General features: G+C 61.2%; 42 protein-coding genes and 3 pseudogenes. 24 read left to right on the top strand and 21 right to left on the bottom strand.

The features are described 5' to 3' along the window. From QZ522_RS03600 to QZ522_RS03565, 8 genes are all read left to right on the top strand, one after another. The coding region (locus QZ522_RS03600) for an ABC transporter substrate-binding protein (protein ID WP_294607585.1) at window positions 1–681 on the top strand (681 nt) is incomplete at its 5' end. Window positions 682–956: 275 nt separating this feature from the next. Further along, window positions 957–2,324 carry a CmpA/NrtA family ABC transporter substrate-binding protein gene (locus QZ522_RS03595; RefSeq protein ID WP_294607582.1) on the top strand — a complete coding sequence of 456 codons (1,368 nt, stop codon included), beginning with the start codon at window positions 957–959 and terminating at the stop codon, window positions 2,322–2,324. Window positions 2,325–2,388: 64 nt separating this feature from the next. After that, entirely contained in the window at window positions 2,389–3,471 is a 1,083-nt protein-coding gene (locus QZ522_RS03590) for an ABC transporter permease (protein ID WP_294607579.1), read from the top strand. A 43-nt stretch (window positions 3,472–3,514) separates the two neighbouring features. Continuing rightward, window positions 3,515–5,218, top strand: coding sequence for an ABC transporter ATP-binding protein (locus tag QZ522_RS03585; RefSeq protein ID WP_294607576.1), 1,704 nt, complete (start codon window positions 3,515–3,517; stop codon window positions 5,216–5,218). Between the two features lie 5 nt (window positions 5,219–5,223). Then, on the top strand, window positions 5,224–7,659 hold the full coding sequence (gene nirB, locus QZ522_RS03580; protein WP_294607574.1) for a nitrite reductase large subunit NirB: 2,436 nt from the start codon (window positions 5,224–5,226) through the stop codon (window positions 7,657–7,659). Beyond that, entirely contained in the window at window positions 7,656–7,985 is a 330-nt protein-coding gene (nirD, locus tag QZ522_RS03575; protein ID WP_294607572.1) for a nitrite reductase small subunit NirD, read from the top strand. Before nirB ends, nirD begins: the two co-directional genes overlap by 4 nt. After that, window positions 7,982–10,606: a nitrate reductase gene (locus QZ522_RS03570; protein WP_294607569.1), complete on the top strand. Its 2,625-nt coding sequence runs from the start codon at window positions 7,982–7,984 to the stop codon at window positions 10,604–10,606. Before nirD ends, QZ522_RS03570 begins: the two co-directional genes overlap by 4 nt. Before the next feature lie 181 nt (window positions 10,607–10,787). Further along, complete coding sequence (locus QZ522_RS03565; RefSeq protein ID WP_294607567.1) at window positions 10,788–11,873, top strand: SAM-dependent methyltransferase; 1,086 nt, start codon at window positions 10,788–10,790, stop codon at window positions 11,871–11,873. Between the two features lie 41 nt (window positions 11,874–11,914). Here QZ522_RS03565 and QZ522_RS03560 read toward each other — a convergent pair whose 3' ends face one another. Next, window positions 11,915–12,568, bottom strand: a complete 654-nt coding sequence (locus QZ522_RS03560) for an XRE family transcriptional regulator (protein WP_294607564.1) — start codon at window positions 12,566–12,568, stop codon at window positions 11,915–11,917. Between the two features lie 167 nt (window positions 12,569–12,735). Here QZ522_RS03560 and QZ522_RS03555 point away from each other — a divergent pair, with 167 nt between their 5' ends. From QZ522_RS03555 to QZ522_RS03540, 4 genes are read left to right on the top strand one after another with little or no spacing between them, the layout of a single operon-like run. Beyond that, the gene (locus QZ522_RS03555; RefSeq protein ID WP_294607561.1) at window positions 12,736–15,201 is read left to right on the top strand and encodes an FAD-dependent oxidoreductase; all 2,466 of its coding nucleotides are present in this window, start codon (window positions 12,736–12,738) and stop codon (window positions 15,199–15,201) included. Continuing rightward, window positions 15,201–16,718, top strand: coding sequence for an aldehyde dehydrogenase family protein (locus QZ522_RS03550; RefSeq protein ID WP_294607558.1), 1,518 nt, complete (start codon window positions 15,201–15,203; stop codon window positions 16,716–16,718). The genes QZ522_RS03555 and QZ522_RS03550 overlap by 1 nt, the downstream gene beginning before the upstream one ends. A gap of 45 nt (window positions 16,719–16,763) precedes the next feature. After that, window positions 16,764–16,922 carry a hypothetical protein gene (locus QZ522_RS03545; RefSeq protein ID WP_294607556.1) on the top strand — a complete coding sequence of 53 codons (159 nt, stop codon included), beginning with the start codon at window positions 16,764–16,766 and terminating at the stop codon, window positions 16,920–16,922. Beyond that, window positions 16,922–18,334: a cytosine permease gene (locus QZ522_RS03540; RefSeq protein ID WP_294607553.1), complete on the top strand. Its 1,413-nt coding sequence runs from the start codon at window positions 16,922–16,924 to the stop codon at window positions 18,332–18,334. The genes QZ522_RS03545 and QZ522_RS03540 overlap by 1 nt, the downstream gene beginning before the upstream one ends. 161 nt (window positions 18,335–18,495) lie before the next feature. On the opposite strand, the gene QZ522_RS03535 is transcribed toward QZ522_RS03540, so the two are convergent. The 12 genes from QZ522_RS03535 to QZ522_RS03480 all read right to left on the bottom strand — a co-directional run bounded on the left by QZ522_RS03535 (window position 18,496) and on the right by QZ522_RS03480 (window position 30,868). Beyond that, entirely contained in the window at window positions 18,496–19,566 is a 1,071-nt protein-coding gene (locus tag QZ522_RS03535) for a DUF1513 domain-containing protein (RefSeq protein ID WP_294607550.1), read from the bottom strand. 4 nt (window positions 19,567–19,570) lie between these two features. Further along, window positions 19,571–20,557, bottom strand: coding sequence for an imelysin family protein (locus tag QZ522_RS03530; protein ID WP_294607547.1), 987 nt, complete (start codon window positions 20,555–20,557; stop codon window positions 19,571–19,573). Next, entirely contained in the window at window positions 20,554–22,008 is a 1,455-nt protein-coding gene (locus QZ522_RS03525; RefSeq protein WP_294607594.1) for a di-heme oxidoredictase family protein, read from the bottom strand. The genes QZ522_RS03530 and QZ522_RS03525 overlap by 4 nt, the downstream gene beginning before the upstream one ends. 91 nt (window positions 22,009–22,099) lie before the next feature. Beyond that, entirely contained in the window at window positions 22,100–23,125 is a 1,026-nt protein-coding gene (locus QZ522_RS03520; RefSeq protein WP_294607546.1) for a hypothetical protein, read from the bottom strand. A 121-nt stretch (window positions 23,126–23,246) separates the two neighbouring features. After that, the gene (locus tag QZ522_RS03515) at window positions 23,247–24,509 is read right to left on the bottom strand and encodes an imelysin family protein (RefSeq protein ID WP_294607544.1); all 1,263 of its coding nucleotides are present in this window, start codon (window positions 24,507–24,509) and stop codon (window positions 23,247–23,249) included. Between the two features lie 450 nt (window positions 24,510–24,959). Then, window positions 24,960–25,628: a fumarate hydratase C-terminal domain-containing protein gene (locus QZ522_RS03510; RefSeq protein ID WP_294607541.1), complete on the bottom strand. Its 669-nt coding sequence runs from the start codon at window positions 25,626–25,628 to the stop codon at window positions 24,960–24,962. Then, complete coding sequence (locus tag QZ522_RS03505) at window positions 25,615–26,772, bottom strand: CoA transferase (RefSeq protein ID WP_294607538.1); 1,158 nt, start codon at window positions 26,770–26,772, stop codon at window positions 25,615–25,617. Before QZ522_RS03505 ends, QZ522_RS03510 begins: the two co-directional genes overlap by 14 nt. Next, the gene (locus QZ522_RS03500) at window positions 26,769–27,725 is read right to left on the bottom strand and encodes a fumarate hydratase (protein ID WP_294607535.1); all 957 of its coding nucleotides are present in this window, start codon (window positions 27,723–27,725) and stop codon (window positions 26,769–26,771) included. Before QZ522_RS03500 ends, QZ522_RS03505 begins: the two co-directional genes overlap by 4 nt. Continuing rightward, window positions 27,722–29,485, bottom strand: a complete 1,764-nt coding sequence (locus QZ522_RS03495; protein WP_294607532.1) for an FAD-binding protein — start codon at window positions 29,483–29,485, stop codon at window positions 27,722–27,724. Before QZ522_RS03495 ends, QZ522_RS03500 begins: the two co-directional genes overlap by 4 nt. Window positions 29,486–29,488: 3 nt before the next feature. Beyond that, window positions 29,489–29,830 carry a succinate dehydrogenase, cytochrome b556 subunit gene (gene sdhC, locus QZ522_RS03490; RefSeq protein WP_294607531.1) on the bottom strand — a complete coding sequence of 114 codons (342 nt, stop codon included), beginning with the start codon at window positions 29,828–29,830 and terminating at the stop codon, window positions 29,489–29,491. Further along, a complete protein-coding gene (locus tag QZ522_RS03485; RefSeq protein ID WP_294607528.1) occupies window positions 29,827–30,159 on the bottom strand; it encodes a succinate dehydrogenase in 333 nt (110 codons plus the stop codon). The genes sdhC and QZ522_RS03485 overlap by 4 nt, the downstream gene beginning before the upstream one ends. Further along, complete coding sequence (locus tag QZ522_RS03480) at window positions 30,152–30,868, bottom strand: 2Fe-2S iron-sulfur cluster-binding protein (protein ID WP_294607591.1); 717 nt, start codon at window positions 30,866–30,868, stop codon at window positions 30,152–30,154. The genes QZ522_RS03485 and QZ522_RS03480 overlap by 8 nt, the downstream gene beginning before the upstream one ends. Window positions 30,869–31,143: 275 nt before the next feature. Between QZ522_RS03480 and QZ522_RS03475 the strand changes: the two genes are divergently transcribed. The 8 genes from QZ522_RS03475 to QZ522_RS03440 all read left to right on the top strand — a co-directional run bounded on the left by QZ522_RS03475 (window position 31,144) and on the right by QZ522_RS03440 (window position 37,768). Further along, window positions 31,144–32,568 (top strand): circularly permuted type 2 ATP-grasp protein, encoded by a 1,425-nt coding sequence (locus tag QZ522_RS03475; RefSeq protein WP_294607527.1) that lies wholly within the window; start codon window positions 31,144–31,146, stop codon window positions 32,566–32,568. A 3-nt stretch (window positions 32,569–32,571) separates the two neighbouring features. After that, window positions 32,572–33,513 (top strand): alpha-E domain-containing protein, encoded by a 942-nt coding sequence (locus QZ522_RS03470; protein ID WP_294607525.1) that lies wholly within the window; start codon window positions 32,572–32,574, stop codon window positions 33,511–33,513. Window positions 33,514–33,516: 3 nt separating this feature from the next. After that, window positions 33,517–34,314, top strand: a complete 798-nt coding sequence (locus tag QZ522_RS03465) for a transglutaminase family protein (protein ID WP_294607522.1) — start codon at window positions 33,517–33,519, stop codon at window positions 34,312–34,314. A 22-nt stretch (window positions 34,315–34,336) separates the two neighbouring features. Beyond that, the gene (locus QZ522_RS03460) at window positions 34,337–35,068 is read left to right on the top strand and encodes a proteasome-type protease (protein WP_294607520.1); all 732 of its coding nucleotides are present in this window, start codon (window positions 34,337–34,339) and stop codon (window positions 35,066–35,068) included. A gap of 178 nt (window positions 35,069–35,246) precedes the next feature. Continuing rightward, a complete protein-coding gene (locus tag QZ522_RS03455; protein ID WP_294607518.1) occupies window positions 35,247–35,951 on the top strand; it encodes an ABC transporter ATP-binding protein in 705 nt (234 codons plus the stop codon). After that, window positions 35,926–36,528 (top strand): energy-coupling factor transporter transmembrane component T, encoded by a 603-nt coding sequence (locus QZ522_RS03450; protein WP_294607515.1) that lies wholly within the window; start codon window positions 35,926–35,928, stop codon window positions 36,526–36,528. Before QZ522_RS03455 ends, QZ522_RS03450 begins: the two co-directional genes overlap by 26 nt. Before the next feature lie 14 nt (window positions 36,529–36,542). Next, on the top strand, window positions 36,543–37,088 hold the full coding sequence (locus QZ522_RS03445) for a biotin transporter BioY (protein WP_294607512.1): 546 nt from the start codon (window positions 36,543–36,545) through the stop codon (window positions 37,086–37,088). Then, on the top strand, window positions 37,085–37,768 hold the full coding sequence (locus QZ522_RS03440) for a nitroreductase (RefSeq protein ID WP_294607509.1): 684 nt from the start codon (window positions 37,085–37,087) through the stop codon (window positions 37,766–37,768). Before QZ522_RS03445 ends, QZ522_RS03440 begins: the two co-directional genes overlap by 4 nt. Here QZ522_RS03440 and QZ522_RS03435 read toward each other — a convergent pair. From QZ522_RS03435 to QZ522_RS03415, 5 genes and pseudogenes are all read right to left on the bottom strand, one after another. Continuing rightward, window positions 37,765–38,871 carry a thiolase family protein gene (locus QZ522_RS03435; protein ID WP_294607507.1) on the bottom strand — a complete coding sequence of 369 codons (1,107 nt, stop codon included), beginning with the start codon at window positions 38,869–38,871 and terminating at the stop codon, window positions 37,765–37,767. The two genes, QZ522_RS03440 and QZ522_RS03435, sit on opposite strands and share 4 nt — an antisense overlap. Continuing rightward, window positions 38,868–40,070, bottom strand: a complete 1,203-nt coding sequence (locus QZ522_RS03430; RefSeq protein ID WP_294607504.1) for an AMP-binding protein — start codon at window positions 40,068–40,070, stop codon at window positions 38,868–38,870. Before QZ522_RS03430 ends, QZ522_RS03435 begins: the two co-directional genes overlap by 4 nt. Before the next feature lie 75 nt (window positions 40,071–40,145). Continuing rightward, a pseudogene (locus QZ522_RS03425) lies at window positions 40,146–40,397 on the bottom strand (biotin/lipoyl-containing protein); the annotation flags it as partial. A 174-nt stretch (window positions 40,398–40,571) separates the two neighbouring features. After that, window positions 40,572–40,727, bottom strand: a pseudogene (locus QZ522_RS03420) (IS6 family transposase); the annotation flags it as partial. Between the two features lie 67 nt (window positions 40,728–40,794). Beyond that, window positions 40,795–41,655 (bottom strand): GlxA family transcriptional regulator, encoded by an 861-nt coding sequence (locus tag QZ522_RS03415; protein ID WP_365353401.1) that lies wholly within the window; start codon window positions 41,653–41,655, stop codon window positions 40,795–40,797. A gap of 10 nt (window positions 41,656–41,665) precedes the next feature. On the opposite strand from QZ522_RS03415, the gene QZ522_RS03410 reads away from it, so the two are divergent. After that, the gene (locus tag QZ522_RS03410; RefSeq protein ID WP_365353400.1) at window positions 41,666–41,980 is read left to right on the top strand and encodes an enolase C-terminal domain-like protein; all 315 of its coding nucleotides are present in this window, start codon (window positions 41,666–41,668) and stop codon (window positions 41,978–41,980) included. Between the two features lie 269 nt (window positions 41,981–42,249). On the opposite strand, the gene QZ522_RS03405 is transcribed toward QZ522_RS03410, so the two are convergent. The 3 genes from QZ522_RS03405 to QZ522_RS03395 form a co-directional block, all read right to left on the bottom strand. Beyond that, window positions 42,250–43,104: an arginase family protein gene (locus QZ522_RS03405; protein ID WP_294607500.1), complete on the bottom strand. Its 855-nt coding sequence runs from the start codon at window positions 43,102–43,104 to the stop codon at window positions 42,250–42,252. A 344-nt stretch (window positions 43,105–43,448) separates the two neighbouring features. Then, a complete protein-coding gene (locus QZ522_RS03400; protein WP_294607497.1) occupies window positions 43,449–44,324 on the bottom strand; it encodes an MBL fold metallo-hydrolase in 876 nt (291 codons plus the stop codon). Window positions 44,325–44,344: 20 nt separating this feature from the next. Next, window positions 44,345–44,887 carry a cysteine hydrolase family protein gene (locus QZ522_RS03395; RefSeq protein WP_294607494.1) on the bottom strand — a complete coding sequence of 181 codons (543 nt, stop codon included), beginning with the start codon at window positions 44,885–44,887 and terminating at the stop codon, window positions 44,345–44,347. Between the two features lie 102 nt (window positions 44,888–44,989). Between QZ522_RS03395 and QZ522_RS03390 the strand changes: the two genes are divergently transcribed. The 3 genes and pseudogenes from QZ522_RS03390 to QZ522_RS03380 all read left to right on the top strand — a co-directional run. Beyond that, window positions 44,990–45,181 carry a hypothetical protein gene (locus QZ522_RS03390; RefSeq protein WP_294607492.1) on the top strand — a complete coding sequence of 64 codons (192 nt, stop codon included), beginning with the start codon at window positions 44,990–44,992 and terminating at the stop codon, window positions 45,179–45,181. After that, window positions 45,142–45,825: pseudogene (locus tag QZ522_RS03385) on the top strand (ISKra4 family transposase); the annotation flags it as partial. The gene QZ522_RS03390 and the pseudogene QZ522_RS03385, both read left to right, overlap by 40 nt. Before the next feature lie 111 nt (window positions 45,826–45,936). Then, on the top strand, window positions 45,937–47,406 hold a 1,470-nt coding region (locus QZ522_RS03380; RefSeq protein WP_294607490.1), incomplete at its 3' end, for a sugar phosphate isomerase/epimerase and 4-hydroxyphenylpyruvate domain-containing protein.

Genomic DNA, 47,406 nt, shown 5'->3' with positions numbered 1-47,406 from the left:
CCGCCTCTGATGGCCTCTGCACTTGCGGCCGGTGATATCGACGCGTTCTGCGTGGGCGAGCCATGGGGGTCGGTCGCCGTCGATCAGGGGGCCGGGGCGCTGTTGTTGCCGGGAAAGGCAATCTGGGAGTTTGCGCCTGAGAAAGTGCTTGCCGTTCGGACGGACTGGGCTGAGACCGAACCGGATCTACTGGGGCGGCTGATGCGTGCAGTCTGGCGCGCAGGGCGATGGCTGTCGGGGCCGGAAAGCCGCGCCACGGCGGGTGAGATCCTGTCGCGCAGGCAATACCTCGACGTGCCCGCGGAACTGATTGATCGTGCGCTTTCAGGCCATATGATCGTGAGTTCGCGCGGGGATCAGCGCCGCGTGGACAATTTCATGGAGTTCCACGCAGGCGCTGCAACGTTTCCGTGGCGCAGCCAGGCAAAGTGGATTGCCCGACAGATCGGCGCCGAACATGGCACAGGTACGATATCCGATCTCGACGCCGTGGCGTCTGTTTATCGCACGGACCTGCACCGCCGGCATCTGGGGCCTGTTGGTGCCGATCTGCCCGGCGCCTCTGCCAAGCTGGAGGGTGCGATTCGGCACGAAACGCCGGTCGCGTCCGCCGGTGGGAGGCTTATCCTGCGGCCGGATGCTTTTTTCGATGGCCGGATTTTTGATCCCGACAGCCCATAGTGATTATTAATTAAGCAATCCCCTGCCTCAATGCCCCCGTATTTTCGGATATGGCACTTCTCCTGTTTCGCGTGACGCTGCGCTGCGGCATGCTGAGTTAAAGTGTTTCGCAATGGAGTGAGGCACACAAAAACACCTCCCAACGATCGGGATACCCTGAGCAAGGCCGCTCGCTTTCCACCGGTGCATTCGGTGGTCAGTGAACGGCCTTTTTTGCGTTTTAGCCCGCCCCCTTCGGCCACCTGCGATTGAGGGCACCCTGAGAGGAAATCGGGATGAAAAAACTGTTGATTGGCTTTGTCGCCACCACTGCCCTGACCGGCCCGGCGTTTGCCCAAATGCTTGACCTTGAAAAAGACGTTCTGACATTCGGCTTTATCAAGCTGACCGATATGGCGCCGCTCGCCGTGGCCTATGAGCAAGGTTACTTCGAGGATGAGGGGCTGTTCGTTACCCTTGAGGCGCAGGCGAACTGGAAGGTTCTGCTGGACGGTGTGATCGACGGGCAGCTTGACGGCGCGCACATGTTGGCCGGACAGCCGCTGGCCGCGACGATCGGCTATGGCACCGAGGCGCAGATCATCACACCGTTTTCCATGGACCTGAACGGCAACGCGATCACCGTCTCGAACGAGGTCTGGGACATGATGAAGCCAAACGTGCCCACGATGGCCGATGGCCGCCCGCAGCACCCGATTTCGGCCGAGGCATTGGCGCCGGTTGTCGAAACCTTTCAATCGCAGGGCAAGCCCTTCAACATGGGCATGGTCTTTCCCGTGTCGACCCACAATTATGAATTGCGCTACTGGTTGGCGGCGGGTGGGTTACATCCGGGTTTTTACAGCCCCGACAATATCAGCGGCCAGATCAATGCCGATGTGCTGTTGTCCGTAACGCCGCCGCCGCAGATGCCGTCGACCATGGAGGCAGGCACGATCTCGGGCTATTGCGTGGGTGAGCCATGGAACCAGCAGGCGGTGTTCAAGCGCATCGGTGTTCCGGTCATCACGGACTACGAACTGTGGAAGAACAACCCTGAAAAGGTGTTTGGTATCACGGCGGAATTCGCACAGGAAAATCCGAATACCACGCTCGCTGTTACCAAGGCTTTGATCCGCGCCGCGATCTGGCTGGACGAGAATGACAATGTTAACCGCGAGGCTGCGGTCGAAATTCTGGCCCGGCCCGATTATGTGGGCGCGGATTACGAGGTCATCGCCAATTCGATGACCGGGACGTTCGAGTATGAAGACGGCGATGTGCGTGACGTGCCCGATTTCAACGTCTTCTTCCGCCACAACGCCACCTATCCTTTCTACTCTGACGCCATCTGGTATCTGACGCAGATGCGTCGCTGGGGCCAGATTGCCGAGCCCAAGCCCGATAGCTGGTTCGATGAAGTGGCGCGCTCGGTGTACCGCCCGGACATTTATCTCAAGGCCGCGCGGCTTCTGGTGGATGAGGGATTGGCCAACGAGGCCGATTTCCCGTGGGATAGCGACGGCTACAAGGCGCCTACTCCTGCCGAGGACGTGATCGACGGCATCGCCTATGATGGCCGCGCGCCCAATGCTTATCTCGAAAGCCTGAAAATTGGCCTGAAGGGCACTCAGACCGTCGCCGTTAACGCGGTCGTGGACTGATTGCACACCGGCGCGGCATCTGTCCGCGCCGGTCCCCTCCGCCCAGCCATTGAGGACGACAGCTATGACAACGATTGACCAATCCATTCCCGACCCGCGTGACAAGGCGGCCCGCCGCGCGCGTCTGTTTTCGCGCATCAGCACTGCAGACAAGCTATTTCAGGTTCTGGGCCTTGCCTGGCTGACACCGCTCTTGCGTGCGGTCGCGGGTGACAATCCGCGGGCCCAATTGGGTGAAATCTGGCGACTGCTGGCGGTGCCACTTATTGCGATCCTTGGTTTTTTGCTGCTTTGGGGCACGCTGGCACCGCAGGTGCAGACCTCGCTTGGCGCGATTCCGGGCCCGGCGGCCGTCTGGGACGAGGCGGTGACCCTGCATCAGGACGCCAGGGCCAAGGCCGCCGACCGCGCCGCGCATGAGAAACGGGTCGCCGCGCGCAACCAGCGCATGATCGACAGCGGCCAGCCCGATAAGGTGCGCGATATCCCTTATACCGGGTCGCCAAGTTATTACAGTCAGATATGGACCTCTATCCAGACCGTATTCTTTGGCTTCTTGATCGCATCGCTCATTGCAATCCCGCTGGGTATTCTTGCCGGGTTATCGGCCACGGCGAATGCCGCGATCAACCCGCTGGTGCAGATATTCAAGCCGGTCTCGCCGCTGGCATGGCTGCCCATCGTCACCATGGTCGTCTCGGCGGTCTATGCCACCAATGACGGCATGTTTTCCAAGTCGTTCCTCGTGTCCGCCATCACGGTAACGCTGTGCTCGCTCTGGCCGACGCTGATCAACACGGCGCTTGGTGTGGCCAGCATCGACAAGGACCTTGTGAATGTCTCCAAGGTGCTCAAGATGAACATGTGGACCAAGATCACCAAGCTGGTGTTGCCCTCGGCGCTGCCGCTGATCTTTACCGGCCTGCGGCTTAGCCTGGGTGTGGGATGGATGGTTCTGATCGCTGCCGAAATGCTGGCACAAAACCCCGGCCTGGGCAAATTCGTCTGGGACGAATTCCAGAACGGCAGCTCGCAGAGCCTCGCCAAGATCATCGTCGCGGTGCTGACCATCGGCATCATCGGCTTCCTGCTGGACCGGGTAATGTATGCGCTGCAATCGCTCTTCACCTTCTCGAACAACCGGTGACCCGCGCTCAGGTAGCGAAGCGTTAGCGCGAAAGGAAAAATTCATGGGTATCCTGACATTCAAAAACGTCTCGAAAAGCTATGGCGAGGGCCCCGCGACCGAGCATGTCCTCAACGGTATCGACCTTGACGTCGCCGAAGGTGAATTCGTCGTGATCCTGGGCTTTTCCGGCACCGGCAAGACCACGCTGATCAACCTGATGGCCGGGCTGGAGCAGCCCAGCGAAGGCCGCGTCAGGTATCGCGGCAAGCCCGTTACCGGGCCGGGGCCGGAACGCGGCGTGATCTTTCAAAGCTACAGCCTGATGCCATGGCTGACGGTACGCGGGAATGTGGGGCTTGCCGTGGACACGGTCTTTCCCGGGCTGAGCCGCGCAGACAAGGCCGCCAAGGTCGCGCATTACGTGGCGATGGTGGGGCTCAGCCATGCCGCCACGCGCCGCCCGGCGGAATTGTCGGGGGGCATGCGCCAGCGGGTCAACGTGGCGCGCGCGCTGGCGATGAACCCCGAGATGCTGTTGCTGGACGAGCCGCTTTCGGCGCTCGATGCGCTGACCCGCGCCAATCTGGCAGATGAAATCGAAGCGATCTGGCAGGCCGACCGCAAGACCTGCGTCCTGATCACCAACGACGTGGACGAGGCGATCATCCTCGCCGACCGGATCATCGCGCTGAATCCCGACGGCACGCTGGGGGATGAATTTCCGGTCAATCTGCCACGCCCCCGCAACCGGATGGATATGAACAGCAACGACACGTTCAAACGTCTTCGCGCCCAGGTGACCAAATACCTGATGGATGTGGGCATCGAGGCCAAGGTCGAAGAAACACGCTTGCTGCCGGACGTCACGCCGATCCATGGCGTGCCCCGTGCGGTGGCCGCGGCGGCGCAAAGCCCGATCGAACAGCGGTATCTGGATTTCAGCCAGCTTCACAAGGTCTATCCGACGCCGCAGGGGCCGCTGACCGTGGTCGAGGATTTCGATCTCAAAATCAAGAAAGGCGAATTCATCTCGCTGATCGGGCATTCTGGCTGTGGCAAGTCCACGGTCCTGACCATGGCCGCCGGTCTTAACGACATCTCCAAGGGGGTGATCAAGCTGGATGGCCGCGCGGTCGAAGGGGCGGACCCGGAACGCGCCGTGGTCTTTCAGTCTCCCAACCTGTTTCCATGGCTCACGGCCAAGCAGAACGTCGCCATCGGGGTGGATAAGGTCTATCCCCGTGCCAGCCAGGCAGAGCGTCAGGACGTGGTTGAATACTACCTTGAACGGGTGGGCCTTGCCGATGCGATGGACCGCCCCGCCAGCGAGTTGTCCAACGGGATGAAACAGCGGGTCGGCATCGCGCGGGCCTTTGCGCTGTCGCCCAAGCTGTTGCTTCTGGATGAACCCTTCGGGATGCTGGACAGCCTGACCCGCTGGGAATTGCAGGAGGTGCTGATGGAAGTCTGGTCGCGTACCAAGGTGACTGCGATCTGCGTAACCCACGACGTGGACGAGGCAATTCTGCTGGCCGACCGTGTGGTCATGATGACCAACGGCCCCCGCGCGACCATCGGCAGGATCACAGAGGTCAACCTGCCGCGGCCGCGCACCCGCAAAGCGCTTCTGGCGCATCCTGATTACTACACCTACCGGCAAGAGGTGCTCGATTTCCTTGAGGAATATGAGCACGGCAACCAATCGAAAAAGACCACCGGAAAGGCACCCGCTTCGGCGGACGCCGAGCCTGTGGCAGCGGAGTGAGAGAAATGCGTAAGAAACTTGTCGTGATCGGGGCTGGCATGGCCTCGGGGCGGATGCTTGAACATCTGACCGAAGCCCAGCCCGACGCCTGGGAAATTACCCTGTTCAACGCCGAACCGCGCGGCAATTACAACCGCATCATGCTGTCGCCGGTGCTGGCGGGTGAACAGACCTATGAGGGCATCATCACCCATGATGACGACTGGTACGGCGCGCGCGGCATCACCTGCCGTTTCGGCGAGCATGTGGTGAAGATCGACTGTGAGAGGAAGGTGGTCGAGGGCCAGAACGGGCCGGTTCCCTATGACAAACTGGTCATCGCGACCGGTTCGGCCCCGTTCATCATCCCGGTGCCGGGCAAGGACCTGCCGGGCGTGATCACCTATCGCGATCTGGATGACACCAATGCGATGATCGAGGCCGCTGACAAGGGAGGCAAGGCGGTGGTGATCGGCGGCGGTCTGCTCGGCCTTGAAGGGGCGGCAGGGTTGGCAGGGCGCGGTATGGACGTCACCGTGCTGCACCTGATGGGCCACCTGATGGAGCGGCAGCTGGACGAGGCCGCCGGATACCTTCTGCGCCGCGATCTTGAGGCGCGCGGGATCACGATCAAGACGCAAGCGTCAACCAAGGCGATTCTGGGTGCGGGCCGCGCCGAGGCCGTGCTGCTGGAGTCTGGCGAGGTACTGGAGGCCGATCTGGTTGTGATGTCCGTGGGCATCCGCCCCGAGACGCGGCTGGCCACCGACGCCGGCCTGACCGTCGCGCGCGGGATCGAGGTGAACGCGCAGATGCAGACCTCGGACCCGGACATCTACGCCGTGGGCGAATGCATCGAGTTTGACGGCAATCTGTTCGGGCTTGTCGCGCCGCTCTACGATCAGGCCAAGGCACTGGCGCGCAGCCTGATGGACGAGGCCGATGCCTTTGTCGTGAAAGACACGGCTACCAAGCTCAAGGTCACGGGCTGCGATCTGTTCAGTGCAGGCGATTTCGCCGATGTGCCGGGGCGCGAGGATATCGTGTTTCGCGACCCGGCGCGCGGCATTTACAAGCGCCTCGTGATAGAGGGGGACAGGTTGGTCGGGGCGGTCATGTATGGCGATACCGCTGACGGCGCGTGGTTTCACGGATTGATCAAGGACGGCACAGAGATCGAAGAGTTGCGCGAGACGCTGATCTTTGGCCCCGCCTATCAGGGGGGGGCCACAGCGGACCCTCTCTCAGCCGTTGCAGCCTTGCCGCCTGAGGCGGAAATCTGTGGCTGCAACGGCATTTGCAAAGGCACTATCGTCTCCGCTATTGAAGGCGGCGCAACCGATCTGGGCGCGGTCCGCGCCAAGACCAAGGCCAGCGCGTCCTGCGGCACCTGCACCGGGCTGGTCGAACAACTCTTGCAGGTCACGCTTGGTGATGCGTTCGAGGCCCCCACGGCACAGCCCATCTGTGGCTGCACCGATTTGAGCCACGAGGATGTGCGCCGCCTGATCATGACGAAGGGGCTGAAATGCCAGGATGCCGTCTGGCAGGAACTGGGCTGGGCAACGCGCAACGGCTGCCATGTTTGCCGCCCGGCGGTCAATTTCTACCTGCTTGCGACCTGGCCGATGGAGTATCAGGACGACCCGCAAAGCCGCTTCGTCAATGAACGCAAACACGCCAATATCCAGAAGGATGGCACCTTCTCGGTTGTGCCGCGCATGTGGGGCGGGATTACCAACCCGGCCGAGCTTCGCGCGATTGCCGATGCCGCCGACAAATACAACGTGCCCACGGTCAAGGTCACCGGCGGGCAGCGCATCGACCTGCTGGGCGTCGAGGGTGAGGACCTGCCCGCCATCTGGGCCGATTTGAACAAGGCAGGTCTGGTCTCTGGCCATGCCTATTCCAAGGGACTGCGCACGGTGAAGACCTGTGTCGGCACCGATCATTGCCGCTTTGGCACGCAGGACAGCACCGGCCTTGGCATCAAGCTTGAGAAAATCCTCTGGGGTTCGTGGACGCCGCACAAGGTCAAGCTGGCGGTGTCAGGGTGCCCGCGCAATTGCGCCGAGGCAACCTGCAAGGATGTGGGTATCGTCTGTGTGGACTCAGGCTATCAGGTCGGCATTGGCGGGGCCGCCGGCATGGACCTGAAGGAAACCGAACGGCTGGTGGATGTAGCGACCGAACAAGAGGCAATCGACGTCACGGTCGCCTTTGTGCAGCTTTACCGCGAGAACGCGAAATACCTCGACCGGCCCTATAAATGGCTGGCCAAGGTCGGGCTCGACTGGATCCGCACGCGCGTGGTCGATGATCTGGCTGAACGCGCCCGCCTGATCGCCGCGTTCGAGGTGTCGCAAAGCATCTATCGCAAGGACCCATGGGCCGAGCACGCGCAAACCCGCGCGGACAGCTATGCCCCGCTTGCCGATCTGACACTGGAGGCTGCGGAATGACCTGGCTCGACATCGGACATATCGACGACATCCCCCTGCGCGGTGCGCGCAAGATCAAGACGGCGCTTGGCTGTGTCGCCCTGTTCCGCACCGCGCAGGACGAGGTTTTCGCAGTCACCGACCGTTGCCCGCACAAGGGCGGCCCTCTGAGCGAAGGGATTGTGCACGGCAGGTCCGTGACCTGCCCGCTGCACAATTGGGTGTTTGACCTGAACACCGGGCAGGCACAGGGCGAAGACGGGCGCGTCGCCACCTATCCGGTGCGCATCGAGGCGGACCGTATCCTGATCGACGGCACGGCACTTGGGAAGCGGAACGCAGCATGAGCGCGCCCGCAGGTATCCGCTCCACCTGCCCGTATTGCGGGGTCGGTTGTGGGGTCCTGCTTTCACCGGATGGCGCGGGCGGGCTGGCGGTGCAAGGCGATCCCGCGCATCCCGCCAATTTCGGGCGTCTGTGTTCCAAGGGCTCGGCGTTGGAGGAAACCGTGGGAGTGGGGCGCCGCCTGCTGACGCCGCGCGTGGATGGTCGCGAAAGCGACTGGGACACGGCCTTGCAGCATGTGGCGGACCGATTTCGCGAGACGATCGCGGCGCATGGCCCTGACAGCGTTGCTTTTTATGTCTCGGGCCAGATGCTGACTGAGGATTATTACGTCGCCAACAAGCTGATGAAGGGGTTTATCGGGTCGGCCAATATCGACACCAATTCGCGGCTCTGCATGGCCTCGTCGGTGGCGGGCCACAAGCGCGCTTTCGGCACTGACACCGTGCCCGGCACCTTTGAGGATATCGACGACGCCGATCTTGTGGTTCTGGTCGGCTCCAACCTCGCCTGGTGTCACCCGGTAGCCTATCAGCGCCTGCTGGCGGCGCGCAAGGCACGCGGCACCAGGGTGGTCGTGATCGACCCGCGGCGCACGGCGAGTTGTGACGTGGCCGATCTGCATCTTGCGCTTGAACCGGGCAGCGATGTGGCATTGTTCAACCGCCTGCTGGTCCGGATTGCCGAAAAGGGCGCCGTGGACCCCGCTTTTCTGGCGCGGACGGACGGGTTTGACGCCGCCCTGAGCGCCGCGCGCAAGGACAGTGTCGCCGCAACCGGGCTGAACGACGCTGAGATCAAGGCATTCTGCGATCTGTGGATCGGCACAAAGCGCGTCGTGACGATCTATTCCCAGGGCGTGAACCAGTCCACAAGCGGCACCGACAAGGTCAATGCCATCATCAATTGCCATCTGGCCACGGGGCGGATCGGCAGGCCGGGGTGCGGGCCGTTCAGTGTCACCGGCCAGCCCAACGCCATGGGCGGGCGCGAGGTCGGCGGTCTGGCCAACATGCTGGCCTGTCATCTTGATCTGGAAAATGCCGACCATCGCAGCGCCCTGCGCGGTTTCTGGGGTGCCCCCGCGATGCCGGACGCACCGGGGTTGAAAGCTGTCGACATGTTCCGCGCCGTGGGCGAGGGCCGGATCAGGGCGCTGTGGATCATCCACACCAATCCAGCGGTTTCCATGCCTGATGCCGATGCGGTGCGGGACGCCATCGCGCGGTGCGATTTCACAGTTGTTAGTGACATCACCGATGCCACCGATACCGCACGTCTGGCCAGTGTTTTGTTGCCCGCCGCCGCATGGGCGGAAAAGGATGGCACCGTCACCAATTCCGACCGCATGATCAGCCGTCAGCGTGCAGCGCTGCACCCGCCGGGCCAGGCGCGGCCCGACTGGGCGATCCTGGCCGAGGTCGGACGGCGCATGGGCTGGCCCGCGGCCTTTGATTACGCCACACCAGCAGAGATATTCCGCGAATACGCGGCTCTTTCGGAGATCGCAGGACAGTTCGGGCGCGATTTCGATATCTCGGCTTTCGCCGGACTGGAGGATTGCGGATATGCGGCGCTGTCGCCAACCCGCTGGCCAGTAACCGCCACGCGGCAAGGTGGGCGGTTTTTTGGGGATGGCCGGTTTTTTCACGAGGACGGCAAGGCGCGTCTCATACCCGTGACGGCAAAACCACCCGCTGCGCGCACCGGGCCGTGCTATCCCTTCCGGCTGAACACCGGGCGTGTGCGCGACCAATGGCACACAATGACCCGCACGGGGCTAAGTGCCAAGCTCTCCGCGCATCTGGCGGAACCTTTCCTTGATATCCATCCGGAAGATGCCCGCCATCTTGGCATCGCACCTGCCGACCTGGTGCGCGTGACCAGCCCGAAGGGTGCAGCGATCCTGCGCGCACGTCTGACTGATACTGTCCGGCTTGGCGATGTCTTTGCCCCGATGCACTGGACCGGGGAAACAGCACCCTCCGCCCGGATCGACGCATTGATCCCGGCGGAAACCGATCCCCTCTCGGGCCAGCCCGAAAGCAAGGCGGCAGTGGTCGCGGTCACGCGCCTGGACGCTGCGTGGTACGGGTTCGCGATCTCCGATGCGCCGATGCGGCCCGACTGTTCCTATTGGGCGCTCGCGACCACGCGCAACGGCTATCGCGCCGAACTGTCCGGATTACATGCCATCGACAACTGGGAGGTCGAAGCCCGCCGCCTGTTCGGGTTGGACGTGGCCGAAGTCACCATCCTGGAGGATCGCGCGCGTGGTACGGCACGTATAGCCTTGCATGAAAAAGGCCGCTTGCGCGCGGCGTTGTTTGTCGCGCCGACGCCTGTGGCGGTGATGCGCGATTATCTTGCCACGACACCCGGCAGCGACGCGGCGCACATCCTGACCGGGCGTACACCCGCCGACCTGCCTGATCCGGGGCCGACGCTTTGCGCCTGTTTCGGGGTCGGGATCAACACGATCGTAACCGCAATCGAAAGCCGTGGTTTGGTCGATGCGGATGCGGTGGGCGCGGCGCTTGGCGCGGGCACAAATTGCGGGGCTTGCAAGCCCGAGATCGCGGCCCTTTTCGACCGTGCCCTCCTGTGCGAGGTGGCGGAATGAAAATGGCTGACCATGGGCGAGACCTATGATGCTCCCCGGTGATGCCGCACCACTTTGCCGCGCCTGTTGCCATCGGCACGTCAGCATTGGCAGTGGATATGCCAGCGGCCTTGAACGCGCAAACCACAGCGCAGTCTCTTTGGGAGAGACGTGAACATTTTATGCCGCAGGAGACGACCGCATGAAGAGCTTTCCCATGTTCATCCGCACCACAGACCGCCGCGTGATCATTGTCGGCGGCGGCGAGACAGCGGCGCAAAAGGCGTGGCTCATTCTGAAAACGGACGCAAGAATTGTGCTGTTGGCGCATGATCTTGAGCCTGAATTGCAGGGTATCGTGTCCGGGGGGCGTGCCGAATGGCACAGGGGTCCGATCACGGCGGCGCTGTTCGATGATGCCGCCATGGCCTTTATCGGCACCGGTTGTCCTGGCATTGATGTCAGCCTACATGCCCTCGCCCGCGCCGCGCGCTGCCCCGTGAATGTGGTGGATCAGCCCGAAATGTGCGATCTGACCACCCCGGCCATCGTGGATCGCGACCCTATTGTTGTTGCCATCGGCAGCGAAGGTACCGCGCCGGTTCTGACGCGTGATATCAAGACCAGACTGGAAGCCCTGCTGCCGCGCAATATCGGCGGGTTGGCGGCGTTGGCTGGCCGGTTGCGTCCGGCGGTCTCTGCGCGTGTGCCACGGGAACAACGCCGCGCCCTGTGGGCGTGGGTGTTCAAGGGCATGCCGCGCGACGACTGGTCCCGAGGCGAGGAACGCGCAGCGGCCAGATCCATCAAGGCGGCGATCGAGAATGGCGCCCCGCCGACTGGCGCTGCGACGGGCCGTATTGCGCTGGTCGGTGCCGGGCCGGGTGCGCGTGATCTGCTGACGCTGCGCGCGGTTGAATATCTGCAAGAGGCCGACGTGATCTTTTATGATCGGCTGGTTGATGCTGACGTGTTTGAACTGGCCCGTCGGGATGCCAAGCGTGTCTGTGTCGGCAAAGTCGCCGGTGCACATGACTGGCCACAGGACAGAATAACAGCGGCCATCCTCGCCGAAGCCCGCACGGGACGCCGTGTCGTATGCCTGAAATTCGGTGACCCGATGATCTTTGGCCGCGCAGGAGAAGAAATCGCTGCAGCTACCGCAGCAGGTATTCCCTGCGATATTGTCCCTGGAGTTCCGGCGGATTGCGCCGATGCGGCACGGCTGGGGCGGTCCCTGACCGTGCGCGCGACCGAGCCTTTTGTCGCCACTTCAGGGTTTGCGTGACATCGCCCGCGCCGTCGGTCGGGGGTGCTCATCGCATCAGTTCAGTAGGTTGGCGGGCTAATGGACCAAATCACTATGGTGGTTTCGTCGGTAACGTTGGCATAGCGATGCGGTCTGTCGCTGCGAAAGGCAAAGCTGTCACCGGCGTTCAATTGTATATGACGTCCGTCCAGCCAAAGATCGAGCCGCCCTTCGATCACGAAACCGGCTTCCTCTCCACGATGCGTGTAGGCTTCGGCACCACTTGTGGAGCCGGGCGGGAAAATGCATCGCAAAAGCTCGATTTCACCGTCCAGATTCGGGGAAAGCAATTCATCAGTGATGCCGTTCTTGAACGTCAGGCTGCGTCGGCCATCTGCGCGCACCACGGTATCGCGTAATGCCTCATCCTCGTCGGTCTGTGGCGGGAAGAACCAGCTGATCGTTACACCGAGCGCACGGCTGATAGAGTGCAATGCTTTGATCGAAGGACTGGAAATGCCGCGTTCAATCTGGCTGAGATAGCCTTTGGACAGGCCGGTGGCTTTGCTGAGGTCGGCAATCGTCGCATCACGAGCCTTGCGCAATCCCCGGATTTCCTTTCCGACCCGTGGATCGAGATCGGTTACATCTTTCAGGTTCACCTTGTCGCGGTCCCCCTCGGCAAGGCCATCCTTGTTGGAAGGACGCAGGACTTTGGGAAGGTTGTTTACCATTTAAACTCTCTGAAGGTTGTGTCGTGCCGGTTTTAACACCTCTCGCGGGATGCGCAACTCAGTGTGAAATTAAATATACTATAGATCACATTAGTGAACTTTTATATTGATAAGTTCACTAATGGTGCTAATCCTACGGAAACGATTTCTTTGGGGTAGGTGATCGAATGTCAGAGATAGCGGATGTGGTGATCATCGGTGGCGGTGTCGCGGGGTGTTCCATCGCCTATCATCTGGCGGAACTCGGCATTACAAATGTCGTGTTGTGCGAGCGCAAGCAATTGACCTGCGGAACGACATGGCATGCCGCCGGATTGGTCACGCAGCTGCGCGCGACCCGCAACATGACCGAACTCGCCAAGTACACAGGCGAGTTGTTCACCCGGCTCGAAGCGGAAACCGGACAAGCGACCGGATACCGTCAGAACGGCTCTCTCAGGCTCGCAACCCACGAGGCAAGGCTCGAAGAACTGAAGCGCGGCGCCTCAATGGCGCGCAATTTCGGGTTGGAAGCATATGAGGTTTCCCCGGGAGAAATCCGGGAGAGATATCCATTGGTCGAGGTCGGGGATTTGGCCGGCGGCATCTGGATGCCCAAGGATGGTCAGGTCAATCCCGCTGACGTGACCATGGCCATGGCAAAAGGGGCCCGTCAAAAGGGTGTGAAAATCCGGGAACACTGTTCTGTCGCGCGAATCCTGGTCGAGGAGGGGTGCGCACGGGGTGTTGTGCTGACGGATGGTTCAGAGATTTACGCCGAAAAAGTGGTCATTGCCGGCGGCATGTGGTCGCGCGATCTGGCGGGTGACATCGGTGTGTCGTTGCCACTGCATGCGGCCGAGCATTTTTATGTTGTGACAGAACAGATACCTGCCCTGCCAAGAGACCTGCCGGTGATGTTCGTGGGTGACGAATGTTCCTATTACAAGGAAGACGCGGGTAAGATCCTGCTTGGATGTTTTGAGCCAGAGGCCAAGCCCTGGGGGCATCATGGCATCCCGGAAGATTTCTGTTTCGATAGCCTGCCCGAGGATTTCGATCATTTCGAACCGATCCTCGAGATGGCGGTCAGGCGGGTGCCGAAACTGGCCGAAACCGGCATTCAGCTGTTATTCAATGGCCCCGAGAGTTTCACGCCGGATGACCGCTATTTGCTGGGGGAAACGCCGGAAGTGAGCGGCCTTTTCTGCGCCTGTGGCTTTAATTCGGTTGGTATTTTGTCCTCTGGCGGAGTCGGCAAGGCATTGGCGGCCTGGATTCACGATGGGCACCCGCCGATGGAACTGGCGGATGTGGATGTGCGGCGCATGCAGCCCTTTCAGTCCAATAGCCGCTATCTGTTCGACCGCACCAAGGAAACACTGGGGCTGCTTTTCGCAATGCACTGGCCCTATCGTCAGTTCGAGACCGCGCGCGGGGTGCGACGCTCGCCTTTGCATGACAGGCTGCTATCGCGTGGCGCGGTGATGACTGAAGCCGCGGGCTTTGAACGCCCCGGCTTTTTCGCAGGCGACGAACGGTCGCGCGAAATTACCTATTCGTATGGACCACAAAGCTGGTTTGAGGATACGCGCGCCGAATGCCTGAATACGCGTGATAATGTGACCCTGTTCGATCAGAGCTGTTTCGCCAAGTTCGAACTTCGCGGTCGCGATGCTTGCCGCATACTCAATCACGTTTCGGCGGCGAACGTCGATGTAGCGTTGGGCAAAGTGGTCTATACCCAATGGCTGAATGATCGCGGTGGCATCGAAGCCGACGTCACGATCACCCGTACCGCCCCTGATTGCTATCTGATTGTAACGCTCGGTGCGTCGCAAACACGCGATTTTTCATGGTTGCGCCGGTCGATACCGGATGATGCGCATGCCATTGCCACGGATCTGACTGCCGGCTTGCCGATGCTGGGGCTTATGGGGCCAAAGTCGCGGGCTTTGCTTGAAAAAGTATCGGGCGCTGATCTGTCCGATAAGGGTTTTCCGTTTGGTACCAGCCGCGAGATTGAGCTGGGGTATGCCCGTGTTCGCGCCAGCCGTTTGACCTATGTGGGGGAACTGGGGTGGGAGCTCTATGTCGGTGCTGACTATGTGCAGCATGTGTTTGATGTGCTGACAGATGCGGGCGAGGCGTTCGGGTTAGGCCATGGCGGCTATTTCGCGATCAACTCATTGCGTATGGAAAAAGGGTATCGGCACTGGGGGCATGATATCGGTGAAGAAGACACGCCAATGCAGGCCGGGCTCTCGTTCGCGGTGGATTGGGACAAAGACGATTTCCGTGGGCGAATGGCCCTGTTGCAGGCCCGCGAGCGAAGACCCCAGACACGCCGCCTGATCCAGCTCAGGCTGGAGGTGCCGGAAAATCCACCGTTGCTTTACCACGAAGAACCAATCCTGCGCGACGGTGTGATCGTTGGTTCGGTCACGTCCGGCGGATACGGGCACCGCATCGGTGCGTCCCTGGGGATGGGCTATGTCGAACATGGCGACGGGGTAAGTTCAGAGTTTTTGAATACCGGGCAGTTTGAGGTCGAGGTGGCGCTTCGGCGCTATCCGGTCTCGGTTCAGTTCAAGGGGTTTTACGACCCGGCCAATGATCGCATTCGCGGACAAGAGAAGAAAGGGATCACGTGATGGGTGATGTGATGCAACGTATGAAAGACCTCAGCAACCATGTGTATATCGACGGCGCGTTCCGATTGAGCAGCGGGAGCAAATCCTGTGATGTGATCGAACCGGCGACCGAAATCGTGCTGGGCTCGGTCGCGCAGTCCCCGAAGGCGGAAATTGACGAGGCGCTGGAGAGTTGCAGCAAGGCGCAGAAACACTGGTGGCGTAACTTGTCGGCCCTCGACCGGGCGCATGCAATACATCAGGTCGCGGACAGGCTTGACGAAATGCGGCCCATTCTGGCCGAGGCGATGACCCGCGAGATGGGCAAGCCATACAAGGAATCCGTGGACGAAGTGAACTGGAGCATCCATTCACTGCGCTATTCGGCCGAGCTGGGCAGAAACGAACAGGGCCGGGTCATGGGGCCTGCTGTCGCAGGTCAATTCCATTATACGCTGAAACAGCCCTGCGGCACCGCTGCATTGATCATGCCGTTCAACTACCCGTTGGTGTTGCTTTGCTGGGAAGCCGGGGCGGCCCTGGCGACCGGCAATGCCGTGATCGTCAAGCCGTCTGAATACACGACATTGACCACGCTGTTGTTCGCCGAAGCACTCAAGAGCCTGCCTGAAGGATTGTTCCAGATTGTGACCGGCGGGGGCGATGTGGGGGATCACCTTGTACGCCACCGTGACACCCATGTTGTCGCATTTACCGGAAGTGTGCCGGTCGGGCGCGCGGTTGCCAAAGCGTGCGGTGAGCTGATCAAGCCAAGCCTGATCGAAACCTCTGGCAATGACCCGTTCCTGATCATGCCATCCGCACCCCTGGATGTTGCCGCCAGGGCGGCTGCGTTTTCGGCTTACATGAACTGCGGTCAAATATGTGTGTCGGCCGAGCGGTTCTATGTCCACGAAGATATCCATGATGCGTTTGTCGAGAAGCTTATCGAAGAAACTCGAAAGATTCGTATCGGAAACGGATTGGACCGCGTCGATATGGGGCCGATGGTATCGTCCAGGGAGCGCGAGCGATACGAAGCGGTTCTTCAGGGGGCACTGGACGAAGGCGCACGCGCTGCGATAGGCGGCAGCCGACCTTCGGAGTTCAACCAGGGCTGGTTTGTCGAACCGACCGTTTTGGTGGACTGCGCTCCGGACATGAGTGTTTTCAAGCACGAAAGTTTCGGCCCCGTTGCGCCTATCTGCAAGGTCAGTGATTTTGAAGAAGCGCTGACGCTTGCCAATGCGTCGGACTATGGGCTTGGGGCCAATATCTATACCCGTGATCTCGAAGAGACGATCCGCGCCACCGAAGAATTGGAGGCGGGGATGGTCTGGGTCAATGCCCCGTTGCTCGACAATGATGCCGGTCCGTTCGGTGGATCGAAGCTTAGCGGTATGGGGCGGCAGCTAGGGCCGGAGGGCCTCGAGACATTCCGGGAAACCAAGATGGTCATGGTCGATCCGCACTGTCAGCCGCAAGATTTCTGGTGGTTCCCTTATGCGGACGACGAAATGCACCCTGGTACCAAGTGATTGGTTGGAAACCTAAAAAACAATACCAACAGGAAGGAAATCAAAATGAGTTCATCTAGCTTGAGTCCAGAGCTTGAAAGCCGCCTCGAACAGGCCGAGCGCGAGGCAGCAGAGCGACCCGCAATGCGCGGTGGCGATTGGCTGTTTCTTTTGGCCAGCGGGGTCGTGTTCCCGGTACTTTTGCTGATCTGGGGGTGGATGTGATGTCTATGGAGCAAACCACCGCCACACAATCGGGCGATACCGCCGAAGAGACGAATTGGCCGTTGCTGAAATCCGAACGAACCTGGGGGCAGTTGGAGCTTGGCGTTGTGCTGCTTGTCGCGGCTGCTGCTACCTGGTGTTACATTATCGGAGAGTATGTCGGCTATTATCTGAACCTGAAGATGGGGTTCGCATCAATGACGGCCGGATCGATGATCGGCATCCTTCTGGTGACATTGGCCGTGGTCCCGTCTGCGGGCCGTTACGGTATTGATTCCATCGTCAGCGCACGGCCACAATTTGGCAGTCGTGGATGGATCATCCCGGTGTTTCTTCAGTATACGTCGATCATCGGATGGAACTGTTTGTTGCTTATCTTTTTCGGAAAAACAGCAGTTCAATTGCTGTTGACCATCGGGGTGATCGACGAATCCTTAAGCGGTACGGCGCAGGCAATTGCAACACTTCTCGCCTGTGCGGTCGTCTTTTATGTTCTCTTGAGCGGAAAGACCGGGATCGAGCGGATATCGAACGTTCTGTTTTTCTTTATCCTCGGTGTCGGCGCGTGGATGACATGGCTGTTGTTGTCCACAAAATCCGATGCCATTGCTGCGGCTGAACCGGCCTATGCATCGGGAAGCCTGCGTTGGGATTACGTTACCGGCGTTGAAATCGGCATTGTCAGCTTGTTATCCTGGTGGCCCTACATCGGTGCGATGGTGCGGGTTGCACCTAATGCCTCCAGTGCGGTCAAGCCCGCGATGTTAGGTATGGGCCTGCCAGTCCCGCTCCTGAGTGTGATCGGGCTGGCCGCGATCCTGGCGCTTGGAATTTCGGACCCATCACAATGGATGGTCGAACTCGGTGGTGTCTTCTACGGCTCGATTGCGCTGCTGTTTGTACTCGCAGCCAATCTCGGCACGGCGATCATCGGTGTCTATGCCACCGCCGTCGGATTGCGCTCGGTGCCGTCATTCGAGCGGCTGCCATGGACTGCAACGTTGTTGCTGGGTCTGGTTCCGGTTGCGATTATCACGGTCATCCTGCCGGATTTGTTCTTCAGCAATTTCGGGACGTTCCTGGCTTTCATCGGTGTTTTCTTTGCGCCCCTCTGTGGAATTCAGATCGTGGACTTTCTCATTCTGAGAAACCAGAGGCTTAATCTGCGTGCGCTCTATGACAATTCCGATAGCGCGGCCTACTATTATTGGGCCGGTTTCAACCCCGCGGGCCTTCTTGGCATGGCAGCCGGGTTTGTCACCTATGTCTATCTGCTGGATCCGATCACCTATGCGTCGCGCGCTCCCTATGATTTCATGACCGCGTCGTTACCTGCGGCCGTGATCGGGGGCTTGGTCTTCTGGATCGTGACCATTGCCGTGCGTGGTGCAGGGCGCGGCGGCTACGATTAACGACAGGGCCGGAACAGACGTACCATCAGGGTCGAGAGCGGCGAATTTTTCGTCGCTCTCGCTTTTTGAAATCGGTTAAAGCACTGGATCCTTGCAAACCGCAAAGGCCGCCTTGAATGGAAGCGAAACGATCCGCCCAATCAATCGCGGCAACATCCCTATCAAAGCGCGACGATGTGGTTGTCCCAGGCGCAATCGACCCGGGCGAGCGGTGTCGGCCCTGTCGCGTCGATCGCGATCAACCCGCCCAGCCCGTCGCTTGCGAGATATCCACCCCGCATCGGTGCAAGCCCACAGATATCCGCCCGTGACACGGCGCCCAGAAAAGCGCCTTCGGTCGAAAAACGGTGCAACCGCCCGCCGCGCGGCGAGGTGATGGCAATCTGGGTGCCGTCGCCGCTGAAGGCGATGCTGCCGGCATAGCCCTGCATCGCGAGTTCATCGCCGAGAGGAGCCTCGGCGAGACGGGGCGGGTTTCCCCGGCGGTGAAGCCCAAGCAGCGGTGTTGCGGCACCGTCTTGCCCCTCCCACTGCATCGCAAATCCGACAAAGCCATCGTGCCGGATCGCGAGATGGCGGATCGAGTTTTGCCACAGATCGCGCTCAAGTTCGACCTGATCCAATATCGAGCCCGAGATCGTCTGATAGGTCAGGTTTGGCCGCATGGTGGCCACGTTAAGCTTGGTCCGGTCGGTGGCATCGGTCGCGATCCCTCCGTTGGCGACGACCAGTGTCTCGCCGCCCGGCATCAGGCGCAGGTCATGGACGCCGAGCCCGCCGCTCGGAAATTCATCGTGGCGGGTGTAGCCTGCCGCGGTGTCCCAGACACCGATGATACCCTCGCTGGTGTCGCTGCGCTGTTCGCTGGTGAAGAGCACGGTGCCATCTGCGGAAAAGACGCCGTGGCCGTTGAACTGACGACCTTCAGGAGGGGTCAGCCGGTGCAGCACGCCGCCCCGCGCACAATCGAGGACGAGGGCGAAGGTGCCGGGCCGACGGGCGAAGGTCACCGCTTCTGCACGGGACGGATGGCCCGCCCCGGCGTGACCCCGCGCGGGGAGAGGCACACGGAATGTCGATGCGCCGCGGGTATCGAGTCCGTAGAGCGCGAAGCTGCCATCCGGATCCCGCGCGGCGGCAAGATAGGACGGATTGCCCACAGCAGCCCAGCCGAGCCGCGGTGTGGCTCCGACAGCGAGCAGAGAGGCGAGAAAGCCGCGACGGTGGATCATGGTATCAGTCTCCGTCCTGCGCATTGAAGCCGCGCGCGATCCCCAGCCGTGCGCCGATTTCGGATTGGATCGCCCCGCTCAGGGCACGCACCGTTTGTTGCAGTACCTCGACCCGCAACCGGGCCTGCGGCTCTGTTACGTCCTGAAAGCCTGGATCCTCGATCCGTGTGGCAGCTTCGCGGGTATGACCCAGTGCAGCATCGGTCTCTGGCAGGTTCCAGTCTGCGAGTGCCGTGGCAAGACCATGGGCCGCCTTGGTGGCCAGAACGGCGTTGCGCAGGCTGCGTTCGGACCGCCGGGCCTCGGCGCGGGCAGGGCGTGGGCGATCAAACGTGCCCATCGGAATGCCAAGACGCTGGTCAGCGGTGAAGTCGAGCGACGATAGAATCTGGGTGTAGATCGCCCGGACCGCCTCTTGTTCCGTCAGGTAGGTGGTATTGCTCGGGTCGCCCGCTGTGCGGAGCGTATCCGCATAGGTATGTTCCCACGCGGCGGCGAGCGCATCGGCCTGTCGGTCGAGATCGGCGGCGATGGTCGCGACGAGTCGGCAGGTATAGCTGCCTTCGGCATAGTTTGAAAACTCCGGATCAAAGGCCAGCATCTCAAGCGCGAAGAGGCCGCGCGCCGCGATCGACACCTCGACATAGCGCTCCACGTCGCCCGCGACCGGGTCCTCTTCGGCGATCAGCCGTCCGAGCGTCCGGGGCGTGAAACCGCGCGCGTCCGGCCAGAAGGCGATCGAGAGAGCGCCGGTCCCGGACGGACCGAGCCGCAGGTCGGCCACGGGCATCCACGCATCGAAGGCCTCGTGGAACGCCGGGTTCAGCGCTTCGGCGCGGCAATCCTCCCTCGTGGCCCGCGCGAGGTTCTCCGTCGCCTCTGCAAAGCGCGCGAACCCCGGCAGGATGTGCTTGTCAAGCGCCTCGTCCAAGTCGGCAGAGGCGGGTGTCGCGAGGCCGACACTCAGGAGGGCGACGGAAATCGGTCTCATAGGCTCTCCAGAAAGCGAATTAGGGCCGCGCGGTCGGTGGGCGGCATCTCGACGACGTTATCGCGCGCCGCCTTCGCCTCGCCGCCATGCCAGAGCACCGCTTCGAGAAGCGAGCGCGCACGACCGTCATGCAGGAAGTAGGTGTGGCCCGCGACCGTCTCGGTCAGCCCGATTCCCCAAAGCGGCGCCGTGCGCCATTCCCCTCCCGAGGCGCGGCCCTCGGGGCGGTTGTCGGAGAGGCCCTCGCCCATGTCATGCAGCAGCATGTCGGAATAGGGCCAGATCAGCTGAAAGCTGGCCGGGTCGTTGCCCGCCAGCCGGTGGGTGACGTAGTTGGGCCGGTGACACGAGGCACAGCCGGACCCGAAGAACACCTCGCGCCCGCGCAACACCTCCGGATCGTCCACGCCACGCCGGGCGGGAACCGCGAGCGTCTGGCTGTAGAAGGTCACGAGGTCCAGGCCGACCTGTTCCGCATCGCTGCCATCAAGCGCAGCGGTGCAATCAGTCTGAACGTCGGTGCACTCCCCCGATCCGGCGGTGTGGATCGGGTTGGAGATGCCGATATCGCCCACGAAGGCGCTTGCGGTCTGTTCCAGCACGCTCGGATTGCCAGCCTTGTGGCCGAAGCGGCCCAGCATCGGTCGATCGTGTAGGGCGGACCAGACGATTTGCGGATTGCCCGAGATGCCGTCGCCGTTGATATCCTGCGGATCGGACCAGGCGAGGATGTCCTCGGTCGGGATCGCCTCCAGCAGGCCCATCCCGATCATCTGCGGCGCCACTCGGGGACTGAGCATCGTGTCCGGATGGAGAGGGCCATAGCCCAGATCGGCGGCGGTGTAGCTGGGGCGGCGCAGCGTCGCCGTTTCGCCACCCGAGAGCGGCACCTCAACGTCCTCGTATTCGATATGCAAGCGGTATTCGGGGGCGTGCCCGGGCAGGCTGAAGTCCTGTAGTTGTGTGCCATAGGTCGGCTCGGGCGCGGTGGCGTGGGTGCCGGCTATGTAGTGTTCGATTTCCTCGCTGTCCGGCGCCGGAATGGACAGCCGCAGGAACATCGAGACGGCCGTGTCCTGCGGCCCCTCTGGCGGATGACCGCGACCGTCTTTCAGGTGGCACCGCTGGCAGGAGCGCGCATTGTAGAGCGGCCCGAGTCCGTCCGATGCGATTGTGGACGCGGGCGCGGATACCCAGATTCGGCGGAACATCCCGTTGCCGACGCGGAAATCCAGCTCCTGCTCGAAGGTGAGGTTTGCGGCCGGTTGCGAAAACGCATCCGACGTGTCGCGCGGGCGCACGGTCTGCGCCCCGCCGGAGTTTTCCTCGAAGGGCCAGGCCCCCGAGATATCCTCGGGCGGGGCGGTCACGGTTTCGACGCGCGCGCGTTCGGCCTCGGTGCGCGGGATGACATCGAGATGGATGTCGCGAAGGGTTTGTGCGGCGGTCATGCCCGCGCAGATACTGGCTATGGCGACGATCGGAATGAGCGTGCGATATGGCTTGGGCTTGGGCACGGGCATGACCTTTTAATGGTGATCCTCAGAACTCGTAAGCAAACAATGCGCCGATGGTGTGGGTCTCGTCGTCGCCCTCGTCGCCATAGCGATAGGCCAACGCCGCGCTCAGACCATCGGCGATTTCGATCTCGCCCGAGAGCGTGGCCAGGTGGTCCTGGGGCAGGGTCTCGACGTCGCGCAGCGCATAGACCGCTGACAGGGTAACGGGCCCGACGGGTGCCTCAACACCGAATGTCGCATATGTTGCGCTGTCTGCGGTGCCATCGTAGTGGTCGAAATGCGCGAATTCGGCCAGCAGCGTGACAGGCAGCGCGCCGGTTGCGAAGGCATGGCTGATACCGCCGACGATCCCGGTTTGATCCTTCGCGTCACCGACCCCGCGCGCCTGCGATTGCAGGCCGAGGTTATAGGCGGTCGCGCCAAAGGCACCCGAGAGGGAGACGGCGACGGATTCGGGCCCGCTGGTATTTGACACGCCGCCATCGCCGCGATTTGTGCGCCCGCGATTTTTGCCAAGCGACTCGCTTAGGATGCTGCGGTCCGCGTTGAAGATCGACAGGCTTAGCTCATGCTCGCCCCGACCGGCGGCAAAGGGGATCACGAGACCCGCGCCGACCCTTTCGGTGATTTCGTAATCTTCCGCAAAATCAACGCCGTATATACCCGGTGCGACGTCCCAGGCTGTGCCAAAGGCGGGGTTGAACTTGCCAAGCACGACCTGTGCTGCGCCGAAATCATGCGCGAAATAAAGCTCCTCTGCATAGAGGCCATGATCTTCGAGAAAGCTGTCCGACATCGGTGCAGTGATCTGTTCGAGAACCAATGTGCTGTTGATTGACGTGCGTGAGGTAAAGGCAAAAGAAAGCGCGCCCTCGATGGTTGCGAAGGTGTTGTTGATCTCGCCGCCGGGGGCGGAGGAGTCGACCGTGAAATCGCTTTGCAACTCGGTTGAGAATTCGGCCGAGAAAGGCGCGGTTGCATCCTGGGATTGGGCAGCAGTCGCACCGAACACCGCGCAGGCGGCAAGCGTTGCAGGTAGAGTTTTCATCACTGTTCCTTGGTTTGTTTTTTGTGACGGCTTATTGCGTCAGCGTTATGAGTTATGTGATAACATGCCTAGCTGCAAGCTGGGTATCTCGCCCGCCATTCAGGATGGCGGGCGGGGGATTTTACTGGAAGATGGCCGAGGGGTTGTCGAGGCTGTCAGAGCCCTCGATCGTCGCGCCATTCAGGTCCAGCGCGGCGATCACCCGTTCGATGGACCGGGTCTGCGCGATGAGAGCATCGACCCCGCCCATTATCAGCGCCTCGCCCGCGTCATTGCCGCGTTCGAGCATCATGTCATAGGCAAAGCCTGCTTCGGCGGCGGTCTTGATCCGGGCGAGCGCCGTCATCGTGACGTCGAGGTGCGCGCGCATCCCGGCATCGAGGTCAGGATTGGCCGCCGCAACCAGATCCGAGAGCGACGGCCCGGAGACGAGCGAGCCGTCAATCCGCACGTATTCACCGAGATAGACGTTCTGGACCCCCAGACCGTCATAGTAGTGGCTGTTGTGCGTGTTGTCCGAGAAGCAGTCATGCTCTTCTTCCGGGTCATTCAACATCAGGCCGAGGCGCATCCGCTCGCCGGCCTGCTCGCCATAAGAGAGCGAACCCATGCCCGTCAGGATCGCCGAAAGTCCGGCTTTCTCATTGGCCATGACGTTCGCACGGGCGTCCCCGCCTTCGGCCCATTGTGCGGCCATCCATTCCAGATCCGACACCAGAAGCTCTGTCGCTGCCGCAAGGTAATCGGCCCGCCGGTCGCAGTTGCCACCAGTACAGGCGTCGCCTTGCGCGTAGTTTGTCCAGGGGCGGTCGCCCGCGCCGTCACCATGCCCGTTCAGGTCTTGACCCCAGAGCAGGAATTCGATGGCGTGATAGCCGGTGGCCACGTTCGACTCGATCCCGTCGACCTCGTGCAGCGTGTCCTGCAAGAGCGCGGGCGTGATTTCGGAGGCGTCAATCTCTGCGCCCGACAGCGAGAAGGAGGGATTGGCGATCACGTTGAGCGCGGCCAGCCGGTTCTCGTCGGTCGCTCCGCCATAGGCGCCGTCGACATAGTCGATCAGCCCCTCATCAAGCGGCCACGCGTTCACCCGGCCCTCCCAGTCGTCGACGATGGAATTGCCGAACCGATAGACCTCGGTTTGCTGATAGGGCACGCGTGCCGCGATCCAGGCGGCACGGGCAGCTTGGAGTGCATCGGCGGATGGCGTGTCGATCAGGGCCGCGACGGAGACCTCCAGGGCGCGGGCTGCGGTCAGGCTGTCCTCGTATTTCGCGGCTGCAATATCGGCATAGGTGTCGAGCACATCGGTCGCCGTTTGAGCTTGCGCTCCGCCGCCAAGCGCGGCGGCAAGTGCCGTCGTGGTCAGAAAATTGCGGATCATCTGGAAGTCCCTTCGTTCGTTAAATGTTTGCTGCCCATTCAGAGCTTTGGCCTAAAAGGTCGGTCAGGCGATCAAGCATGTGCTCCATGGAGATTATCGGCCACGACGCGCCCTCGACCGCCCTCAGGAGGAGTTCGCAGCGGCACGGCGGCGGCGTTATCTGATCCACGCGTGCCAAGGACTGTCCTCCCGATTCGGCGACACTTTTCGAGTAGATGACTGAAATAGTCAGAATATGCAATGCCCGAGTCGTTTAGTCGGGTTTGACTTGCCGGTACCTGCGTGAGCAGCGCGCTCACGCGATGGCGCAAGCTACAACACCAGGAGTTTCAGCGTGATGTGGTCGACGGTGACGCCGCACCGTCTTGCTTGCGCCGGGCCATTAAGGGCCGCCGTGTGACAAGGAGTATTACCTGAGGGATGTGGCGACGGATTGTGCCCGGTCCGGTATCAGCCGATGACCTCGTCCGAGCGATCGTCGGTTTCGCCATAGCGTTTGAGCACGGCCGGGCGGGTGCCTTCATAGACCCGGTCGAGGTTTTCCACGATCCTGGCGTTCTCGCGCTCGAACAGACAGTTGCCCTCCAAGTCAGAGGCGACGATGAAGGGGCCCATGCGGTTGCAGCGGATCACCCACATCGCTTGGGCGAGGCCAAGTTCGTCCTGCCAATGCACGGCCTCGACCTTTTCGATGCCCCGGCCCAAAAGCGCCCCGGTGCCATAGCCGACGGTTGAGAGGTAGACCGCGCCGTTGGGCACGAAGTAATCCTTGTAGTCCTTGGACGACATGCCACCCTTGCCGATGATCAGTTTCGCACCGGTCTTGGCGATCCATTCCGGCAGCCATTTGGCAAAGCGGAACGAGGCGGTCGCGGTCACGGCACCCATGTCAAAGCTACCGTCCGGTCGGATCGCGGCGGCGGGCGAGCAATGGAAATTGGCCGCGCTCTGGCTTGGCAGCTCCATCGGGATATTCGCCTGTTCTTCCAGCGCGCGCATGTAGACGCCTTCGCGCGCCGTATAAAGCAGCCCGTCGAGATAGACGATATCGCCAAGGCGCAGCTCTGCGATGGCCTCGGGGGTGGGGGTCGTGCTCAGGCGGATTTCACGCGGTTTCATTGGGGGCCTCCTGGGATGTGAGCCGGTCGAGAATGGCCGCCGTATCGCGCCCGCAGGTCGGTGCCGGCGCAAGCTGGCGCGGCGCCCAGGCCGCCCGGAACGGCAGGGCGGGTGCGCGCAGGGTCTTGCCGATCTCGGGTTGTGTCATCGGGCGCCAGGCCGGGCTATCGGCCAGTTGCGGGTGGGCCATGGCCTCCGAGAGGGTCAGGATCCTGGCGGCGGGCACATTCGCCTCTGCCAGCACATCCTCCCAATCGGCGGCGGTCTTTTCAAGGAAGAGCAATTTCAAGGTGGTTTCTGCCTCGGTCGCGGGGGCGTCAAGCAAATCAGGACGCGCAAGCGCGGTGCAGAGGCGCGTCGCCTGAGCGGGGGTATTGGCGGTGATAACCAATTGGCCGTCGAGGGTGTCGAAGCGCCCGGAAAAGGGCGAGTCCGAAAAGGCGCGGTTGCCATCGAGGCCGCGCAATTGCCCGGTGGTTTCATGGTTCAGCGCATATGTGCCCATCAGCGTCGTCATCGCCTCTAGCATCGACACATGAAGCCGTTGCGGTGTGTGAGGGTGGCGCGCCCGTTCAAGCAAGGCGGCCAGAAGTGCCGAAACAAGCACCTGGCCCGCCACGTAATCGGCGATCGGCATGCCGACGCGCATCGGGCCGCTCTCATCGGTTCCGGTCATCGCCATCAGCCCGCACATGCCTTGCAGGATGTGATCATAGGCCGGACGGCCCGCCAAAGGGCCATCGGGGCCAAAGCCGGTCAGGCTTGCGTAGATGATATTCTCGCGCCGGGTCCGGAGGGTATCGTAATCGACGCCAAGCCGTTCGGTCACGCCGGGGCGAAAGTTCTCGGTGACGATATCCGCCGTGGCAGCCAGATCGAGGAATGCGGCGCGGCCTGTGTCCGACTTGAGATCGAGGACCACGGATTTCTTGCCGCTGTTCTGGCTGAGAAACGACGCACCAAGCCCCTTTGCGCGCATGGCTTCCGTGCCGCCGTGGGTGCGGACGAAATCATCGTTCCCGGGGCGCTCGATACGGATCACCTCGGCGCCCATCAGCGCCAGCTGCCCGGTGGCATAGGGCCCGGCCAGCACATGGGTGAGGTCAAGCACCCGGATGCCGGAAAGAGGGCCGGTCACGGTCATTGCGCGGCGGCCATTTCCGGCGCCCAGTCAACCGTGTCGCGACGCTGATAGTCGGTGAACCACTCGGGGTCGGTGCGGTATTCGACCCGGCCATCCGAATGCACCCGCGCCACGGCGCGACGCGACGACAGGCAGAAGGCATGCACCGACATCTGCATGCCGCCGGTGTGGCAATAGCCAACCTCGATATTGCAGTCGATCACCATGTTCTTGCCGACAAAGCCCATGGCACCCATACCGATGGAATTGCCAAGCTCTTTGAATTCATCCTCGAGCGCGGCAATTTTGGGGTCGGGGTTGCGATCGCCGACCACCCGAAGACAGGCGGCACGTTTGCCGAGCACCATGCAGGTATCCTTGCATCCGCCAAGGCCAATGCCGATGATCGCCGGCTGACAGGCAAGGCCGCGTTTGCCAAAGGCAACAAGGCTGTCGAGATAGAAGCGCTTGATGCCCTGAATGCCGTCGCTCGGGAACAGCATGCGGTAATCGGTGCCAAAGAGGCCGCCCTTGTGGACGGTGATCAGGTCGATCCATTCGCCGCCCGGCTCATAGCCGTATTCAATCTCGGGGGCGCCGATGCCGACGTTGTTGTTGTGATCGGTGCGCCAGAGCGGATGCACCCGGTTGGGGCGCAGCGGCACGCCGTTGGTGGCATTGGCGGTGGCGCGGCGCAGGGCACCTTCAAGTGCGACGGGGCCGCCTTCGATCTGTGTCTCGTTCCCCATCTTGACGTACCAGCGCGGGGTGCCGGTATCGCCGCACATGGCGCGGCGGTCTTCCTTGGCGGCCTGATAGTTTTCAAGCATCGCCTGCAACACGAAGGACGACAGATCGCCATCTTCGGTGGCAGCGGCGGATTTGAGGCCCGAGAGATAATCGTCGGGGATCTCGATCGCGGCCTTGTCCATCAGGGTTTCGGCGGTTTTCTGGATGAGGTCGATGGATATCATTGGGCAGCTACCAGTGTTTCGGGTTCGCCGTCGGGCAGGATGGTCTCGTCAGGGCGAACGATGCTGAAATCGACGGGGTCGCGGCGCACGTCAAGGCCTTCGCCCGTCTGTGTCACGACGGTGAAATAGGACGCATCAAGGTCGCCTTCATCGGGGAAATCCTCGCGGTAATGGGCGCCGCGGGAATTTTCACGCGCGAGGCCGGCCAGGGCGATCGCCTGAGATATATCACAAAGCGAGCGCAAATTCAGCCAGTCATGCCAGGTGAGGTTGAAGGCAAGGTTGTCGGCCGCGACACCGACATCCATCAGGGCATCCGAAATATCGGCGATACGGGTCTGTGCGCGCGTCAGGCCGGTTTCGGTGCGCAAGACACCGACATCTTCCCACATCGCCTCTTGCAGGGTGTGACGCAGAGGTTGGACAAGGTCGGGCTTGCGGGTGAGGGGATGCATGGCGCGGTCGATCTCGGCCTGAAGGGTGGCGGGGCAGGGATCGCGCAGGGCGCCCATCTTGCGAATATCTGCCCCCATCGTGTCACCCGCGACGCCGCCGTAAACGGTGGAATTGGCCACGCCATTGCCGCCAAGCCGGTTCGAGCCATGCGCGCCGCCCGCGTCTTCGCCAGCCACGTAAAGCCCCTCAAGGGCTGTGCGGGTGTCGGCATCGACCACCACACCACCCATGAAGTAATGCGCGGTCGGCACCACCTCGACCAGACCGGCGGCGAGATCAAAGCCGCTGTCGGCGCAGCGTTTGACCATGCCGGGAAACTTGGCGCGCACGTTGTCGGGGCCGAGATGGGCCATCGAGATGAACACGCCGCCGTTCTCAGAGGTGTTGTTCTTGCGCATCTCTGAATAGATGCCGCGGCTGACCACATCGCGCGTGGCGCGTTCGCCCTTGGGGTCATAATCGAACATGAAGCGGTTCTGCGCCCCGTTCAAAAGCTGCCCGCCTGCGCCGCGCAGCCCTTCTTCGAGCACGGTGCCGGTCATGCGGGTATGATCGCCCGCCAAAAGACCGGTGGGGTGGAATTGAACCATTTCCATGTCACGCAGCTCAAGCCCGGCGCGCAGGGCCATGGCAAGGCCATCCATCGTCTTGTCGCCCGAGGGGGTGTTGTATTTGTACATGGTCGGGCCGCCGCCCGTCGCCATCATCACCGTCTTGGCGCGCACAAGGCGAAAGCGCCCGGTCCGCATGTCGATGAACAGCACCCCGGCAAGCGCGCTTTTGTCTGCTGTCGGGATAAGGCCGATGGCGCGGTGTTCCTGAAGCTTTTCGACCGGGCGCGAGAGCACCTGTTCCATCAGGCGGCTGATGATCTCGATGCCGGTAAGGTCGCCCTTGTGTACGGTGCGATCCGCGGTCTGCCCGGCAAAGGCCTTTTGGTGCAGGCTTCCGTCCGGGTTGCGGTCAAAGAAACAGCCGACCTCGTTTTCAAGCTCGTGGATGCGCACGACCGCCTGTTCGCAGAGCTTCCAGGCCATATCCTGATTGGGAAGCCATTTGCCGCCCCGGATCGTATCCATGAAATGCCGCTCGACCGTATCACCGCCGCCAAGCGCCACGTTATAGCCGCCCTGCACCATCCGGGTGCAGCCGCATTTGCCGATCAGCCCTTTGACGGCGATGGTGATGCGGGTGCCGGGGGGGGCGGATTGCTGGGCGTGAAGGGCGGCGAAAAGCCCTGCGCCGCCGGTACCGATGATCAGGATATCGGTATCGTGGCGGTCAATCTCTGTGGGATGTGCCATGGCCTATATAGCTTTCAGAAAGAAGGTGCCGGAGATCAGGAACGCCACGCCGACCGCGCCTGCGGCAAGGGATTTCTGGCGGTCCGACCAGGGCAGGAATTCAAGCGCCATAAGGCGCAGGCCGCCAAACATATGCACCGCGAGCAGGAAGACGAGGCCGAACTCGGCCAGTTTGACCAGCGGGATTTCGGCGAATTGCAGAAACCCGTCAAGCCGCGCGGGGTTGGTCAGCGCCTGTGACAAGAGCCAGAAATGCGCCGGTAGAAACAGGGCAAGGCCAAGGCCGGAAAGCCGGTGCAGCACAAAGGCGAACCAAAGCGGGTGTGAGCGGGCAGGGGCCTTCATTGGACAGTCACCGCGAAAACGGCGCTGAGGCCGAGAAAGAGCAGGCCCGCGCAGGCGCCCCATGTCAGGAGCGAGAGCGCCGCGCCCCTGAGAGCGAGCCATTCATGGACAATCACCCGCACGCCGATGGCGGCGTGGATCGAAACGGCAATGACGAAGAGACCGTAGAAGGCGAACCAAAGCGCGCTGCCCTGGGTGCGGCCAAGGATTTCGGCGGTGCTCAGACCGCCCTGGATGGCATAAATCATCACCGCGAGGTGGCCCAGAACCAGGGGCGCCATGACAAGCGCGCTCAGCCGTTGCAACATGTAAAGACGCAGATCAAGCATTGCGCTTTCCTTTGAAAAACGACTTGGCGGTTTCGCGCTTCAGCCCGGCAATGGCGCGCATCGGGTTAAGCTCGTTCGGACAATATTGCGCGCAGCTTCCCATCGAGTGACAATTGTGACAGCCGCCGCTGCCCGAGACCGCATCCAGAATGCCGGCGTGCCCGTCATCGCGGCTATCGTTCAGCAGGGTCCAGGCGCGTTGCAGGGCGGCGGGCCCAAGATAGTCGGGATTGCCAGCCACCGTATCGCAGGCCGCATAACAGATCGCGCAATTGATGCATTCGACGCCAAGATCGGCCTCGGCGCGGGCGGCGTCGGTCGGGTCGATGGGCACGATCGGATCATGGCGGGTCTGGCTTGGGTGGTGGTGTCCTTCGGCGGCTGTCCACTTGTCAAAGAACGGGTCCATGTCGGCGGCGAGATCCTTGATCACCGGCAGGTTGCGCAGCGGCTCGATCATCAGCTTGCCGTCGGCGGCAACCTTGTTGACATGGGTGCGGCAGGTCCAGCGCGGGGTGCCGTTGACCATCATCGCGCAAGACCCGCACATGCCCACCCGACAGGCAAAGCGATAGCTGAGCGTCGGATCGGCGAACTGCTGAATCCACGACACCACATCAAGCACTGTCTGGCTTTCATGGGCGGGAACCTGAAAGCTGTCGTATTGCGCGCCACGGCTGGTGCCGCGGTGGACGGTGACATCAAGCATTTCCTGAGCGACGGTCACGGGGGCCCCTTTTCGGGTCGGTTGCTGGGTGTGACATTGGTTATATTTATCAGTGCAGCTAACGAAAAGGAATAAATGCTAATGGTTTTTGTAAGTTCAGCTATCTAAAGCGGATATGACCCGCATCAGAATGGTGCCGCTAAATTTGGCGCTCCGCGCAATTTTTATGCAGCATCGCGGCACGGGCAGACAAAATCCGGTGGGTTTGCGCGGCGTCAGATGAATCCCGATTGCGCGGGCGCGGGCAGGGGGAAAGCATGCGTGACATGGATATGTTCGATGAAATGCACGGTCACGCCGGCCAGATTCGCGAGGCCTACGAGACCTTCGACGGTTGGCTGACCGATCAGGATGCCGCCCGGCTTCGCGCCAAACAGCGCGAGGCCGAAGACCTGTTCCGCCTGACCGGCATCACCTTCAACGTCTATGGCCGGGCCGAGGCGCAAGAGCGGCTGATCCCGTTCGATATCATCCCGAGGATCATCGGCGGGCGGGAATGGCAGCGCCTTGAACGTGGCATCGAACAGCGGGTGCGCGCGATCAACGCCTTCCTGCATGATATTTATCACCGGCAGGAAATTCTGCGTGCAGGCCGTGTGCCGCACGAAATGATAGCCAATAACGCGGCATTCCTGCCTCAGATGATAGGGGTTGCGCCGCCGGGCGGCATTTACACGCATATCACCGGGATCGACCTTGTGCGTACCGGCCCGGACGAGTTTTTCGTACTTGAGGACAATGCGCGCACGCCCTCGGGCGTAAGTTACATGCTGGAAAACCGCGAGACGATGCTGCGGATGTTTCCAGAGTTGTTCAGCAAGACGCGGGTGCGCCCGGTGTCGGATTATCCGCGCAACCTGCGCCGGTCGCTGGCGGCCTCGGCGCCCGAGCCCTGTGAGGACACGCCTACCGTCGCGGTTCTGACGCCGGGGATTTACAACTCGGCCTATTACGAGCACGCGTTTCTGGCCGACAAGATGGGGGTCGAGCTTGTCGAGGGGCATGATCTGTGGGTGGTGGACGGGCGCGTGGCGATGCGCACCACACGCGGCTATCACCCGATTGACGTGCTGTATCGCCGGGTCGATGACGAGTTTCTCGATCCGCTGAATTTCAACCCGGAGTCCGCGCTTGGCGTGCCGGGGATCATGGATGTCTATCGCGCCGGGGGCATCACCATCGCCAATGCGCCTGGCACCGGAATTTCCGACGACAAGGCAATCTATAGCTATATGCCCGAGATCGTCGAATTCTATACCGGCGAGCGGCCGATTTTGCAGAACGTGCCGACATGGCGGTGCAGCGAAAAGGAAAGCCTCGATTACGTCCTCGCGAACCTGGCGGATCTGGTGGTCAAAGAGGTGCATGGATCGGGGGGGTATGGCATGCTGATCGGCCCGGCGGCGAGCAAGAAAGAGCTGAAGGACTTCGAGCGCAAGCTGCGCGCGCGCCCCAGCAATTACATCGCGCAACCTACCCTTAGCCTGTCGACCGTGCCGGTGTTTGCCAAAACCGGGCTGGCGCCGCGGCATGTCGATCTGCGCCCCTTCGTGCTGATGTCCAAAGACGGCATTCAGGTCACCCCCGGCGGCTTGACGCGGGTGGCAATGAAAAAGGGATCGCTCGTGGTGAACTCGTCGCAGGGCGGGGGCACCAAGGACACCTGGGTGCTGGAGGATTAAGCGATGCTTGGGAAAACCGCCGGTGGCCTGTTCTGGATGGCCCGTCTGCTTGAACGCTCGGAGAATACCGCGCGGATGATCGAAACCGGCCAGCGGATTGCCCTGACACGTGCCGGAAGCGGGGCCGATGACTGGCTTTCGGTGTTGCAGGCAGGCGCCATGTCGCAGGGCTATATCGAGAAGCACGGCGAAGTCACCGCCGATCTTGCCATTGACTGGATGCTGCGCGACCCTGACAATCCGGCCTCGGTGATGTCGGTGGTGGGCCAAGCGCGCCAGAATGCGCGACTGGTGCGCACCGCGTTGACCCACGAGGCATGGGAGGCGGTTAATTCGTGCTGGATGATGTTGCGCGATGCCATGGCGCGCAGGGTTCGCGACCGCGATCTGCCACGGGTTCTGGCGCTGGTTCGCGAACGCAGCGCGCTTGTGCGGGGCGCCATTCACGGCACCATGCTGCGCAATGAAATTTATGATTTCGTGCGTATCGGCACCTTTATCGAAAGGGCCGACAACACCGCCCGGATCCTGGATGTGAAATACTATGTGCTGTTGCCATCCGCCGCCGCGGTAGGTTCGCGGCTTGATAACGTGCAATGGGATACGATCCTGCGCTCGGTCAGCGCCGAAGGCGGCTATCGGATCGCGATCGGCCCCGATGTGACCCCGCGCGGCATTGCACAGTTTCTGATCCTCGATAAATGCATGCCGCGCAGTCTTAATTTCTGCTGTGGCAAGTTGCGCGACAACCTCAATTATCTGGCAAGCGACTACGGGATGCGCCTGCCATGCCATCAGACGGTCGATACGATGTGTCGGCGGTTTCTAAGCCATGATGTCAACGCGATCTTTGAGTATGGGCTGCATGAATATGTGCAGGGGGTGCTGGAAAACCTGTCGGCGCTGAGCAACCAGATCGAGATTGATTACAGGTTCTACGGATAAGCCATGCGCCTTACGATCACACATACCACCCGTTACGATTATTCCGCCCCGGTGCCTTATGGCGTGCAACAAATCCGCCTGCTGCCGAAACCGACGCGCGGGCAGGTCGTGCGCGACTGGAAAATCACCGTAGAGGGCGGGCAAAAGCAGGTGGAGTTTGACGACCACCACCGCAACCGCGTCCTGTTGTTCAGTTTCGAACCCGAGGTGACACAGCTTGTCGTGCGCTCGGAAGGGGTGGTCGAGGTCACCGACACCGCCGGGGTGGTTGGCGCGCATCAGGGGCTTGCGCCGCTCTGGCTGTTTCAAAAGGCCACCGAGCATACCCGCGTCGGCAAGGCCTGCCGCGAGATGGTGCGCAGTGTCGAGGGAGAAAGCGACCTTGAGCGGCTGCACGACCTGTCGGGGCGCATTCATGGTGCGATTGCCTATGAGACTGGAAAATCCGAGATCGCCTGGAGCGCCGAGGACGCCCTGACCGCCGGGCATGGGGTGTGTCAGGATCACGCGCATGTTTTCATTGCCTGCGCGCGGGCGATGGGGCTTCCGGCGCGCTATGTTTCGGGATATTTGCGGATGGATGGTCAGGACGAGCAAAGCGCGACCCATGCCTGGGCCGAAGCGCATGTCGACGGTTTGGGATGGGTCGGGTTTGATGTGTCCAATGCGATTTCGCCCGATGCGCGCTATGTGCGGGTGGCGACCGGTCTTGATTATACCGAGGCCGCGCCGATCGTGGGGCACCGCTATGGGCTGGCCGAGGAAAGCATGGATGTGTCGCTTAGCGTGACGCAGCAATAATAGAAACGAAAGGGTTGCGCCGGTGACCTATTGTGTCGGGTTGGTCCTTGAACGCGGGATCGTTTTCATGTCGGACACCCGCACCAATGCCGGGGTCGACAACATTTCGACCTTTCGCAAGCTCCACCGCTTCGATGTACCGGGCGAGCGCGCGCTCGTGATGATGACAGCGGGCAATCTTGCCACCACGCAGGCGGTCGTCAGCCTGCTTGAGGAACGCACCAAGGCGCATGACGATCGCGACCCCTCGATCCTGACGGTCCCCTCGATGTTTCAGGCCGCGCGGCTTGTGGCAGAGACCCTGCGCGGGGTGATCGACACCCATGCCAGCACCGGACAGCGCGCCGATTCCGGGTTTAACGCCACGATCATCCTTGGTGGTCAGATCAAGGGCGGGCCGCCGCGGCTTTTCCTGATCTACCCCGAGGGCAACTTTATCGAGGCCAGCCATGAGACCCCGTTTTTCCAGATCGGCGAGACCAAGTATGGCCGCCCCATCCTTGTGCGCGCCTATGAGCGGGATATGAGCTTTGCCGATGCCATGAAACTGATGCTGGTGAGTTTTGATTCGACCATCAAGGCCAACCTTTCGGTCGGGCTTCCGCTTGATGTGTGTTTTTACGACAGGGACAGTTTCAGCAGTGACCATACCCTGCGGATCGAAGCGGACGATCCCTATTTTGCCACCATTTCCGATGGCTGGGGCGACGCGCTCAAGCGTGCCTTCGAAAGCCTGCCGAACCCCGAAGTGTAAGGCGCGCGCGTGTCAAATGCGGCCCGGTGAAAACCGGGCATGTTCGAGCCCGCTTGCATTCGCTATTGTCGATGGCGATACCTGCGCCTGCGGTGCGCATGTGAATCGGCAACGAGGGATAACAATGAAGGCAAGGAGTGTCCTTTCACGACCGGCCGGTCTGTCCGCGACATGCGAAATGGCCGGGGTGTCCCTGTCGCGCGATGGCAAGACGCTTTTGTCGGATATCGCCCTGTCGGTTCCCGAACGCCGTGTCGGCATCGTCGGACGAAACGGGTCGGGTAAAACCACGCTGGCGCGGGTGCTGTCGGGGCTTGTCGCGCCGGATCAGGGCAGGGTGCGGGTCTGTGGCATCGACATCGCCCGTGACCGCAAGGCGGCGTTACGCACCGTCGGCATCCTGTTTCAGAACCCCGACCATCAGATCATTTTCCCGACCGTGGAAGAAGAGCTGGCCTTTGGCCTGCTTCAGGGCGGTGCGTCAAAGGACGAGGCCGCGCAGCAAGTGGCCGAGACCCTTGCGAAATTTGACAAATCCCATTGGGCATCGGCCGCCACACATCAGCTCTCGCAGGGGCAAAAGCAACTGGTCTGCCTGATGGCGATCATCGCGATGGCGCCCAGGGTGGTCATTCTGGACGAGCCGTTTTCCGGCCTCGACATCGTGACCCGTGCCCAGTTGACGCGGTATTTTGATCGTATCGACGCGACAGTGATTCATATATCGCATGACCCCGAGGCCCTGCGCGGGTATGAGCGGGTGATCTGGCTTGACGAGGGGCGGATCAAACAGGATGGTCCGGCCGTGCCGACGCTTTTGGCCTTTGCCAGCCACATGACCGAACTTGGGGGGCGTGATGATATCTCTGACCTCGCCGGTTGAAACCCGCGCGCATCGCTGGCCGGCGGGCGCAAAGCTTGCGGCGCTTTGTGGCGCGACGGTGGTTTTGTTTTCTCAGGAAAGCCTTGGCTTTCACCTTGCGGTGTTCCTTGGCTGTCTGGCTGTCTATCGCCTGCCGGGTCGGCGCTTTTTCGCCGCCGGGATGCGCGGGCTTCGGGTGCTTTGGCCGTTTGTCGCGCTGGTGCTTGTCTGGCATCTTGTGATCGGTGCGATGGTTGAGGGCGCGGTGGTGGTGTTGCGGCTGTTGTCGGCGGTGGCGCTTGCCAACCTTGTGACGATGACCACGAAACTTTCGGCGATGATCGAGGTTGTGCGCTGGCTTGCCGCGCCGCTAAGACGGCTGGGCGTCAACACCCGCGCGCTTGAAATCGGAATTGCCCTTGTGGTGCGCTTTACGCCGACGCTGGCCGATAAGGGTGCCCAGCTGACGCAATCATGGGCGGCGAGGTCGCCAAGGAAACCAAGTTGGAAAATTGTCATGCCGTTCACCGTGCTGGCGATTGACGATGCTGAACACCTGGCCGAGGCGCTAAAGGCACGCGGCGGCCTTAACCAATAGAAGGAAATAGACCGATGGAACGTAACCTTGCCCTCATAGCCCTTTTTGCCGCCTTGATTGCGGCGCTTGGGCTTATCCCGAAATTCACCCTCGCCTTCGGCGTGCCGATCACCGCGCAAAGCCTTGGTATCATGCTCTGCGGGACAGTGCTTGGATCGCGGCGCGGGGCCATGGCGGTGCTGTTGTTCCTGTTGCTTCTGGCTTTGGGGCTTCCGCTTCTGGCGGGGGGACGTGGCGGGCTTGGCCTGTTCGTGTCTCCCTCGGCCGGGTTCCTGTTTGGCTGGCCGGTGGCGGCTTTTGTCACCGGCTTTATCGTCGAGAAATGGCGCGGCGGATCGCTGGCGATGGTGGCTGGGATTGCGTCGATCATCGGGGGAATCCTCGTGCTTTATGTCTTTGGCGTCGCGGGCTTGGCAATCATCCTCAAGAAATCCGCCTATGAGGCGGCGCTTTTGGTCGCGGCCTTTATTCCCGGTGACATCATCAAGGCCGTGCTTGCCGGCATGATCACCGCCGCCCTTGCGCGGGCGCGTCCGCAAAGTGTTCTGTCGCGGGCATGACCGCCACGGGCCTTGAGTGCCTGCTGAGGGCGCGGCGTTCGATCCGGGCTTTTGACGCGACGCCGGTGCCAAGGCCCGACGTCGCGCGCATCCTGACGGCGGCGCGGCTTGCGCCGAGCGGCGCAAACCTGCAACCGGGGCGGTTTCACGCGCTCTCGGGCGCGCCGTTGGAGAGGCTCAAGTCGGCCTTGCTTGATGCGGTGGCGACGGGGCGTGAACCGGTGTCGGAGTTTTCGTATTTTCCCGATCCGATGGCTGCGGCCCTGAAGGCGAAACAGCGGGCGGCGGGCTATGCTCTTTACTCTGCATTGGGGATCGAACGGCGCGATATCGCGGGGCGAAAGGCCCAGTTTGACCGCAATTACCGCTTTTTCGACGCGCCGGTTGGGATTGTCGTGACGATTCAGCGGGACATGGGCAAGGGGTGCTTCATGGACCTGGGGATGAGCCTCATGGCATTATTTCTGGCGGCCGAGGATATGGGCTATGGCACCAGCGGCATCGGCGCTTTGGGCAATTACGGCGATCTGACGCACGAGGTGATGGGCCTGCCCGAGGACGAACTTGTGGTTTGCGGTATCGCCCTTGGGCGCCCGGATGCGTCGGCGTCGGTGAACACGGTCAGGACAGAGCGCGACGCGCTTGAGGATTTCGCGCGCTTTGAGGGATTTGACGGTTAGGCGCGCAGCAAGAGCGCCGTGCCGATTCCCCCGGCGGCGGCGATGGCGGCAAGGCCCTGGCCGCCGCGAGTGGCAAGTTCATGATAAAGCCGCACCGCATTGATCGCGCCGGATGCGCCGATCGGGTGTCCGCGCGCCAGCGACCCGCCGCCGGGATTGACGATATCGGGGTTGATCCCGCTCTGGGTGACACAGGCGATGGCCTGGGCGGCATAGGCCTCCATCACTTCGGCGACTGTGATTTGATCCGGCGTGATCGCCGCGTCCTGCAACAGCTTTTTGATCGCCGCGACGGGTGCAAGCCCCGGAAGATCGGGGCGACAGCCGACCGTACAGCCTGCGACAATCCGGGCGGTGGGGGTGCCAAGCCTGCGGGCAATGCGCCCTGAGGTCACAACGCAAAAGGCGGCGCCATCGGCGGCGACCGAGGTATTGGCCGGGGTGATGGTTCCGCTGATCGGGCGGGAACGGGCGCAGAGGGTTTGCGACAGGGGACGGGTGAACGGATCCTGTTCGACGCCGTTGATCCCGACGATTTCGCGGGCCAGACGCGGGCGCGCGTTCAGGGCGCGGGCATGGCTTTGCACGGCCCATGCATCCTGATCCGCGCGGGGGATGCCAAGGCTGTGGGCAAGGGCATCGGCGGCGGTGTGCATGTCGGGGTCACGGTCCGGCCATGGGGTAAAGCGGGCCTGGGCATAGGGCCGGGCAGGGCGGCCGTCGGCAAAGGTCTCGGCCCGCTCGGGGCGGCGCGAATAGCTTTCGGCGCCCCCGGCGATGACGACCTCGGCATGCCCCGAACGGATAAGCGCATCGGCCAGAACCAGCGCATCAAGGCCGCTGGCGCATTGCCGGTCAATCGAAAGCCCCGCCACCCGCTCTGGGAGACCCGCCGCAAGGGCACATAGCCGTGCCGGATTGCCGCCCGCGCCAAGAGCGTTGCCGACGATCAGCTCGCCGATGTCCGCGCCGTCCAAGCCGCAGGCGGCAAGGCTGGCGCGGATGACCGGGGCGGCGATCTCGTGAAATTGCAGATCGGCGAATGCGCCGTTCATTGGCACCACGGCAGAGCGCATGGCGGCGACGATACAGGGTTGGGTCATGTGTTGCTTTCTACCCATTTGCGGATCGCGCGATAATCGGGTTTGCCTGCGGGCAGCATCGCAAGCTGTGGCGCGAAAAGCACCCGGCGGGGGGCGCGCAGCGGGCCAAGATCCCGACGACAGAGTTGCAGCACTTCGTTTTCGCCCATCGAGGGATCGGCCCCGGCGATGACCGCCACAAGGCGGCTACCGCGTTTCGGATCTGGCAGGGGGATCACCACGACGTCATCGGTGCCAGCCACCCCGGCAAGATAGGTTTCGATTTCCTCGGGAAAGACATTGATGTCAGAGATCGTCACCATCCGGTTTCGCCGTCCCATGACAAACAGGTTGCCATCGCCGTCGAGCCGCCCGAGTTCCGCGATTGAGAGATAATCACCGTTCCAGCGCGTATCGGCGCTATGCGTGTTGGCGTAGCCGTCAAACAGATAGGGGCTCTTGACCCAGATTTCGCCGATCCCGCCGGTTTCATGACCCGCCTCGTCACGGATCGAAAGCCTCACGTCAGGATAGGCCGTTCCGACCGATCCGCGCGGCGCAGAGCCATTGGACCATGCGATAAAGCTTGTCTCGGCGGCACCATAGAAATGGATCAGCCGGGCATTGGGAAAGAGGCGTGCGGCGGCGGTTCTGATCCTGTCGCTGAGCTGGCCGCCGCCGACCAGAATATGGCGCACCGATGCAAGTGGGGGCGTCACGCCGGTGCAGAGCAGGCCAAGCTGTGTCGGTGTGATATAGAGGACCGTCGCCTGTTCCCGTGCAAGCGCGCCGCCTTGCCGATCCGGGCGGAGGCCATGCAGGTCAAGAATGCGCGTGCCGTGATGGGCCGCTTCCAATGTGCCATATAGAACCAGCGAATGGGCAAGCGTGCCGAACACCGCGATGCAATCGGCGGGCGACAGCCCAAGCACCCGGCCATTTACCGCAAAGCTGCGGGTCCAGGAATGTTGGGTGCGGCGGATCACCTTTGACGTGCCGGTCGAGCCCGAGGTCGCACAGTGCAGATGGCCTTGCCCGTCAAGCGCCGACACGCCCAAGGCGGAGACCGAGATCGAGCAATGGTCGCGGACCAGCCCGCAAAGCTGCGCTATCTGATCGCCGGACGTGATCACGCGGGTGGCGGGGTGCCATTGGAATGTGCCTTGGGTCACGCTCTTAACCTTGTCCTGCGCGGTGTCATCCCCGGTAGCATATAGCATTGATCTGCGGGGTCATGCACGATCCGATCCGATAGTACGCATAAGCAAGGTTATGTAAATAAAACCTGTTCGCGGTCACTCCAATTCCACCAACAGATCCTTGGCGTCGATCTGGGCTCCGGGGCTGACGTGGACGGCTTTGACGGTGGCGTCGCGGTCGGCGGTTAGGCCAGTTTCCATTTTCATAGTTTTGATAGTCAGCAGCAGATCGCCTTTGTGGATCCGCCGGTCCACCTGCACCGCGACCGACGCCACAACGCCGGGCATAGGCGCGCCTACATGGTCCGCATTGCCGGTTTCGGCTTTGGGACGTGCGGCGGTGGCCGATGAGCCAATTACCCAGTGACATGCCTGTCATCTTCTGGAGATTCCGGGTGAAGCTGCGCCTGCTCATGCCGGACCGTGCGGCCAGCGAATCGACGTCGTGTGTCGCGGACAGGTTTTCGGTCACGTATGATCCAAAAGGGTCAGATTCCGGCCAACGGCGCCACGCCGTTCCAGATACTTGCGCACCCAGCGATGGATGGCAAAGGCATCGACCGATATGGCACGCAGATTCCTGCATGAAAGTGGGTAGCGACAATACCAGCGTACCGCCATCAGGATGATCCCACAGGTAAACCGGTGCCGATCAAACGGATTCTTACGCTGCGCCATCGGCACCTGCATTGGCACAAACAAGCGGACCCTGCGACTTCCGTCGAGTTGATGTAACGGAGCCTTCTCAACTCAGCTTGCCGCGCTGCATCATCGGAGTGCAGCCAAAGGCTGTGCGATATACACGCGAGAAGTGCGCAGAACTTTCAAAACCACAGGCCAAGGCAACGTCCATGATCGACATTTCGGTCTGCACGAGTAAGTGACGCGCTCTTTCAAGCCGCATTTCCATGTAGTATTTCTTCGGCGATGCGTTCAGATATTTGCCAAAAAGGCGTTCCAGTTGACGTGTCGAGATACCAAGGTCACGCGCGATTGCTGACGGCGACACCGGGTGTTCGAGTTGTTCTTCCATTTGCGCTATGGCCGCCACAAGGTGCGGATTGCGCATTCCATTGCGCGACTGAAGGGAGACCTTTTGCGCAGCCGTCGCTTCCCGAACGGCATTGTATACCATTTGGTCCGCCACCGCGACGGACAGGTCGTGCCCATGGTCCCTGGAAATCAGATGCAGCATCAGGTCCGCTGTTGCGGTACCGCCTGACGCTATGGGGTGTTTTTCATCCGCTACAAAGACATTGCGAAGAAGGTTAACTTCGGGAAATTTTTCCATGAAGCTGTCATGATATTCCCAATGGATGGAGGCTTCGCGGCCATTCAGGAACCCGCCGATTGCAAGCACCCAGCTGCCTGAGCAAAGCGCGCCGATCCGTGTGCTGGTCAGTCGATCTTTTCGCCGTAGTGCATTGAGAAGGACAGAATGGTCCTTGGACTGCATCCCGATCCCGGACAACACGATCAGCCTGTCGCAGTCCGGCAGGGCGTCGAAGCGATACTGCACCTCGATACGGGTGCCGTCAGAACTGCTGGCGGTCGCACCGCCAAGAGATGCGTAGGACCAACGATAAAGGGTTACGGGTCTCGTCAATAGGTTTGGTATGAAGATTACCCGGATTGGCAGACTTCATCCAATGAGGGCTTTCAGGGAACTTTGCGCCGGACGCAATCTGCCACATACCTGCGACGATGCTTGGGGTGGCGATATCATCGCGGCTGCCTGTGTACATATGGCCGCGTCGGTCGCGCCCAATCGTGCTGAGGGGGCATGGATTGCTGCCCCTTACATTGAGGGCCACTATGATACGGTCGACGGCATAACAATCCAAAATGGGCATATCGCTTTGCCGACGGGACCGGGTCTTGGTGCCATGCTGGACGAGTCACTATTTGGAGTATCCATATTTTCGATCTGACTGGGTGACCAAGGTTGCGTCGCAAAGTTCCAGATTGGTTTAAAAGGTCTGATCACTGGACATGATTATGCCGCCAGGTTCGCAAGTATCTGGAACGGCGTGGCGCCGTTGGCCCGAAGCGGTTCAAGCCGTTGCCACAACACATCTGAAACCACAAACCGCTGCCGGTCCATTCAGACCTCCCGTTTGGGATTCTGAATCAGAAAGCACGCGGAATGCGAATCCGAATTGTCCATGGACCCTAGTGCTTCAGGCATTGCCTTACCGGGCTATTCATCGACAGATCCCGTCACCGTCCTCACCGCTCGCAGGACCGCCTCTGCGAGTTTGGAGTTGGACCCTTTCTCGATGGTAGGATCGAAGGCCCCAAAATCGATGCCGAGGACGTCGAATTTTGCCGCAACGGCGGCCAGAACATGGTCGAGCTGCGCGAAAGTCATGCCACCGGGCGCCATGTAGGAACTGACGCGCACCTCGGAAGGATCGAGACAGTCGACATCGATATGAATGTAAACACTGGTCACCTCTTCCCGTAGCGCGTCCAGCGCTGTTTCCACCGCGTTCTCGAACCCGAATTCCGCGACCTCCGCAGGGGTCACACGAAGCCCGGGCAGATCGTCTGGCGCCCATGGGTTAGCGCTGGTGTCATGCAGCCCGATTGATGCAACACGCTCATCGGTCAGGGGGCGAAACCCCTTGTGCTCGGCCATGTAGCGTTTCCAACACCGCCCGGTGATCATTGCCACCGGCATTCCTTCCAGCAGGCCCGACCTAGATGTCTCGGGTGTTGACGCATCGGAATGGGCGTCAAGCCAGATCATTCCGATATCGTCATGCTCACCGAGTGCCGCGACCATCCCGATCGCCGCCGTGCATCCGACAATAAGGCCGACGGGTAACTGGTTGTGACGACGGGCTTTTCTTACCTCCTCGGCATACCGAGCATTTTGAGCCCAAATCCTGCTCATTTGATCGCCGGGAAAGAACCCGGCTACGTTTAGTCCGTCATTGCCGGCGCAGTCTTCAGGGTCTGGTTCGTCTTGGTCGTCAATCATGACGCATGGCACCTCACCAAATTCCCGTTCCAGCGCCTCGAGAAAACCTGGACTGTCGTGAATGGCCATTGGGCGAAGGTGCATCCGGTTTGCACCGTTGTTAGAACGTCTGCCGAAAGAATATGGATAGATGATGAGTGCGGGAGTAGACATTTATAACCTTTTCGAGTTGTGATTGATCAGGTAGGAGCAACTTGCCTTGAGAAAATGCAATGCGGTCTCAACAGCCCGCGGCAAAATTTTCTATCGAGTGCTGTCTGAGCGGGCAGTTGAACATCCTCCGCTGCAGCGTTGAATGCAAAACATCAACTTTCATCTTACCTTCGTTCGCGCAACTCGCAGCGCCTTTTTTCGAGGCACAACTGCAACCGGGCCGCGCGCTTAATGCGTGCGACCCAAGTCTTGTCAGGATGTCATATCGCAATCATTTCGCCATCGCCAGGCGTACGAAGCACTTCTGCAAATCCATGCTCATCTGCGAATGCGCGAAGTTCTGCGCGTGTCAGAATGCAGTGATTCACCGCCTCCATGTGCGACGCAATCAAAAGGGTGTCGGGCGAAGCTTCATGGACGCTCAGGGTGTCGTCCGTGCCCATGATGATCCCGTCATCCAACCCTTGGATCATGGCATATCCGGTGTTCAGGATGGCGACCTCCGGCTGATGGGCCGCCAAAACCTGAGCCACATCATCATTCCAGATGGTGTCACCGACAAGATAGACGGTTTTTTCCTCTGGATGCATGAACACAACACCGCAGACTTCGCCAAGGATATGGCCAATGGCTTCGTAATGTGCCTCGGTTCCGTGACGGCCGTCCGTTTTGATCAGCTGCACACCGTTGAACTCGGAATGTTCCGAAAGCACCCGAACATCGGCAAATCCCTGACCCCGGATGATGTCTGAATCGGTGTCGTTTTGCGTGAAGATCGGCAGGTGTTTGGGCAGTGCCTCTTGTGCTGCTTCGTCCCAGTGGTCCGGGTGCAGGTGAGTGACAATCACTGCATCGACGTCGATGATGTCAGCCACGGGCAATGGCAGATGGACCAACGGATTGCGCTCTTCGCTGTTGAGCGTACCTTCGAACCCGGGAAAGCTGTGGCGATCTGCCAGCATCGGATCAATGAGGAAGCGGACACCGCCATAGTCAACGCGAAGCGTTGCATTGCGAATCTGGGTGATCGTTGCGCGTTTTGCGGACGATGTTCCTTGTTGCGCAGTGGCTGTCGCAGCCATTCCTCCAGTGAGGGCGGCACCGGTCAGGGTAAGCATTTCTCGACGGGTGATCATTATGTCTCTCCATTTCCAGATCAGCGGGCAAGGAAATCGTCGGTCGAGATGACCTCGCCATAGGCAAAGCCGAAGGACGACATCATCGCGGCGTGAATATGGGCGGCGGGCACAGTCACCCCGTTGAACTCCAGATTCCGTGTCGCGCAGGCGTCGTGGATGGTCACGGTGCGATAGCCGAAATCATTGGCGGCGCGCACCGTCGCATCGACACACATATGGCTCATCGCGCCGATCACCACGACCTCTTCGATCCCTTTCTCGTCGAGCAGGTCTTTCAGACCTGTGGCCCGGAAGGAATTTGGGAAATTCTTGGTTATGACCGGCTCGCCCTCGGCTGGGGCGACACTCTCGTTGATCTCGGCACCTCTGCTGCCCGGCACGAAGATCGGCCCCCCAGGCTTTTCATGACGAACATTGACCACCAGATCCCCGACCTTGCGGGCCTGAGCGATGACGCGGGCCGCGTTTGCAGCAGCACCCTCGATGTTTTCGAGCGCAAAGCCGCCTTCCGGCCAGTATTCGTTCTGGAGATCAACGACGATAACAGCACGTTTGGACATGGGTTCAACCTTTCATGATCCGATTTCATTGACCTGAACCTGGCCTGCCGCCATAAAAAGGACGATTGGCGATATCGACAGAATAAGAGGCAATAAAGACAAATGACAACCATTCGGTTTGGCATCCTCCTTTACCCTGGGGCGCAGAACTCGGCCGCACTGGGATTGGCGGACCTGTTCGAGATCGCCGGGCGCATGGCCCGCACCACAGCACAAGACACGCCGCAGTTGCAGGTGGACCTTTTGAAGGAGGAGGCTGTGTATTCGACACGATATTCGGTCGATTTCGCGTGAAGTCGCCGAGGATTCGACATTGCTCGTGCCAATCGGCAGGGGTCCCGAATCCTGGCCCGCAATCTCCATTTGGCGGGCTTTTCCCTGATCGTGCGATGCCAGAACTTCGACGCCTGCAGGCTGAATTGGGATCGAGGCACTCGTTTCGAGAAGCCGCCCGATTGATCTAAATGTTCCTGCCCTGTTCGGCCCAGTTGAACACGACAGTGCGAAATCGCTTGGGCCGCATCGCTGACAAAATCAGCAACGACGACGCACACCGAGGAGACGCGGGTACAAACGCGGCCTTCTCCCCACTGACTGTTTTCCTAGATGGTGCGCACATACGATGTCGGCCTGAATACCAGAAACGGCACCTTGATGTTGTGGTCGGCAAAGTTGAAAGCCTCAATATGAGCCGACGATTTGGCCTCGTTCAACAAGCCGCTGCATCGCCTGCCAGACAGCTCCGAAATGACCTGATTGCACAAGGTTGGGATGGCCAAAGCAAGGTGACCGTGATATTAGACGGCCAGCCAAACTTGGTGCAGGGCACCCTGCGATCGAAAGGCTTTTCAGGGTTGCCACTACTGTTCGAGCGAACCGCCGAAACACTGCGTTGGTACCTTTGGCATGGGAAAGTGATGACCGCCGCGACAATCCTCAACGGAAGGCTAACTGTTTCAAAGATGGCCGCCTGACCACCATGTTTTGCCCGCTCCCGGCATTGATGTGGATCATGCGGCCCTGCGCGATGCCATTTCAGGAGACAGCCTATGAAAACCTCAATCGCGACGGTATCGATTTCGGGCAACCTGCCGGAAAAGCTTGAGGCCATTGCCAAGGCCGGTTTCGACGGTATCGAAATCTTCGAGCAGGATTTCATCGCCCATGACGGCAGCCCCCGCGAGGTTGGCGACCTGATCCGCTCCATGGGCCTTGAGATCACCCTGTTTCAGCCCTTTCGCGATTTCGAGGGGCTTCCCGATCCGCTGCGGGCCAAGGCCTTTGACCGCGCCGAGCGCAAGTTCGACCTGATGCAGGAGCTTGGCACCGACCTTATCCTTGTCTGCTCATCCTGCCACCCCGAGGCCCTGGGTGGGATCGACCGCGCCGCGGCGGATTTTTACGAACTGGGTGAACGGGCGCGCGGGCGGGGTCTGCGCGTCGGCTATGAGGCGCTTGCCTGGGGGCGTCACGTCAACGATCACCGTGATGCCTGGGAGGTGGTGCGCCGCGCGGAGCATGACAATGTCGGCCTGATCCTTGACAGTTTTCACAGCCTCGGCCGCAAGATTGACCCGGAAACCATCCGGCGCATTCCGGGCGACAAGATATTCTTTGTGCAACTGGCTGATGCGCCGCTGATCGACATGGACCTGCTTTACTGGTCCCGTCATTTCCGCAATATGCCTGGTGAAGGCGACCTTGATGTCACCGCCTTCATGCGGGCGGTCGTCGCGACGGGTTATGGCGGGCCGATCTCGCTTGAAATCTTCAACGATCAGTTTCGCGGCGGGCCACCGGCGACCATCGCCAAGGATGGCTATCGCTCGCTTGTCGCGCTGATGGACGATGTGCGCCGCGAAGAACCCGGTACGACGCTCGACCTGCCCGATATCCCGGCCAAGTCGCTTGTGCGGGGGGTATCCTTTGTCGAGTTCGCCAGCCGGGGCGAAGAGGCCACCGCCCTTGAGGCGATGCTTGAAACGCTGGGGTTTGTCCATGCCGGAACCCATATCGCCAAGACCCTGTCACTCTGGGTTCAGGGCGATGTGCGCATTGTCATCAACCGCGAGACCACGGGCTATGCCAGCAGCGCCTATGCCATGCATGGCACCACGGTCTGTGACGTCGGCATCGCGGTAGAGGATGCCGCCGCCACCGTATCCCGTGCGACGCAATTGGGCGCTCAGCCCTTCAATCAGCCGGTTGGCCCCGGCGAGATTGATATTCCGGCCATCAGGGGCCTGAGCGGAAGTGTTCTGCATTTCATCGACGACAAAAGCGGCCTGAGCGATGTCTGGTCGGTCGAGTTCACCAGGTCCGAGACCGCGAAACAGGGGGCCGGATTGAACCGGATCGACCATCTTGCCCAGACCATGAGCTATGACGAGATGCTTAGCTGGTCGTTGTTCTACACAACCCTGTTCGAGATGCGCAAATCGCCGATGGTCGATGTGGTCGATCCTGACGGCCTTGTGCGCAGTCAGGCGCTGGAGACGCCTGAAGGCGTCTTTCGGATC

The organism is uncultured Roseovarius sp., assembly GCF_913054395.1.
Lineage (GTDB): Bacteria > Pseudomonadota > Alphaproteobacteria > Rhodobacterales > Rhodobacteraceae > Roseovarius.
The sequence above is the reverse complement of the archived record's forward strand: the minus strand, read 5'-3'. Positions and strand labels throughout refer to the sequence as shown.

What these genes read in the sequence shown, in the direction of transcription:
- QZ522_RS03550 (WP_294607558.1), top strand. Translation starts at nt 15,201, where the DNA reads ATGGGTGATGTGATGCAACGTATGAAAGACCTCAGCAACCATGTGTAT.
- QZ522_RS03450 (WP_294607515.1), top strand. Translation starts at nt 35,926, where the DNA reads ATGATATCTCTGACCTCGCCGGTTGAAACCCGCGCGCATCGCTGGCCG.
- QZ522_RS03585 (WP_294607576.1), top strand. Translation starts at nt 3,515, where the DNA reads ATGGGTATCCTGACATTCAAAAACGTCTCGAAAAGCTATGGCGAGGGC.
- QZ522_RS03445 (WP_294607512.1), top strand. Translation starts at nt 36,543, where the DNA reads ATGGAACGTAACCTTGCCCTCATAGCCCTTTTTGCCGCCTTGATTGCG.
- QZ522_RS03480 (WP_294607591.1), bottom strand. Translation starts at nt 30,868, where the DNA reads ATGCTTGATGTCACCGTCCACCGCGGCACCAGCCGTGGCGCGCAATAC.
- QZ522_RS03530 (WP_294607547.1), bottom strand. Translation starts at nt 20,557, where the DNA reads ATGAGACCGATTTCCGTCGCCCTCCTGAGTGTCGGCCTCGCGACACCC.
- QZ522_RS03495 (WP_294607532.1), bottom strand. Translation starts at nt 29,485, where the DNA reads ATGGCACATCCCACAGAGATTGACCGCCACGATACCGATATCCTGATC.
- nirD (WP_294607572.1), top strand. Translation starts at nt 7,656, where the DNA reads ATGACCTGGCTCGACATCGGACATATCGACGACATCCCCCTGCGCGGT.
- QZ522_RS03500 (WP_294607535.1), bottom strand. Translation starts at nt 27,725, where the DNA reads ATGATATCCATCGACCTCATCCAGAAAACCGCCGAAACCCTGATGGAC.
- QZ522_RS03395 (WP_294607494.1), bottom strand. Translation starts at nt 44,887, where the DNA reads ATGTCCAAACGTGCTGTTATCGTCGTTGATCTCCAGAACGAATACTGG.
- QZ522_RS03535 (WP_294607550.1), bottom strand. Translation starts at nt 19,566, where the DNA reads ATGATCCACCGTCGCGGCTTTCTCGCCTCTCTGCTCGCTGTCGGAGCC.
- QZ522_RS03405 (WP_294607500.1), bottom strand. Translation starts at nt 43,104, where the DNA reads ATGGCCATTCACGACAGTCCAGGTTTTCTCGAGGCGCTGGAACGGGAA.
- QZ522_RS03595 (WP_294607582.1), top strand. Translation starts at nt 957, where the DNA reads ATGAAAAAACTGTTGATTGGCTTTGTCGCCACCACTGCCCTGACCGGC.
- QZ522_RS03590 (WP_294607579.1), top strand. Translation starts at nt 2,389, where the DNA reads ATGACAACGATTGACCAATCCATTCCCGACCCGCGTGACAAGGCGGCC.
- QZ522_RS03555 (WP_294607561.1), top strand. Translation starts at nt 12,736, where the DNA reads ATGTCAGAGATAGCGGATGTGGTGATCATCGGTGGCGGTGTCGCGGGG.
- QZ522_RS03475 (WP_294607527.1), top strand. Translation starts at nt 31,144, where the DNA reads ATGCGTGACATGGATATGTTCGATGAAATGCACGGTCACGCCGGCCAG.
- QZ522_RS03435 (WP_294607507.1), bottom strand. Translation starts at nt 38,871, where the DNA reads ATGACCCAACCCTGTATCGTCGCCGCCATGCGCTCTGCCGTGGTGCCA.
- sdhC (WP_294607531.1), bottom strand. Translation starts at nt 29,830, where the DNA reads ATGAAGGCCCCTGCCCGCTCACACCCGCTTTGGTTCGCCTTTGTGCTG.
- QZ522_RS03410 (WP_365353400.1), top strand. Translation starts at nt 41,666, where the DNA reads ATGAAGATTACCCGGATTGGCAGACTTCATCCAATGAGGGCTTTCAGG.
- QZ522_RS03510 (WP_294607541.1), bottom strand. Translation starts at nt 25,628, where the DNA reads ATGAAACCGCGTGAAATCCGCCTGAGCACGACCCCCACCCCCGAGGCC.
- QZ522_RS03465 (WP_294607522.1), top strand. Translation starts at nt 33,517, where the DNA reads ATGCGCCTTACGATCACACATACCACCCGTTACGATTATTCCGCCCCG.
- QZ522_RS03570 (WP_294607569.1), top strand. Translation starts at nt 7,982, where the DNA reads ATGAGCGCGCCCGCAGGTATCCGCTCCACCTGCCCGTATTGCGGGGTC.
- QZ522_RS03520 (WP_294607546.1), bottom strand. Translation starts at nt 23,125, where the DNA reads ATGAAAACTCTACCTGCAACGCTTGCCGCCTGCGCGGTGTTCGGTGCG.
- QZ522_RS03485 (WP_294607528.1), bottom strand. Translation starts at nt 30,159, where the DNA reads ATGCTTGATCTGCGTCTTTACATGTTGCAACGGCTGAGCGCGCTTGTC.
- QZ522_RS03455 (WP_294607518.1), top strand. Translation starts at nt 35,247, where the DNA reads ATGGCCGGGGTGTCCCTGTCGCGCGATGGCAAGACGCTTTTGTCGGAT.
- QZ522_RS03540 (WP_294607553.1), top strand. Translation starts at nt 16,922, where the DNA reads ATGTCTATGGAGCAAACCACCGCCACACAATCGGGCGATACCGCCGAA.
- QZ522_RS03430 (WP_294607504.1), bottom strand. Translation starts at nt 40,070, where the DNA reads ATGCTATATGCTACCGGGGATGACACCGCGCAGGACAAGGTTAAGAGC.
- QZ522_RS03565 (WP_294607567.1), top strand. Translation starts at nt 10,788, where the DNA reads ATGAAGAGCTTTCCCATGTTCATCCGCACCACAGACCGCCGCGTGATC.
- QZ522_RS03440 (WP_294607509.1), top strand. Translation starts at nt 37,085, where the DNA reads ATGACCGCCACGGGCCTTGAGTGCCTGCTGAGGGCGCGGCGTTCGATC.
- QZ522_RS03545 (WP_294607556.1), top strand. Translation starts at nt 16,764, where the DNA reads ATGAGTTCATCTAGCTTGAGTCCAGAGCTTGAAAGCCGCCTCGAACAG.
- QZ522_RS03515 (WP_294607544.1), bottom strand. Translation starts at nt 24,509, where the DNA reads ATGATCCGCAATTTTCTGACCACGACGGCACTTGCCGCCGCGCTTGGC.
- QZ522_RS03390 (WP_294607492.1), top strand. Translation starts at nt 44,990, where the DNA reads ATGACAACCATTCGGTTTGGCATCCTCCTTTACCCTGGGGCGCAGAAC.
- QZ522_RS03400 (WP_294607497.1), bottom strand. Translation starts at nt 44,324, where the DNA reads ATGATCACCCGTCGAGAAATGCTTACCCTGACCGGTGCCGCCCTCACT.
- QZ522_RS03470 (WP_294607525.1), top strand. Translation starts at nt 32,572, where the DNA reads ATGCTTGGGAAAACCGCCGGTGGCCTGTTCTGGATGGCCCGTCTGCTT.
- QZ522_RS03505 (WP_294607538.1), bottom strand. Translation starts at nt 26,772, where the DNA reads ATGACCGTGACCGGCCCTCTTTCCGGCATCCGGGTGCTTGACCTCACC.
- QZ522_RS03525 (WP_294607594.1), bottom strand. Translation starts at nt 22,008, where the DNA reads ATGACCGCCGCACAAACCCTTCGCGACATCCATCTCGATGTCATCCCG.
- nirB (WP_294607574.1), top strand. Translation starts at nt 5,224, where the DNA reads ATGCGTAAGAAACTTGTCGTGATCGGGGCTGGCATGGCCTCGGGGCGG.
- QZ522_RS03560 (WP_294607564.1), bottom strand. Translation starts at nt 12,568, where the DNA reads ATGGTAAACAACCTTCCCAAAGTCCTGCGTCCTTCCAACAAGGATGGC.